Raw genomic sequence first — 57080 nt, 5'->3', positions numbered from 1 at the left:
GGACCGTGAGCATGGTCCCGTGGACGGGGTCGGCGATCGCGTCGTTGGCGCGCGCGGCGGCGAGCTCGAGGGCGCCGGCGAACGCGGGGGCGTCGAGGACGGTGATGTCCTCGAGCGCATCGGCGACGCCGCGCAGCGCGACGGAGAGGATGAGGCCGGAGTTGCCGCGGGCCCCGCGCAGAGCGCCCGTGGCCATGGCGCCCACGACCTCCGGGAGCGTGACCGAGCCGGACAGGCCCTCGACGGCGCGGTACGCGCTGCGCACCGTGTGGTACATGTTCGAGCCGGTGTCGCCGTCCGGGACGGGGAACACGTTGAGCGAGTCGATGCCGCTGCGCTCGCGGCGCATCCGCTCGACCGTGCGCCGGGCCCAGCGGGCCGCCAGGCGCCCGTTGAGGCGCACCGGATCCGTGCTCACCCGTTCTCCCTGAAATGGCTGAAGGACTTCAGGCCCACGGGGCGCCCGGCCAGGTACACGCCGGAATCGCCCGCACTGCAGGCCGCGATCGGCTCCCACCCTACCGGAGTGCCCCGCTGCGGCGGGCCGGGCGTGGGGGCCGCGCCGGCGGCGATGATGCCGTGGTCCTCGCCGCCGGCGAGCGCCCAGCCCCGGGCGCGCTCGCGGTGGGCTGCGGCGTCCCCGGCCGGGTTCAGGGCCCGGGCCGCGGGCAGCAGGGGGCGCGCCAGGCGGTCGAGGGCGGCGGGGTCGAGGTCGATGCGCACGCCCGAGGCGCGGGCCATGCGGCCCAGGTCCCCGGCCAGCCCGTCGGAGACGTCGATGGCCGCCCGGGCCCAGCCGCGCAGCGCGCGGGCCGATGCGTAGTCCGGGCGGGGGGCGAGCTGGGCCTCGATGAGCTCGGCGCAGCCCGCGGGGGCGCTCGCTGCCCGGAAGCCCGCGAACAGCAGGTCGAGGCCGGCTTCGGCGCGGCCCACCGTGCCCGCCAGGACGACGGCGTCTCCGGGGCGCGCCGCGCTGCGCAGCCAGGGCCGGGCGGAGCCGGCGGGTGCACCGGTGCCGGCCGGGGCGGGCAGCGTGCCGAGCGCGGTGATGGCCAGGGTGAGGACGGCCGAGCCGGACAGGTCGCCGCCCAGGATGCCCGTGCCGGCGCGCGCGCACTCGGCGGCCAGCCCGTCGTAGATCGCCTCGATCGTCTCGATGGGCGTGTCCGCGGGGGCGGCCAGGGAGACGAGGAGCCCGTGGGGATCGGCGCCCATGGCCGCGATGTCCGCGAGGTTCTGGGCGGCCGCCTTGCGGCCGAGGGCCCGCGGGTCGAGCCACTCCGCGAGGAAGTCCTCGCCCTCGACGAGCATGTCCGCGGTGCTGACGAGCGGGCCCGCGGGCGTGCTCACGGCTGCGTCGTCGCCGGGGCCGACCGCCGTGCCGGCGGGCGCGGCGACCCGGGCGAGGATGCGCCGCAGCACCTCGTCCTCACCCAGCGCGCCGAGCGTGCGCGCCCGGTCCTGCGCCTGCGCCGCCTCGGTGTGCTCCATACTTTCCCGCCCTCCGCTGCTGTGCCGCTGGGCCCGCGGCCCTTCGTCCAGTATGCCCGGGCTCGGGGTCTACGCTGGTCGCATGCGCCTTCCCACGCTCCTCACCGCCGTGAGCGGCCTGTGCGCCGTGGCGCTGAGCGGCTGCGCGGGAACCCTCATCGTGGAGCCCGCCCCCAGCGCCGCGGCGCCGGACTGCGCCACCGTCATGCTGCGCCTGCCCGACCGCATCGACGACCTCGCCCAGCGCAAGACCTCCGCGCAGGCCACCACCGCGTGGGGCGACCCGGCCGGCGCTGTGCTGCGCTGCGGGATGGAGCCCCCGGCACCCACGACGAAGCCGTGCGTGAGCGTCAGCGGGGTCGACTGGATCTCGCTGGAGCAGAGCGAGGAGTCGTGGAAGTTCGTGAGCTTCGGCCGTGACCCCGCCGTCGAGGTCCTCGTCGACCCGCGCAAGGCCTCCGGGGCCAATGTGCTCAACGCCGTCTCCCCCGCCGTTGCGGCGCTGCACCAGCAGGACAAGTGCCAGTCCGCCGAGGACATCGGCGAGGACGGGACTCCCGTCCGCGGCTAGGTGCGATGCCCGGGTGGGACAGCGGGGTGAGGCGCGCGGGCGGCTCAGCGGGCGTCGCGCAGCGCGATGTCGAGCAGCTCGGCGACCAGCTGCTCGAAGCCCACCCCGGAGGCCGCGAACATGAGCGGGTAGCCGGAGGTCGGGGTGAAGCCGGGCAGCGTGTTGAGCTCGTTGACGAGCACCTCGCCCGCGGGGGTGACGAACGTGTCGACGCGGGCCAGGCCCGTGCAGTCGAACGCGCGGAACGTCCGCCGCGCGACGTCCTGGACCCGCGCGGTGGTCTCCGGGTCGATGTCGGCCGGGCACACGACCTCGGCGCCGTCGGCATCGAGGTACTTGGCCTCGAAGTCGTAGAACGCGTGGTCGCCCTTGACGATGATCTCCGCCGGCAGCGAGGTGCGCAGCTGCGCGTCCACGCGCCCGCCCAGCACCGAGCACTCGATCTCCCGGCCGTCGATGCCGGGCTCCACGATGACCTTGTCGTCGTGGGCGAGTGCCTCGGCCATGGCGGCGGGCAGCTGCTCGCCGGACTCGATGCGGCTGATGCCCACGCTCGAGCCGGCGCGGGCGGGCTTGACGAAGGCCGGGAAGCCCTGCTCGCTGACCCGCTGCGCTGCGACTTCGGGGTCGGTCGCCCACTGCGCGGCGGTGAGCGTCTCCCATGGGCAGGCGGGGATGCCCGCCCCGGCGAGGACCACCTTCATGAAGTGCTTGTCCATGCTCACGGCCGAGGGGAGCACGCCCCCGCCCACGAACGGGGTGTCCATGAGCTCGAAGAGGCCCTGGACCGTCCCGTCCTCACCGTGCTTGCCGTGGAGGACGGGGAAGAACGCGTCGACCCGGCCGAGCTCTCGCACGGTGCCGTCGGCCAGGCGCTCGCGCAGCGGGGAGTGCGCCCCGGAGGGCGCGACGAGGATCTCCGTGCCGTCGTCGACGACCTCCGGCATGCGCTGCGGATCGAACGCGAAGTCCGCCCAGTCCTCGACGCGGCGCCACGTGCCCTCCTGGGTGATGCCGATGGGCAGCACCCGGAAGCGCTCGCGGTGGATCGCGCCGATCACGGCCTTGGCCCCCACGCAGCTCACGGCGTGCTCGGAGGACCGGCCGCCGAAGAGCACGGCCACGAGCGGGAGCTCGTCCTCCCGCGGCGCGGGTCCGCCTGGGGCTGCGGGCTGCGGGGCTGCGGAGCGGGCGGGGGCGGGCTGCGGAGCGGAGCTGGTCATGCTGGGAAGACTACTTGGCCTCGGACGTGGTTTCGATCCAGGCTCGCCCGATGCCCTTGAAGAACACGTTGAAGCCCACGTAGGCCGGGCTCGCGGACTCGTCGAGGCCCAGCGGCTCGCTGAGCGCGTGGACGATGAAGAAGTACCGGTGGGGGCCGTGGCCCTCCGGCGGCGCGGCGCCCACGAAGCGCGGCTCGCCGGTGTCGTTGCGCACCATGTAGGCGCCGTCGGGCAGCGCGTTCGCGTCCGGGTTGCCGGCATCCGCGGGCAGCTCGGTGACGTCGGCGGGCAGATCCGCGAGCGTCCAGTGCCAGAAGCCGGAGCCGGTGGGGGCGTCGGGGTCGAAGGCCGTGACGACGAAGGCCTTCGTCTCCGGCGGGAAGCCCGACCACGACAGCTGCGGCGAGCGGTCCTGGCCGCCCTCCACGCCCATCGCGCCGGAGCACTGCGCGAGGCCCAGCTCCTGGCCCTGCGCGATGTCCGTGCTCACCAGGTCGAAGCGGGGGACGTCCTGCAGGTTCCAGAACGGGGAATTCGGCTGTTCGGTCATGATGCCTCCTGACGTGGTGGATCCGTGCTGCCCACCCTAGCGGCTGCCGGGGCAGGCGGCAGGGGGCTCGGGCGGCCTCAGCGCTCGAGGCCCTCGTGCTTGCGCTTGCGCGAGAGGAGGACCCCGGCGAGCTCGCCCACGTCGAGCGTGCCGTCGATGACCGCGCTGACCGCCTGCGTGATGGGCAGCTCCACGCCGTGGGCCTCCCCCAGCGCCAGCACGGCGGGGCTGGACTTCACGCCCTCGGCCACCTGCCGGGTGCGCTCGGTGGCCTCCTCGACGCTGAGCCCCTCGCCCAGCAGGCGGCCGAACGAGCGGTTGCGCGACAGGGGCGACGCGCAGGTCGCCACGAGGTCGCCCAGCCCGGCGAGGCCGGAGAGCGTCTGGGCGTCGGCGCCCATCGCCATCGCCAGCCGGCTGGTCTCCGCGAGCCCGCGGGTGATGATCGAGGCCTTCGAGTTGTCGCCCAGGCCCTGCCCGTCGGCGATCCCCACCGACAGCGCGATGATGTTCTTCACGGCCCCGCCCAGCTCGACGCCCACGACGTCGGCGTTCGTGTAGGGCCGGAAGTAGGCGTTGGCGGTGAGGTCGGCCACCGCCTCGGCGGTGGCGAGGCTGGCGGAGGCCACGACGGTGGCGGTGGGCTGGCGGTCGGCGATCTCGCGGGCGAGGTTGGGCCCGGACACCACGGCGATGCGCTCGGGGCTGGCCCCGGCGGCATCGGCGATGACCTCGCTCATGCGCATGCCGGTGGAGCGCTCGACGCCCTTCATGAGGCTCACGAGCACGGCGTCGGCGGGGATGAGGCCCGCCCACGCCTCGAGGTTGTCCCGCAGGCTCTGCGCGGGCACGGCGAGCACGACGGTGTCCGCCCCCGCCAGCGCCGCGGCCGGGTCCGCGGTCGCGGTGATCGCCTTGTTGAGGACGAGTCCGGGCAGGTAGCGCGCGTTCGTGTGCTCCTCGGCGATCTCCCGGGCGACCTCGGGACGCCTGGCCCACAGGGTGACCGGGTGGCCCGCGTCGGCCACCACCTGGGCGAACGTGGTGCCCCACGAGCCCGCGCCCATCACTGCCGTCGTCATCGGGCCTCCTCGTCCGTGGGGTTCGCATCCCGCGCGGCATCCGCGGCGGGCTCGTGCTGTGCCGGCTCGCCCAGGTCCGCGCGGTACCGCTCGGGCAGCGGCAGGCCGCGCAGCTGGGCGAGCTCGGCGGCGATGGCGGCCGTGATGCGGTGGGACAGGGCCGTCATCGCCGCGGGGCCGGTGCCGAAGCCGCGCGGGTCGATGGGGGCGCCGTAGCGCACGGTCAGCGGCTGACGGGGGGCGGGCTTGGGCACCTTCGCCCCGCGCGGGTAGCTCGTCTCCAGCCCCCAGTGGGCCACGGGGACGACGGGCACGCCGGTCTGCAGTGCGAGCCGGGCGGCGCCGGAGCGGGCTGGCTGCGGCCACAGCTCGGGATCCTTCGTCAGCGTGCCCTGCGGGTAGATGACGACGGTGGCGCCCGCCTCGAGCGCCTGCCGCGCGTAGACGAGCGAATCTCCGGCCCGGGCGGAGCCGCGCAGCACGGGGATCTGGCCGATTCTGCGCAGCACGGCGCCCAGCGCCCCGGTGAAGAGCTGGGACTTCGCCAGGTAGTGGGGCATGTGGCCGCGGCCCTTGAGCGCGAGGCCCACGAGGATGGGGTCGAGGTAGTTCGCGTGGTAGGCGGCGATGATGACGGGCCCGTGCGCCGGCAGGTGCTCGGTGCCCTCCTCGACGATCCGGCCGCAGGCCCGGAACAGCACGCGCACGGGGGCTGCGACGGCGGAGCCGGCGCGGCTCATCGAGCGCAGGGAGGCCGCGGAGAAGTCGATGCGGTGGGCGGCCTGGGGGTCGCCGCTCATGCCTGGGCCACCTGGGCGCCCAGGCCCGCGAGCTTGTCCATGAAGTCCTCGTAGCCGCGGTTGATGAGCTCGATGCCGCTCACGTGGGAGGTGCCCTCGGCGCTGAGCGCCGCGATGAGGTGGGAGAACCCGCCGCGCAGGTCCGGCACCTCGATGTCCGCGCCGTGCAGCGGCGTGGGCCCGGAGATGACCGCGGAGTGGAGGAAGTTGCGGCGCCCGAACCGGCAGGGGGTGCCGCCCAGGCACTCGCGGTAGGACTGGATGGTCGCGCCCATGCGGCGCAGCGCGCCGGTGAAGCCGAAGCGGTTCTCGTAGACCGTCTCGTGGATGATCGACAGACCCTGGGCCTGGGTGAGCGCCACGACGAGGGGCTGCTGCCAGTCGGTCATGAAGCCGGGGTGGACGTCGGTCTCGAGGACGACGGAGGACAGCCGGCCGCCGGGGTGGCGGAAGCGGATGCCCTCCTCCTCGACGGAGAAGGCGCCGCCGATCTTGCGGAAGATGTTGAGGAACGCGATCATGTCCGGCTGCGCGGCGTTCTCCACGAAGATGTCCCCGCCGGTGGCCAGCGCCGCCGAGGCCCAGGAGGCCGCCTCGATGCGATCGGGCAGCGCGCGGTGGACGTAGCCGTCCAACGAGTCGACGCCCTCGATGCGGATGACGCGGTCCGTGTCCACGGCGATGATCGCGCCCATCTTCTGGAGGATGGCCACGAGGTCCATGATCTCCGGCTCGACCGCCGCGTTCTTCAGCTCGGTCGTGCCCTCAGCGCGCACCGCGGTCAGCAGCACCTGCTCGGTGGTACCGACGGAGGGGTAGGGCAGCTTGACCTTCGTGCCGCGCAGGCGCCGCGGCGCCTCGAGCTTGATGCCGCCGGCGGTCTTCTCCACCTCCGCGCCGAAGCTGCGCAGCACGTCGAGGTGGAAGTTGATGGGCCGGTCGCCGATCTTGCAGCCGCCCAGGTCCGGGATGAACGCGCGGCCCAGGCGGTGCAGCAGGGGCCCGCAGAAGAGGATGGGCACGCGCGAGGAGCCCGCGTGGGCGTCGATGTCGACGATGGAGCCCTGCTCGACGTTGGCGGGGTCCATGAGCAGCTCGCCGTCGGGCCGGTCGCCGTCGGGCCGCGACTCGACGGCCACGCCGTGCAGGCCGAGCAGGCCGGTGACGACGTCGACGTCGCTGATGCGCGGCACGCTGCGCAGGACGGAGGGCGTGTCGCCCAGCAGCGAGGCCACCATCGCCTTCGGCACGAGGTTCTTCGCGCCGCGGACGCGCACCGTGCCGGTCAGCGGAGCCCCGCCGTGGACATCGAGCATTTCTCTCCTCAGGTCGCGTTTCGTGCCATAGCGATGCTAGCCGACCCGCGCCCGAGGCGCCCTCAGGCGGGCGCCGGCACCGCCCCCGGGGCGGGGCTCAGACGCGCGCCGGGAGGGTCTTCGGCTTGAACGCGGGACGCGTGGCCTCGAAGCGGGAGATGGCGGCCTCGTCGCGCAGCGTGAGGCTGATGTCGTCGAGGCCCTCGAGCAGGCGCCAGCGGGTGAAGTCGTCGATCTGGAACGGCACGGTGAGCGTGTCGCACGTGACCGTGCGCGACTCGAGGTCGACGGTGATCTGGGCGCCGGGGTGGTTGTCGAGGATCTTCCAGATGAGCTCGATGTCGGACTGTTCCACCTGGGCGGCGATGAGGCCGTTCTTGCCCGAGTTGCCGCGGAAGATGTCCGCGAAGCGGGAGGACAGGACCGCGGCGAACCCGTAGTCCTTGAGCGCCCACACCGCGTGCTCGCGCGACGAGCCGGTGCCGAAGTCGGAGCCGGCCACGAGCACCGAGCCCTCCCGGAAGGGCTCCTGGTTGAGGACGAACTCGGGGTCCTTGCGCCAGCGGGCGAACAGCGCGTCCTCGAACCCGGTGCGGGTGACGCGCTTGAGGTAGACGGCCGGGATGATCTGGTCCGTGTCGACGTTCGAGCGGCGCAGCGGGACGCCGGTGCCGGTGTGCGTGGAGATCTTGTCCATGGGGTGCTCCTTGCCTGTGGTGCGGGCTCAGTCGAGGTCGGCGGGCGAGGACAGGGTGCCGCGCACCGCGGTGGCTGCGGCCACGAGGGGGCTGACGAGGTGGGTTCGCCCGCCCTTGCCCTGGCGGCCCTCGAAGTTGCGGTTCGAGGTCGAGGCGCAGCGCTCGCCGTCGGAGAGCTGGTCCGGGTTCATGCCCAGGCACATCGAGCAGCCGGCGAAGCGCCATTCGGCGCCGAAGTCCACGAATTCCTTGTCCAGCCCCTCGGCCTCCGCGGCGAGCCGGACCTTCGCCGAGCCGGGGACGACCATCATCCGCACGTTCGGGTCCTTCGTCCGCCCGCGGATGACCTCCGCGGCCGAGCGCAGGTCCTCGAGCCGGCCGTTCGTGCACGAGCCCAGGAACACGGTGTCCACGGCGATGTCGCGCAGCGGCATGCCGGGCGTCAGCCCCATGTAGGCGAGCGCGGACTCGGCGGAGGCGCGCTCGTTCTCGTCGACGATCTGGGCGGGGTCCGGGACGCTCGCGCTCAGCGGCAGGCCCTGGCCTGGGTTCGTGCCCCACGTGACGAAGGGCTCCAGGTCCGCGGCCTCGAGGACCACCTCGGCGTCGAATTCCGCGTCGTCGTCCGAGCGCAGCGTCTTCCAGTACTCGACGGCCGCGTCCCAGTCCTCACCCTGCGGTGCGTGCGGGCGGCCCTTGACGTAGTCGAACGTCGTCTGGTCCGGGGCGACCATGCCGGCGCGCGCGCCCGCCTCGATCGACATGTTGCAGATCGTCATCCGCGCCTCCATGGAGAGGCTGCGGATCGCCTCGCCGCGGTATTCGAGCACGTAGCCCTGCCCGCCGCCGGTGCCGATCTTGGCGATGACCGCCAGGATGATGTCCTTGGCCGAGGACCCTGCGGGCAGTTCGCCGTCGACCGTGATCGCCATCGTCTTGAACGGCTTGAGGCTGAGCGTCTGGGTGGCGAGGACGTGCTCGACCTCCGAGGTGCCGATGCCCATGGCGATCGAGCCGAAAGCGCCGTGGGTGGAGGTGTGCGAGTCGCCGCAGACCACCGTCATGCCCGGCTGCGTGAGCCCCAGCTGCGGGCCCACCACGTGGACGATGCCCTGGTCCGCATCGCCCAGGGAGTGCAGCCGGATGCCGAACTCCTGCGCGTTGCGGCGCAGGGTCTCGATCTGGGTGCGCGAGGTGAGGTCCGCGATCGGCTTGTCGATGTCGACGGTGGGCGTGTTGTGGTCCTCGGTGGCGATCGTGAGGTCCGGGCGGCGGACGGGGCGGCCGGCCAGGCGGAGCCCCTCGAAGGCCTGCGGGCTCGTGACCTCGTGCACAAGATGGAGGTCGATGTAGATGAGATCCGGCTCGCCGTCCTCCCCGAGCGCTACGATGTGATCGTTCCACACCTTCTCCGCCAGAGTCCTGCCCATGGCTCGATCCTCCTTGCCTGCACTGCTGTATCAGTCCGCTGCAGCCGCGGAGCGCGGGTGGCGCCGGGCGGCTGTGCGAGCGACTTTACCGCCGCGTTCTGCCATTCGGACTTGCATCTTAGATGCTGAGATTGCACAATGGGCCCCATGAGCTCTCCAGATAACGGCAGCGGAGTCGGCGTCATCGACAAGGCCGCACTCGTCCTGTCCGCCCTCGAGGCCGGCCCCGCATCGCTGGCGGAGCTCGTCAGCCTTACCGGTCTGGCCCGCCCGACGGCCCACCGCCTGGCGGTCGCCCTCGAGTTCCACCGCTTCGTCGGCCGCGACCTGCAGGGCCGCTTCATGCTGGGACCGCGGCTGTCCGAGCTGTCCTCGGCGGCCGGCGAGGACCGCCTGCTCGCCGCGGCCGGCCCCGTGCTCAGCCAGCTGCGCGATCGCACCGGCGAGTCCGCCCAGCTCTTCCGCCGCCAGGGCGACCTGCGCCTGTGCGTCGCGGCCGCCGAGCGCCCGGTGGGCCTGCGCGACTCCGTGCCGATCGGCGCGACCCTGAGCATGCGGGCCGGCTCCGCCGCCCAGGTGCTGCTGGCCTGGGAGGAGCCCGACCGGCTCCACACCGGCCTGCGCGGGGCCCGCTTCTCCGCCACCATGCTCTCCGGCGTGCGCCGCCGCGGCTGGGCCCAGTCGATCGCCGAGCGCGAGCGCGGCGTCGCCTCCGTCTCCGCCCCCGTGCGCGGCCCGAGCAACCGGGTGGTCGCGGCCGTGTCCATCTCCGGGCCCGTCGACCGGCTCACCCGCCAGCCCGGGCGCCTCCACGCCCAGTCCGTCCTCGAGGCCGCCAAGGCCCTCACCGACGCGCTCAACCGCGGATAGGCCGGCACAGCGCCCGCGGCGCTCCCCCGCCAGCCCGCACCCCACCACCCACTCACCCAAGGAGCGACATGACCCAGAACCCCCAGCAGCCCGGCTACGGCTACGACGCGAACACCGGCGGCCAGCAGTTCGGCTCGCAGCCCGCGCAGGCCTACGGCTCCCAGCAGCCGGCGCAGGGCTACGACCCGCAGCAGACGCAGGCCTATGACCCCCAGCAGACGCAGGCCTACGGTTCGCAGGCCCAGGCCTACGGCTCGCAGCCGGTGCAGGCATACGGCGCCCAGCCCGGCTACGACGCGCAGGCCCCGCAGCAGTACGGCTCCCAGGCCGCCCAGGGCTACGGCTACGACCAGCAGGCAGCCACCGGCGGCTTCGCCGCCCCGGCGCCCGCGAACGGCGGGCAGCCCGGCGGCGCGTCATTCATGAAGTCGCTGTTCGACCTGAAGTTCCGCAACTTCGTGACCGTGAAGTTCGCCTCGGTCATCTACGTCATCGGGATCATCCTGGCGGTCCTCAACTACGTGGGCTCGGTCATCTGCTCGCTCATCATGGGCGTGACGATGGCGGGGGCGTCCGCGCTGGCTTCGAGCTACTCCGGCTCCTCGGCCGGCCCCGGCACGGGCTTCGGCGTCTTCCTCGTGATCTTCACGATCATCGTGGGCGCCATCATCACGTTCTTCTCCATCATCTGCCTGCGCGTCGTCATCGAGTTCTTCGTGGCCAACATCCGCACGGCGGAGAACACGCAGGCCACGGCGGACAACACGCAGCGCTGAGCTCCGGCGGCACTCCTGCGCAGCCCGGCCGGCAGCGCACAGGGAAGCGGGCCGGGCCCGAGGCGAGTCTCGCCTCGGGCCCGGCCCGTCTGCATCCCAGCCGGCAGGCGCGCTCAGGCCTGCGCGGTCCGGACGTCCTCGTCGACCCAGTCGAAGGTCCGCTCGACGGCCTTCTTCCACAGCCGCAGGCTGCGCGCGCGCACGTCCGGATCCATCCGCGGCTCCCAGCGGCGGCCCTCCGCCCAGTTCGCGGCGACCTCGTCCTCCCCGGCCCAGAAGCCCACGGCGATGCCGGCAGCGTAGGCCGCGCCCAGCGCCGTCGTCTCGATGACGCGCGGGCTGCTGACGGGCACGCCCAGGATGTCGGCCTGGAACTGCATGAGCAGGTCGTTGGCCACCATGCCCCCGTCGACCTTGAGCTCGGTGAGCGCAGCGGGGGCCTCCGCGTCCATCGCCTCGAGCACCTCCTGGGACTGGAAGGCGGTGGCCTCGAGCACGGCGCGCGCGATGTGGCGCCGGTCGACGAACCGGGTGAGGCCGACGATCGCCCCGCGCGCCTCGGGCCGCCAGTACGGGGCGAACAGGCCGGAGAACGCCGGGACGACGAAGCACCCGCCGTTGTCCGGCACCTGCGCCGCCAGCTCCTCGATGTCCTGCGCGTCCGCGATGAAGCCCAGGCTGTCGCGCACCCACTGGACGAGCGAGCCGGTGACGGCCACGGAGCCCTCGAGCGCATAGACGGGCGGCGCCTCGCCCAGCCGGTAGCACACGGTGGTGAGCAGGCCGCGGTCGCTGCGCACGGGCTGCGTGCCCGTGTTCATGAGCATGAAGTTGCCCGTCCCGTACGTGTTCTTCGCCTGGCCCCGCTCGAAGCACGCCTGGCCGAACGTCGCCGCCTGCTGATCGCCCAGGATGCCGGCGATGGGGGTGTCGATGAGCAGGCCGTTCTTGCGGCCGTGGCCGTAGACCTCGGACGACGAGCGGATCTCGGGCAGCATGCTCAGCGGGATGCCCATGTCGGCGGCGATGTCGGCATTCCAGTCGAGCGTGTCGAGATTCATGAGCATCGTGCGCGAGGCGTTCGTGACGTCGGTGACGTGCACGCCGCCGTCGGGGCCGCCGGTCATGTTCCACAGGCACCACGAGTCGGTGGTCCCGAAGAGCAGCTCCCCCGCCTCCGCCCGCTCGCGCGCGCCCTCCACGTGCTCGAGGATCCAGGCGGCCTTGGGCCCTGCGAAGTACGTGGCCAGGGGCAGCCCGGTGCGCTCGCGGTAGCGATCGTAGTCCGGTTCCCCGTCCGGCCCCGCGGCGGCCTGGGCCAGCCGGTCGCAGATCGCCTGGGTGCGCGTGTCCTGCCACACGATCGCGTTGTGCACCGGCTGCCCGGTGGCACGGTCCCACACGACGGTCGTCTCGCGCTGGTTCGTGATGCCCACGGCGGCCAGGGCGTGGCGGTTGATGTCGGCGCCGATGAGCGCCTCGGCGACGACGCTGCGCAGGTTCTGCCAGATCTCGGCGGGGTCGTGCTCGACCCAGCCGGGGCGGGGGAAGATCTGCTCGTGCTCGAGGCGGGCGGAGGACACGATGGCCCCGGCCCGGTCGAAGACGATGGCGCGGGTGGAGGTGGTGCCCTGGTCGATGGCCATGACGCAGCGCTGCGCGGCGGCCCCCGTGGTGTGCTCGCTCATCCGCCCATTGTGCCCTGCCCCGGGCGGGCACCGTGCGCGGCCTCCGGCGCCGTGCGCGGCCGCTGCGGGAATGCGAAAGGGCCCGCGCTCCCGTGGCTGACCACGAGGGCGCGGGCCCTTGCTTGTACTCCCGAGCAGATTCGAACTGCCGTTTCCGCCTTGAGAGGGCGGCGTCCTAGGCCCCTAGACGACGGGAGCAGGGGCGTTATGGCACGCAGGTGCGAGTCATAAGCGCTGGGATACCAGGACTCGAACCTAGACTAAGTGAACCAGAATCACTCGTGCTGCCAATTACACCATATCCCACTGCGAAGCTGGCCTTGCGGGCTGCCTCGGCAACGAGAGATAACATTACACACCGCCGCGCGCGGGCGCAAAGCGAGCGCGGGGCCCCCGCGGTGATGCTCATCACCCCCGCAGCCGGCCCGGCTCAGGCGTCGCCGGCGGCCATCGCCAGGAGCCGGTCGAGCACCGCCGCGCCCGAGGCGCGCAGCCCGTCGTGCTCGTACTCGCTCGTCACCCACGTGCGCGCGTGCGGCAGCAGCGCGGCCGTGGCCAGTGAGAACTCCCGCGGCACGTATGCATCGTCGAAGTACACCGCGGCGATGGCGGGCACGTCCGCCGTCCGCAGCGCCCCCGGATCCCACATGAGCGGCCACGGCCGCTCCGCAAGCGCCTGGGCGACCTCGGCCCACGGTGCCAGGTCGCCGCTGGCCAGGAGGCCGGGGTGGATGTGCTCGCCGGCCAGCCAGGTCGAATCGAGGCCGGCCGGGCGGGCGCGCACGGCGCCCCAGTCCGTTGCGACGCCGTTGGCCCAGCACGACTCCTGGAGCACGGCGTAGACGGGGTTGCGGGCGGAGAACGGCAGGGCGGCAGCCGCGTCGTGGCGGAAGGCCGCGGTGTCGGGGTCGAAGTCGAGGAGGTAGTGCAGGGTCTGCGCGCCGTGCGCGGTGCCGAGCACGTGGCCCAGGCTGCGGATGTGCTCGGGGCCGGCGACGATGCCGCCGGGAAGCGCGATGCCGCTCTCCGCGGCGCGCTCGGCGAGGCGCTCCAGGCGCTGCGCGTCGGCGGGGAAGCGGGCGCAGAACCCTTGCGACTTGCGCCGCATCGTCTCCCAGGTCACGCGGTAGACATGCGCGACGTCCGGGTCCGCCCCGCCGGGCCCGGCCAGGCCGTCGGCGGCCAGCCGCTCGTCGACGACGCGGGGCAGGCCGCCGGTGAAGAGGGCGAGGTCGAGCGCTGCCGGGTGGGCGGCCAGGTAGCGCAGGGCGGTGAAGCCGCCGAACGACTGCCCGAGGACCGCCCAGCGCTCGATGCCGAGCGCACGGCGCAGCGCCTCGGCGTCTTCGACGATGGCGTCGGCCCGGTAGTGGCGCAGGCGCGCGGCGACCCCGGCCGTGTCCTGCGCTCCCCCGGTGCCGTGGAACCGGCCGTCGACGCGGCCCACGGGGCTCGAGCGGCCCGTGCCGCGCTGGTCGAGCATGATGACCCGGTAGTCGCGCAGCGCGCGCGGCAGCCAGGCGGGGTGCGCGGCGGTGGGGCGGAACGCCTCGGAGCCGGGGCCGCCCTGCAGGTAGAGCAGGTAGGGCTTCGCCTCCCCCGGGGTGCCGACGATGCGGGCGAAGACCTCGAGTTCGCCGGGCTCGTCGCCGAAGTGGTCGAGCGGCACCGTGATGGCGTGCTCCTCGACGGCGAGCGCGGGCAGGCGATAGGCAGCCGTGGGCACGGATTCCTCCTCAGCGGTGCGGGCGGCTCAGCCCTCGGGCTGCGCGGCCAGGTGCGCCGCGAGCGCGCGGATGCGGGCCAGCGTCGACTCGCGGCCCAGGATCTCCATGGACTCGAACAGGGGCGGCGAGACGCGGCGGCCGGACACGGCCACGCGCAGCGGGCCGAACGCCAGGCGGGGCTTGATGCCCAGCCCGTCGACGAGGGCGGCCTGCAGTGCGTCGTGGAGGGAGTCCGTCGTCCAGTCGGCCAGCGCCTCGAGGGCCTCCAGCGACGCGGCCAGGACCTGCGGGGCGGTGTCCTTGAGCGTCTTGAGGCCGTCCTCGGTGAGCTCGAGCTCGGCATCGGGGGTGAAGAGGAAGCCCAGCATGTCCGGTGCCTCGCTCAGCAGGTTCATGCGGGTCTGGACGAGCGGGGCGGCGGCCGCGAGGATCTCCCTGTCCCGCGCCTCGGGCTCGGCGGGGACGATGCCGGCTGCGGCGAGGTACGGGATGAGCCGCTGGGCGAAGTCGTCGACGGGCAGCTCGCGGATGTGGTCCGCGTTGATGGCCGTGGCCTTCTTGAGGTCGAAGCGGGCGGGGTTGGGGTTGACGTCGGCGATGTCGAACGCCTCGACGAACTCCTGCACGCTGAAGACGTCGCGGTCGGGGCCGATCGACCAGCCCAGCAGCGCCAGGTAGTTGATGAACCCCTCGGGGATGAACCCGCGGTCGCGGTGGTGGAAGAGGTTGGACTCCGGGTCGCGCTTGGAGAGCTTCTTGTTGCCCTCCCCCATGACGTAGGGAAGGTGGCCGAACGCGGGGGTCTGCTCCGCGATGCCGATGGCCTTGAGCGCCTCGTAGAGCACGATCTGGCGCGGGGTGGAGGAGAGCAGGTCCTCACCGCGCAGCACGTGGGTGATCCCCATGAGCGCATCGTCGACCGGATTGACCAGCGTGTAGAGCGGCTGGCCGTTGGCGCGCACCACCACGAAGTCCGGCACGGTGCCCGCGCGGAACGTGATGTCGCCGCGCACGAGGTCCGTGAACGTGATGTCCTCGTCCGGCATCCGCACGCGCAGCACGGGCTCGCGGCCCTCGGCGCGGAACGCGGCGCGCTGCTCATCGGTCAGGTCGCGGTCGTAGCCGTCGTAGCCGAGCTTGGGGTCGCGGCCGGCGGCGCGGTGGCGGGCCTCGACCTCCTCGTTCGTCGAGAAGGACTCGTAGACGTGGCCGCCGGCCTTGAGCCGCGCGATGACGTCCTGGTAGGTCTCCCCGCGCTCGGACTGGCGGTAGGGCCCGTGCGGCCCGCCCACGTCGATGCCCTCGTCCCAGTCGAGGCCCAGCCACTGCATGGCCTCGATGATCTGGCCGTAGCTCTCCTCCGAGTCGCGCGCCGCGTCCGTGTCCTCGATGCGGAAGACGAACGTGCCGCCGGTGTGGCGGGCATACGCCCAGTTGAACAGCGCCGTGCGGACCATCCCGACGTGGGGGGTGCCGGTGGGCGACGGGCAGAAGCGGACTCTGACGTTCACGCGTTTCCTTACTCTGTGCGGTGGGCTGGTTGCTGTGGGCGGTGGCTGGGGCGCTGTGTACGGCGGCCGGCGGTGGAGGTGGCTGGGAAGCGGCCGCGGTGTCTGTGTGGCGGGTGGCGGTGGCTCAGGCGTCCATGACGGGGTTGACGAGGACGCCCAGGCCGTCGATCGCGACCGTCACGCGGTCACCGGATTCGATCCTGCCCACGCCCGCCGGGGTGCCGGTGAGGATGACATCGCCGGGCAGCAGGGTGATGGTCTCCGAGATGTGCTCGATGAGCTGGGGGATGTCGAAGATGAAGTCCGCGGTCGTTCCGTCCTGCTTGAGCTCATCGCCCACCCAGGAGCGGATGCGGACATCGTCCGGGTCGAGCTCCGTTTCGATCCACGGGCCCAACGGGCACGAGGTGTCGAAGCCCTTGGCCCGCGACCACTGCTTGTCCGTGCCCTGGATGTCGCGCAGCGTGACGTCGTTGGCCGCCGTGTAGCCCAGCACGAAGTCGTACGCCTTGTCCGCGCGCACCTGCTTGGCGACGCGGGAGATGATGACCGCGAGCTCGCCCTCGTAGGACACGTGCTCGCTGATGGCGGGCAGCCGGATGGGATCGCCGGGGCCGATCACCGCGGTGTTGGGCTTGAAGAAGGTGAGCGGCGAGACCGGCACCTCGTTGCCGAGCTCCTTGGCGTGGTCGGCGAAGTTGCGGCCCACGCCGATCACCTTGGAGCGCGGGATGATGGGCGCGAGCAGCCGTACGTCGTCGAAGGCCAGGCGCTCCCCGGTCGACTGGGCCGGGCTGAAGAACGGGTCGCCGTCCAACACGGCGATCTCGAGGCCCGAGGTGTCGAACCGCGCGCCCTCGCCGTCCTTGAGCTCGCCCTCGACCACTCCGTAGGCAGGTGCATCCTTGTGCACGAATCTCGCTATGCGCATGTCGTCAGTCTAGGTCGTGACCCCGGCCGGGGACGAGGGAGGCGGGCTCCCACGGGCGATATGCCCGCGGGAGCCCGCCTGCGCTCCCGCCTCAGTGCGCGCGGCTGCGGCTCAGGCCCACCCGGCCGCCGCTCTTGCTCGGGCGGCTGGGCGGTAGCGCCGTCACTTCCGGCTGCGCCTGCGGCCGGCGGTCACGGCCAGGACGCCGCCGCCGATGAGCAGCGCGGCCGCCGCCAGCGCGCCTGCGATCTCCGCACCGGTGCGCGGCAGGGGGCTGTTCGGCTGGTCGGGGCTGCCCGGCTGCGTGGGGCCGTCCCCGGGGTTCTCTCCGGGGTTGGGGCCCGGCGCCGGAGCCGACGAGGTCGACGGCGCGGGGCTCGGCTTCCGGCTGGGCTGCTTCGTCGGGGTGCTCGAAGCGCTCGGGGTGGCCGAAGCGCTACTCGTCTCCGAGGGGGTGGTCGTGTCCGTCTGCTCCGGGGTCTGCGAGTCCGAGGGGGACGGTGTGACCGAGTCCGACGGGGAGGGAGTCACCGAAGCCGATGGAGACGGAGTCGTCGAATCTGAGGGAGACGGGGAGACCGACTCCGACGGGGACGGGGAGACCGAGTCGGAGGGAGACGGCGAGGCCGAATCCGAAGGAGAGGGCGCGTCGCTGGGCGTCTCGCACGGTGTGGGTGCTGGGGCAGTAGGGGCAGGGGGCGCCTGGAGGGTGATCCCTCCGGTGTCCCCGTTGCCGGCCTCGTTCCACGCCGCGACGCGGAACTGCACCTTGTCCTCGCTGCCCGCCTTCAGCGGCTCCGGCAGCTTGACCCCGTCGCGCCCAAGCTCCGACGTCGCGGAACTGTGGTCGACGAGCTTCCAGTCGCTGGTGGGCTGATCATCGGCGTCGAGCATGCGGGCCTCGATCGAGAAGTCGCGCACTTCGGTCTGGTGATAGGGCAGCGCGCCGCTCACCGAGGCGTTCGCCCAATCAAGGTCCGCGGTCTCGTAGGTGGGCGCTGCGGGTGCCGGAGAGGTGACGCCGCACGTCGGGTCGTCGGCGTCCGCGCGGGCCGCCTTGGCGACAGCACTCGCCGGGGCGGTCTCCGCTGGGGTTTCGGACGGCACGAGGGTGCCAGAGACCTCCGTCGTCGGATTCGGAGTCTGACCGAGCATCATGACGCGATTGAGCGCCGTCTTCGAATTGCTGCCCTCCTTCGTCGTGGCAAGCACACGGCCGTTGGAGTCGAAGACCAGGCCGCGGATGTGCTCCAGACCGTAGAAGTCCTTATCGGTGAACTTCTTGACGAGCGTGCCATCCGCCTTGTACTCGTTGAAGCCGCCGTCGGCGGACCATGCCCAGACCTCCTGCGTCTTCGGATCGATGCGGGAGCCGAACATGGCCTGGCGCGTGCCGTAATCACCCTGGCCGATGTTCTGCACAAACGCGCCCTTTTCGTCGTACTCGACGATGAAGGGCGCAATGGAGTTGCCGCCCTGCCCCACCCACGACTGCGTCGAGCCGTCCATGGGCGCGACGAAGATATGTCCGGTCTTCGGGTTCACGGAAACGCCTCGGGGGTCCGCGCACCGGTGTCCTTGTCGCTGACCAGTCCCGGCGAGCCCTCGGGGAGGTCGAGGGGAATCGTGCCGACGAACGTGCCGTCCGGCTTGTACTCGATGAGCCGGTTCTTGCCCTTGCCGCTCTGGCTGGCGACGAGCATGTTTTCATTGGGACGCGTCGCGATCGACATGGGCTGGGCGGAGTTCGCATTGTCGAGCGCATCGAACTGGCCGTAGTTGTTGCCGCCGAGCGCCTTCTTGAAATCGAGGTCCTTGTCGAAGATCTTGACGGCGACCGGGTTCTGCGGGCTCGCGAGGTCATCGGAGTCCGTCACCCAGCCGTTGCCCTCTCCGTCGAACGCGATGCCGCGCGGCCCATGGAACGAATCGCCGTGGTACTCGGACTTGTCGGTCTCCGTGTCGACGCGCTTCTTCGTCCTAGCCTCGGTGCGGGCGGCGAAGAGGGCGCCCAAACCGGTGTTCTTGGTCTTCCAGTCATCGGAGATCGCTGTCTTCGCCGTGACGGCGAAATCACCGTCCACGGTGTACTGGCTGGCGCGCTGTTCGGTGCCATCGGCCTTCGCGTAGGTCACCATCTGCGGTACACCCGTCTGACAGCGGCTCGTACCCGGGAAGCCAGCCAACGCGCAGCTAAACCTGCTGGTCACCGTTTTGCCGGAATCCGACACCCACAGCGATCCGTCACTCGGGTTGATGTTCACGCCGTACGGGTAGGTCGTCTTGCCATCGGGGTTCTGCGTCTTGACGTCGCCCACGTAACCCCACTTGCCGGACCCGATGCCCTTGGAGTCGGTTTTCCCGATCGTCGTCTGCTTCACGATTTCCGGAACGGGCAATTCGCTTGCGTCATCGGCCTGTGCCGGGGAACGAGCAGTGGGACAGCGGCGAAGCCGAGGACGAGGGCGGAGGCCGCTGCGCCAGCACCGGCGGCCGCGAGCTTCTTCTGGGGGATGCGCATGAAGGGGGTCGCTTTCATGTTTGTGAGAGGATGCGCAACCTACTCTAAGCGTTCGTTAAGGGCCTCGCCAAACCGCATCGCCCCGAGCGACAAGGCGTCCTGCCCCCACCGCGAAAGGCGGTGGGGACAGGACACCTGCCACGCTCAGCGGCGCCGGCGGGCGCGCACCGCGGTAAGCACGCCACCCACGATCAGGCATCCCGCGGCAACGAGTGCCGAGGCGATGCCCTGGACACCGGTGCGCGGCAGCGGACTGCGGTCATCGGGCGGTCCGTTCGGCCCGGGCGCCGGCGGGTTGCCGGGATCGCCCGGCGAACTGCTGGCCGGGGCCGGCGGCTGAGTAGTCGGGCGTGACGTGCTCGGGGCGGATGATGCCGAGGGAGACGGAACTCCGCTCGTCGGACCGGAGGTGGGGGCGGGGCCCGTCGTCGGGGTTCCCGTCGGTGCCGTTGTCGGGCCCGGCGTGGGATCAACCGTCGGCTCGGAAGTCGGATCCGCGGTCGGGTCGACCGTTGGCGGCGTGCTTGGCTTCGTCGGTTCGGTGGTCGGCGGCGTGGGATCAATCGTCGGCGTTGGCGGCGTCGTCGGCGCCGTCGGCTCGGTGGTCGGGGACGCCGTCGGCTCCGGAGGGTCCGGCAGCTCGACCCGCGCTGTCGCCTCCGCCTTCACCTCGCGGTCTCCTGCCACTCCGGTGACGACCGCGGAATTCACGACGAATCCGGCGGATCGCTGCTCGGCCGTGACGGCAGAGTGCGCGGTGGCCGTCGCCTCCTCGCCTGGCGCCAGCTCACCCGGTTTCGCCGGATCGGGCCACTCGTAGGCAAAATCCGACATTCCCGTCAGCTGATCACCCAGCGATACCCCCAGCAACGTCGAGAAGCCTGTGTTCTTCATGGTGAACGACCAGTCGATCCGATCCCCGACCGCACCGGCAGCGCCGACGGCGAGTTTCCCGGACTTCTCCAGTGCGATGCTGTTGGGCTGAGCGGTGAGGCGGAGCTTCGCGTGGCTGCGGCAGCCTTCGAGCCCCAACGCATATGTGATGGGCGTCAGCGGTCCCTCGGTGTCGAAGGCGCGCGCAGGAGTGAAGACAATCGCGCCGTGCTCCACTGTGTACGTGCCCTCGCCATCGACCGTCAGGCTGTCCGTGTACTTCTTCGGAGCGTCGTCGCGGGGATCGAGGATCTTGAGCGTCTTGGCCGTTTCCGCATCGACCGGCTCCTCCTCGAGCGGCGGCACGGCCGACGGGTCGCTCAGCAGGACGTCGTTGTCGAGCACGTCGACCTTGACACTCGGAGCGCCCAGCCCGAACTCCGCGGAGTCGTCGGCCATGCGAATCGTGCGCTGGTTTTCGAGCCGCAGCCAATCGCCGTTGCCCGCTTCATTCCAGGCGGAGACCCGGAAATCGTAGTGCTTGGCAGGGTCAAGCCCTTCGACGGTCCAGCGTGTCTTCGTCGAGGCTTCTTTCTTCGGCACGACCGTCCAGCGGTCTGCACCGCTGGCGTCCACGTCCCCCTCCATGTGCTGTTCGACGACGTAGTCCTTGATCGGCAGTCCGCCGTTGCCGGCCTCGGTCTGCGCCTGAGCCGGTGGAGCCTGCCACGACAGCTGGGCCTGGGTGCGATCCACACTTCGGCACGCACCCCCCCTGCTTCACCGGGGCAGGAGTCTGCCCGAGAATCATGACCCGGGGCTCGAGTCCCTGCCCATCGAGCTGCCGCCCTCGTTGATCGTGAGGTACATTCGTCCGCCTTCGTCGAACGTGAGCCCGCGCACGGTGCCCATGCCCGGGAACGCCTCCGTGGCTACCCCGGCCGCCTTGGCGACGCCCCCCACCGTGTTGTTCGACGCGTTCCAGGAGCGCACGAAGCTTCCGTCCTCGTCCCACTCGACGACGCCGCTGTTGAACTGCGACCACGCGAAGACGTGTCGGTTGTGCGGATTCACCACGACATTGAACACGACCTGACCGGTGCGCAGGAAGGGCGCGGCACCCGAGGGACTCTTGAGCTTGGCGAGGAGCTTGCCGGACGCGTCCCGCTTCTCGACGTAGGGCACCTGGGTCTTCATGCCAGGGGCGTCGCGGAAATCGACGAGCCCGGTGTAGATCGAGCCGTCGACGGGATCGACCGCGACCGCATAGGGCGACCGGTAGCCCTTGTCATCGGAGTTGTCACTGCCCGCGGGCAGGTCGAGCGGGATCTGCCCCGTGGCCTGCATCGTGGTGGGGTCGAAGACGTTGAGGCGGTTTGACGTCTCCGAGGTCGTGAGGATCTTGCCATCCGGGGTCGTCGCCGCGCCGGTGCCGTAGAACGTGACGCCGGGATGGTCGCGATCGGGCCACTTCCCACCCCACCCCAAGGTCGCCTCCGGCGTGCCGTCGGCGCGCAGCACCTGGACCTTGCGGTGCGGTGCCGACTCGTCGGCCGAATTGGGGTCGCCGTTCTCCGAATTCACGATCCACGCGCGGCCGCTCTTGTCGAACGTAATGGGGCGCGGCCCGTTCGTCAGATTGGGCTTGGGCGCGGCGTACGGCTCGCTGATGACTGTGCGCTGCCCCACCGCCTGCCAGTTGGCTCCGATGCCGGCGTTGGCGCTGCCGCCGCTCAGGCCCCCGTTCCATCCCGGGTCCCAGGAGCCGTTGACGGTGTACTGCCCCTGCGCGAAGTCGCTGCCGGTCTTCGCGTACCGGAAGACGCGCGGCGTACCCCCCCTGCGAGCCGCCACCTGACCAGTAGACCTTCCCGGAGTCCGTCACCCACAGCGACCCGTCCGGCGCGAACTGCACCCCGTAGTTGTACGTGCTGCCACCCGAGCCCACCGTCTCGACGGCACCGGCGATGCCCCACCGGCCCGAGCCCACTCCCTTGCCCTTGACCTTGGCCACGGAGGTCTCCGCACCCGTGTCCTGCCGGGGTCACCGGGGGCGGCGACGGCGGCGGGCGCGAGCGTCGCGGAGGAAACGGCCGCCAGGCTCAGCGCGGCAAGCGCCGCGCCCGCGGCTCGGAACGAGGTGCGAAGGGACATGGTGACTCCGATGTCGGCGCACAGGCCCTGATGCCGGTGCGATCGCACCCCACCCTAGGCAACTCATGTGAATTCTTTCCTAATTCCATGATGCCATCGGACAATCGGAACGAATGGCTTCAGGCACACTGGTGCCATGGACATTGCACCGCTGCCCGCCGCCGCGTGGCACGCCGCCCGCGACCGGCACGCGCAGCGCGCCGACCAGCGCACCGCAGCACACCGCGCGCGCCGTCAGCGCGGCGAGGCGCACCCCGTCGAGGACTTCCTGTTCACCTACTACCCCTTCTCCCCCGGCAAGCTGGCACGTTGGCACCCGGGAGCGGGTGTCCGCGTGCGCCTCGGCGACGGGCCGGACCGCGCGGAATTCGCCCGGCGCTGGTACGCACTCGACGAGGAGCAGCAGACCGCGGCCGTAGACCTTGAGCAGTGGCGCGCCCAGCGCGGCGACGGCGCCCGCTTCATCGCGGGCCTGCTCACCGCCACCCTGCACCGGGAGGCGACGTTCGGCTGCTTCGGGCTCCACGAGTGGGCCATGGTCTACCGTCAGTCCGACGACGACCGCCGGCACGGGCAGGTGCCGCTGCGGCTGAGCCGTGCGCAGACGGACGCGGTGGTCGAGGGCCACCGCGTGCAGTGCTCCCACTTCGATGCGTTCCGCTTCTTCACCGAGCCCGCCCGCCCGCTCAACACGCTGCAGCCCACGCGCACCGGGATGGTCGCCAACGAGCAGCCCGGCTGCCTCCACGCCGGCATGGACCTGTACAAGTGGGCGATGAAGCTCGAGCCGATCGTCGCCTCGGAGACGGTGCTCGACGCATTCGACCTGGCCGTCGACATCCGCCGCCTCGACATGGAGGCCTCCCCCTACGATCTGCACGACTGGGGGCTCGAGCCCGTGCGCATCGAGACCGCCGCGGGCAAGGCGGAATACAAGCGCCGCCAGGAGGCGCTGAGCGTGCGGGCGCAGGAGATCCGCCGGCGCCTGCTCGCGGCCCTGGCCGCCGCCGGGGTGCAGGCGGCCGCGCCCCAGCCGGCGCGCGCCTGAGCCCAGCAGCGCACTGCCAAGACCAGAGCGCGCCTCTGAGACCCACCCGCATCCACGACCGAAACAGGCACCCGATCCCAGGAGGCAGCAACCATGCAGACCCCCGTCACCACCTACCTCGACGACATCTACGAGTGCTGCCTCGACAACCGCTCGGGTGAGCGGGCGGACTACATCCGCGAGCTTGCAGAGGCCGACCCGGAGCCCTTCGCGATCGCCCTGTGCACCCCCGACGGCACGCAGTACTCCGCCGGCGATGCGCTGCGCGAATTCACCATCCAGTCGATCTCGAAGCCCTTCGCCTACGCGCTGGCGCTGCGCGACCGCGGCTTCGAGGCCGTCAACGCCGCCGTGGACGTGGAGCCCTCCGGCGATGCGTTCAACGAGATCTCCCTCGACGAGCACACGGGCCGGCCGGAGAACCCCATGATCAACATCGGGGCGCTCACCACGCACGCGCTCATCGGCGGGCCCGATGCCTCCGCGGCCCAGCGCTCCGCCCTCATCGTCGAGGGCCTCTCCCAGTTCGCCGGGCGCGAGCTCACGGTGGACGAGGGCGCCTGCGCCTCCGAGCTCGAGGACGCCTGGCGCAACCTGGCGCTGGCCGCCCTCATGCGCGCCGCGGGCAAGATCGAGGACGACCCGGACGACGTGGTGCTGGGCTACACCCGCCAGTGCGCGGTGCGGGTGACGGTCCACGACCTGTCCGTCATGGGCATGACGCTGGCACGCGGCGGGGTGAACCCGCTCACCCAGGAGCGCGTCGTCAGCCCGGAGATCGCCCAGCAGGTCATGGCCGTCATGACGAGCTGCGGCATGTACGACGCGGCCGGCGACTGGCTCTCCCACGTGGGCATTCCCGCCAAGTCCGGGGTGTCCGGAGGGATCCTGGGCGCGTTGCCCGGACAGGTGGGCATCGGCACGTTCTCCCCGCGCCTCGACGCGTTCGGCAACTCGGTGCGCGGTGTCCAGGCCTTCGAGCAGATGAGCAAGGACATGGGCATGCACATGATGGCCATCCCCGCGCCCACGATCAATGCGATCGGCCAGCACTGCCGCACGCCGACGGCTCGAAGCTCGTCGCCCTCCAGGGCGTCCTCGACTTCCCCACGGCCGAGATGGCCCTGCGCCGGTTCGCCCAGATCCCGCCGGGCAGCGACGACGTCATCATCGACCTCACGCTCGTGCCCTCGATCGCCCAGGCGGGGGCGAAGATGCTGCTCACGGGCATGCGCAGCCTCACGGCCGAAGGCCACGGGATCGTCATCGTCGACCCCCACCAGCGCCTGACAGCCGGCGAGGATCAGGTCACCGGCCTGCGCCGACTCGATTCCCGCCCGCGGGGCGCGCTCACCGCGGCCGAGGCGCCGACCGGCTGAGCGCCCGCACCCGCCGCCGGGCGCGCCCGGCCGGGCGTGCAGCCGCGCTCGCGGCCCGGCCCGTTTCGGCGCCGCGCGGTTCGGCGCAGGCGTGTTCGGTATCGCGCGGTTCGGTGCCGTGTGGTTCGGTGCCGGCCTGTTCGGCGTCACCACCGGCCGCATCGTCGCCGGCCGCTTCAGCCCCGGCGTCACCGGTACCGGCGCCCCCTGCGTCGCCCGTGCGCGCACCGGGCTGAGCCAGCTGCCCGGCGATCTCCCTCGCCAGCCGGGCGTTGTCGCGGAAGACGCGCGAGTTCGTGCCCGGCCGCGCGAACGCCTCGCCCACGGACCCCGCCACGGACGGGCCCACGAGGAAGAGGTCGGGCACCGGCCGGCCATCGCCCCCGATAGCGCGCCCGCTCGGGGCGGTGACGAACTTCGCCGCGTGCCCGGCGCCTGCCTCGAGGAGCAGGGAGCCCTCCGCGAGGAGGCCGCGCAGCAGCGGGTCGGCCGCGCGCGCCGCGCTCACGGGCGCCAGCCGGGCCTCGAGGAGGGCGGGCGCGCGCAGCGCCTCGCCGTGGCCGCTGGAGCGGGCGACGAATGCGCCGTCGCCCACCTCGACGCTCATGTCCGGCCCGACGAAGCGGACGATGCCCGCCCGCACCAGCGCGAGCAGCGCCTCGAGCCGCTCGGGCGGCGGCCCCGAGGCCAGGAAGGAGAAGAGCCCGTGCAGCCGACCGTCGAAGCTGCGGATGCGGTCCTCGGGGGTGAAGATCCCCGAGCTGACGTGCTCGCGCAGCGCGAAGTACCCGGAGACGAGCGCGTGGAAGACCGCGGAGTCCTGTGAGAAGTGCGGGTCCGCCGCGCGCGCGAGCTCGGCCTCGATATGGTCCGCGATGGCCTCCCCCAGGGCGGCGGCGGAATCGGTGCGCACACCGTCCAGCGGGCGATCGAGGGCGCCCAGGTCGAATCGGTCGGCCGGCTGGGCAACCGCCCGCTCGACCAGGGCGTCCAGTGCCTCCTGCGCGGCGCGCCGCGCGGCGGCATCGCCGGCGACCAGCGCCGCAACCTGCCGATCGATGAGCGCCGTGAAGTCGTCGGCGCTCGCGCTCACCCGCTCGGGGTGGCGGCCGGCGAGTTCGATGTAGTGCGCGGCGGCCATCTCCGCCTCGAGCAGCGGCAGCGCGGAGCCCTCGACGCTGACGAAGCCGTCCTCCCCGCGCAGCGCCTCGAGCAGCTGGGCGCCGATGTAGCGCGGCGGTGCCAGGCGCATCCCCTCCGGCCGGTAGCCGAGCTTGGGCCGGTAGGGCACGCCCCGCCGGGAACCGGCCCACAGGATGGGCTCGCGGCCGCTCGGGGCGTAGGACAGGCGGCCGTCCGCACCCCGGGAGAACGTGCCACCGCGCCCGGCGGTGAGCATCATGAGCGCGTCGATGAAGGCAAGGCCCATCCCGCGCACCAGCACATCGGCGCCCGCGGGCAGCACGCGAAGGTCCACGTCAGCGGTGTAACCCGGTGCCACGTAGGTCAGGCCGCGGGCGCGCGCCGCGCGCTGGAGTGCCGTCGTGGCGGCGTCGGGCTCGACCTCCACGAAGCCCTGGGCGAGCACGAGGGCATCCGCGCTCAGGCGCAGCGGCCTGCCCTGGCCTCCCTCCTGACCGGGGTGGGCAGATTCGACCGTGACCTCCTGCCGCCCGCCCGGTGCCCTGCGGACCTGCGCGGCCGTGCCGCGGTGGACGCGCACGCTCAGCCCGTCCGGAAGCGCGGCCACCGCAGCGTCGAACGCCGCGGTGAGGTAGTCGCCCTGCCTGCGGCGCGGGGCGAACTCCCCGGCGGACAGCGTGCCCCCGGCCCACTCGTGCAGGCTGGGGCCCGGGACGGGCGCGGGCTCGAGCGTGTCGTCGGCGAAGATCGTCACGTCCTCGGCCAGCGAGTTCATCCACAGGTTGGGGTCCTGGTCGCGGCGCCAGATCCTGCCCGCCCCCGGCTCGCAGGGCTCGACGACATCGATGCGCAGGCGGGTGGGCAGCGCACCGCGATCCGCCCGGCCCAGGGCGGCCAGGGCGAGCAGCAGGCCCGTCGTCTTGGGCCCGCCTCCCACGAACACGAGGCGCGCAGGGGCCTGCGCGAGCGCAGCGCTCAACGCGGGGTCCCCTGCTCTCCGTTGCGGGGCTCGCCGTTCTGGAGCTCCGTCTCGGACCCGCCTGCCTCGGCCGGGGCACGCCCGCTTGCCTGGGCCGGGGCATTCCCGCCGCGCTCGGCACTGCCCAGCCACTCGGCCAGGCGCAGCGCGCCCGCCGCATCGGCGACGTCGACGAGTACCTCGGACAGCTCGGCCCCGGCGGTGTCCAGCTCCTGGGCGTGCAGTGCCCGCAGGACGGTGCGGTCCTCCGCGGGCGCGGCATCCCATCCGGCTGCGCCGGGCGCCTCGGCGAGCACGACGATGTCCGCCGCCTGTGCCGCGGCCTCGGCCGTCTCCGGGCCGGTCACGCGGATGAGCGTGGGGAGCGTGCCCTGCGGGGGGCGCGGGACGATCGACGGGCCGGTGATCGTGAACTCCTCGCCCACGGAATCGGTGCCGGTGAAGCGCACGTAGTGCAGCCGCTCGCGGTCGACGAACCGGCCGGTCGCCGCGTCGCGGACGATCGCATCGGGCTCCCACGAGTGCCACAGCGCCGTGACCGCCTCGGCGACCACGGGCACCTCGGCCCACGCCGCGCCGGCGGTCGCGGCGGGCCGCCGACCCACTAGCCGGGCCGCGGCCTCGCTCGTCTGGGCGATCGGCGCCCAGCCCGCGCGGCCGCGCGAATCGTGGTCGAGCGTCGCGGTGGCGGTTGCCAGGTGGAACGGCTCCGCGTGGGTCACGGGCGCCTCGGGGACGAGCACGATGGACTCGGTGGCCGGGGCGAGCCACCCGGCGACGGTCACGGCGTCGAAGCCGGACTGCCCGTCATCGCCCAGGACGAGCCACGTGACCCCCGCAGCCTCGAGGCGCCGGGCTGCCTCGCGCAGCTGCGCCAGTTGCGCGGCGGGCTCGGCCGCGGCGGCCAGGGGGATGCGCACGGCGGCGGGCGCGTGCACCGGGCGAGCGGGGCTGGGCGCGGCGGTCATCGGCTGTGCGGGTGCGGTCATGAGGCTGCCTCCTGGTGGCGGCGCGCCAGCCGGGCGGCGGGGGCGCGCAGGTCGAGTTCGGCTTCGAAGGCCGCGAGCGCGGCGTGGATGTCGTCGGCGACCTTCGGATCGGTGAGCGTGGGGCCGCCGGCGTCCGGGTCCACGTGCTTGTCGATGGCGGCGGAGAGCACGAAGCGGCCGTCCGCCACGTGGGTGGCGCCCAGCGTGACGGCCAGCGGCTTGAGCCCGTAGTCGAGCGCGAGCACGTGCGCGGGGCTGCCGCCGGTGAGGAACGGCAGCACCGGCTTGCCCGCGAACGCGTCCATGGGCAGCAGGTCGACGAACGCCTTGAGCAGCCCGGTGTACGTGGCCTTGTAGACGGGCGAGCCCAGCACGACGGCGTCCGCGCCTGCCACCCGGTCCAGGGCGGCGGCGAGCTGCGGGTGGGCGGTGTCGCCGGCGAGCAGCGCCTCGCCGGGCAGCTCGCGCGCCCGCAGCAGCGAGCCGCTGTGGCCGGTGGCCGCCAGGTGCGCGCCCGCGTGCTCGAGCAGTGCGTCCGTGCTCGACGGCGCGGCGGGGCTGCCGGAGATGATGAGGACCTCAGCCACGGGCGCCCTCCTTGCGCGGCAGCCCATCCTCGTGGGCCGCCGAGGCACGGGCCGTGCGCCGCTGCGCCTCCCAGTCCGCCTCGGGCCGGGCCGCGGGCAGGCCCAGGTTGGCGCGCAGCGTATCCCCCGGGTAGTCGTCGCGGTAGACGCCGCGCTCCTGGAGCTCCGGGACGACCCGGTCGACGAACGCGTCGAGGCCGCCCGGGGTCAGGTGCGGGATGAGGATGAAGCCGTCTGCCGCGCGGGCCTGGACGAAGCGGTTCATCTCCTCGGCGATCGTCACGGGGGAGCCCACGAACGAGTGGCGGGCGGAGACCTCGATGGCGAGCTCGCGGATCGACAGGCGTTTGGCCTCGGCGAGGGCGCGCCACTTCTCCACTGTGGGACGCGGGTCCTTGATATGGCGCACGCGGCCGCGGGCGAGGCCCTCGTTGTCGAAGTCGGGCTCGATGTCGGGCAGCGGGCCGTCGGGATCATAGGCCGTGAGGTCGCGGCCCCACGTCTGCTCGAGGAACGCGATGGCACCGGGCCCGGACACCTGCTGGCGGCGGATGTGCGCGGAGGCCTCCCGCGCCTCGGCGTCCGTGTCGCCGAGCGCGAAGGTGACGCCCGGGAAGACCTTGAGCGACTCCGGATCCCGGCCGTAGCCGCGCAGGCGCTCGTCGATGTCAGCGACGAAGGCCTGGCCGTCGGCCAGCGAGGAGTGGCGGGTGAAGATGACGTCGGCGCTGCCGGCCGCGAAGTCCCGGCCTGCGGGCGAGTCCCCCGCCTGGAAGACGACCGGGTGGACCTGCCGCGAGCGCGGCAGGGGCCAGTGCCCGGCGATGTCGAAGAAGTCGGAGCGGTAGGCGAAGTCGCCCCCGGCGGAGTCTGTGCCCGCCTCCCACAGGGTGCGCGCAGCGGAGATGAAGGACTCCGCGCGCAGGTAGCGGTCCGCGTGGGCGAGGAACCCCCCGCGGCGGAAGTTCTCGCCGGTGAACGCATCGGAGGTCGTCACCACGTTCCACGCGGCCCGGCCGGCTGACGCGTGGTCGAGCGTGGCGAGCTTGCGCGCCAAGTCGTAGGGCTCGTTGAAGGTGGCGCTGAGCGTGCCTGCCAGGCCGATGCGCTCGGTGGCCTGGGCGAGGGTGGCGAGGACGGTCACGGTCTCCGGCCGGCCGACGACGTCGAGGTCGAAGATCTCCCCCTTGTGCTCGCGCAGGCGCAGGCCCTCGGCCAGGAAGAAGAAGTCGAAGAGGCCGCGCTCGGCGGTGCGGGCGAGGTGGGTGAAGCTGTCGATCGCGATGTTCGACCCGGCCTGCGGGTCGGACCAGGCGGTCGTGTTGTTCACGCCCGGGAAGTGGGCGGCGAGGTGGACCTGGCGCTGTGTCATCGTGCTCCGATCTGTGCTGCGGTGCGGCTGGGCGGTTGCGAAGGGTCGGGACTGCGGTCGGGGTGCGACGGGACGAGGTGCGAGCGGCCGGCGGCGGGCGGCCCCGACGCGGGAGCGCCCGGCGGGGCCGCCCCGGCGGCCGTGGCGGGTCCAGCGGACGGGGGTCGTTGGGCGCGGCCGGGCACGGCGGCGAGCAGCGCGCGGGTCGTGGGCGCGGTGGGCGCGGCGAAGACCTCCTCGGTGGGGCCGGCGTCGACGACCCGCCCCTGGGCCATGACGAGGACGTCGTGGGCGATCTGGCGCACCACCGCCAGGTCGTGGCTGATGAAGACGTAGGAGAGCCCGAGTTCGCGCTGCAGTCCGGCGAGGAGCTCGAGGATCTGCGCCTGGACGGAGACGTCGAGGGCGGAGACGGGCTCGTCGAGGACGACCACCTCCGGGTCGACGGCGAGGGCACGGGCGATCGCCACCCGCTGCCGCTGGCCGCCGGAGAGCTCCCCCGGCCTCCGCCGGGCTGCGTCGGCGGGCAGTGCGACGCGCTCGAGGAGTGCGCGCACGCGCGCCGGGCGCTCGGCGCGCGTGCCGATTCCGAAGCCCGCGAGCGGCTCGGCGATCGAGTCGCCGGCGCTGCGGCGCGGATCGAGCGAGGCGCTGGGATCCTGGTGGACGAAGCGCACCCGGCGGGCCAGGCGCACCGCCTCGGCCCGGCGCCCGGTGACGGGGGCGCCGAGCAGCTCGATCTCTCCCGCGTCCGCGGGTTCGAGGCCCACCAGCAGGCGGGCCGTCGTGGACTTGCCGGAGCCGGATTCGCCGACGATGCCCAGTGTGCGCCCGCGCGGCAGCTCGAGGGACACCCCGTCGACGGCGCGCACGCTCCCACCGCCGTGGGCGAAGTCGCGCACGAGGCCTGCGGCGCGCAGCACCGGCGGTTCCTGGGGCTGCGCCGGCCCGCCGCGCGGGGCGGCGATGAGCCGGGGCGCATCGAGGCCGGGCGCCGCCGCGAGCAGCCGGCGCGTGTAGGGCTCGCGTGGGGATTCCAGCACCTGCGCGGCGGTCCCGGCCTCGACGATGCGGCCGCCGGACATGACGAGGACGTCATCGGCGCGATCGGCCGCGACCCCCAGGTCGTGGGTGATGAGGACGAGGGCCGCCCCGGCGCGCGCGGTCCGCTCGGCCAGCAGGTCGAGGACCTGGCGCTGGACCGTGACGTCGAGGGCGGAGGTGGGCTCGTCGGCGATGACGAGCCGCGGCTCGCCGGCCAGGGCGAGTGCGAGGAGGATGCGCTGGCGCTGGCCGCCGGAGAGCTCGTGCGGCCGGCGCCGCCCGTGCAGGCGCGGTTCGAGGCCGACGCCGGCCAGCGCCTCGGCGGCCCGCTCCGCGGCCTCGCGGCGCCGGGCGCCGCGGGTGCGCAGCGTGTGGGCGAGCTGGCCGGCCACGGAGCGCACCGGGTTGAGCCCGGTGCCCGCGTCCTGGGGCACGAACCCCAGCACCGAGCCGTGCACCGCGCGCCAAGCCCGCTGCCCGGCGCCGCGCATGTCGACGCCGCCCACGGTGTGGACGGCGGCCCGCACACGGGCGCCGGGGACCGAGAGTCCCGCGGCGGCGGCCGCCAGGCTGGACTTGCCGGAGCCGGACTCCCCCACGAGCGCCACGGTGCGGCCCGGCCGGGCGGTGAGCGCAGCACCGTCGACTGCGGGAGCGGGGGCCGCTGGGTAGGCCACCGTGAGGTCGGACAGCTCCAGGACGGGCGCGGGTGCGGTGCGGCTCATGCGGGCCTCCTCTGGGCTCCGATGCGGCGGGCGAGGTGGTTGACGGACAGGGCGACGGCGGCGATGGCCAGCCCGGGCAGGGCCGTGAGCCACCAGGCGCTGGCGAGGTAGTCGCGTCCCTCGGAGACGAGCAGACCCCATTCGGGCTGCGGTGGCGGGGCCCAGTAGCCCAGGAAGCTCAGCGCGGACACGGCGAGGATCGCGGTGCCGAATTCGACCGCCGCCAGGGCGAGCACGGGGCCGGCGGCGTGCGGCAGCACGTGGCGCACCACCGTGCGGACTGCACCCACGCCGTTGAGGCGGGCGGCCTCGACGAAGAGGGAGGAGCGCCAGCGCAGCACCTCCCCGTGGGCGATCCGCGCGAAGGCAGGCGCAGACGACGCGGCCACGGCCAGCGCGATGGCCACGGGCCCGAAGCCCAGCGCCGTCACGACCGCCATGGACAGCAGTAGCCCGGGGATGGACTGTGCGACGTCGACGGTGCGCATGATGAGCGATTCGGCCACGCCGCCGGCGGTTGCCGCGGTGGCGCCGGCCGCCGATCCGATGTCGAATGCGGCGAGGACCGCAAGCGCCGTGGTGCCCAGCGAGACCGCAGCGCCGTGGACGGTGCGCGTGTAGACGTCCCGGCCTAGGTGGTCGGTGCCGAACCAGTGGGCGAGGCCGGGGGCCTGCAGGCGCTCGCGCGGCTGGCCCAGCAGCGGATTGCCGGGGGCGAAGGCGCTGGGGGCGAGCGCCCAGCTGAGCGCCAGGACGAGCACGGTGGCGGCGAGGAGGGTGCCCGCACTGGGGCGGGGCAGGCGGGACAGCCACCGTGCCGGGGGCAACCGGGCCGGTGCGGTGTGGCTGCCGTGGGCGTCGGCCGCCACTGCGGCAGCGGGGATGCCGTCGGCCGCCGCCGAGGCGGGGGCCGGAGAAGCGGTGGCCGCTGGGCTGGGAACCGCCTGGCTGGAACCCGCGGTGCTGGGAGCCGTGGTGCTCATGGGCGGGCCTCCTGGAGGACGGCGGGCTGCTGGGGCGCGGTGCGCCCCCGGCTGCGGCGAAGCGGGGTGCGCCTGGCCCGCGGGTCGGCGGCGGGGCGGGTACGGGCGTCGACGAGCGGGTAGAGCAGGTCGGCCGCGAGGTTGACGAGGACGAAGACGGCCGCGCAGAGGACGACGATGCCCTGGACGGTGGGGATGTCCTGATTGGCCACGGCCGTCTGTGCGAGGCGGCCCAGGCCGTTGCGGGTGAAGACCGTCTCGACGACGACGGCCCCGCCCAGCAGCTGGCCCGCGAGCACTCCGGCGATCGAGAGCAGCGGCAGCGCGGCCACCGGCAGGGCGTGTGCGAGCAGCAGGCGGGGCCTGCTGAGCCCCGCTGCGCGGTAGGTGGTGATGAACTGCTGATCCCATGCCGATTCGAGGGCGCGGAAGAGCACCTGCGCCACGATCGCGCCGATCGGCAGGGCCAGGGTCAGCGCCGGTAGGACGACGCCGGCGAAGCCGTGGGCGCCGAGTGCCGGGATGAGCCGCAGGCGGAAGGCGACTACCTGCAGGAGCACAAGGCCCGTGAAGAACGTGGGCAGGGACGCGCCCAGACCCGGCAGGGCCGCGAGCAGGCCGCGCAGCCGCGGGCTGCGGGAAGCCGAGGCGGTCAGCGCCAGGGCGCCGCCGCCCAGCAGCGCGAACAGCAGCGTCCAGACCGCCAGCTCCACCGTGGTCGGCACGGCGGCGGCGATGAGGCTCGCGACGGGTTGGCCGGAGGTGTACGAGGTGCCCAGGTCACCGCGCACGATCCCGCCCAGCTGCACGAGGTACTGGAGGGCCAGCGGCCGGTCGAGGCCGTGCTCGGCGCGCAGGGCCGCGACCTGCTCGGGGGTTCCGGCCGCCTGCCCCGCGGCGCCCAGCATGATCGTCACCGGGTCGCCGGGCAGGGCGGACAGGATGAGGAAGCTCAGCGTGTACGCCGCCCAGAGGACGACGAGACCGTGGAGGCCGCGCCGCAGCGCGAAGAGCGCCGCGCCGCGCGCACCGGTGCCGCGCGCGCTCATGGGCGGCTCCCCTCATGAGCGGCGGCGGCCCGGGAGTCGGCAGCCTGAGGGGCGGCGGGCGCCCGCATGCTGGTGGGCGCCTGGGCGCCGGCGGCAGCAAGGCTCGTGTCGTAGAGCTGGAGCCGCGAGGAGGCGTCGAAGTCGAGGTCTCGGACGCCGGGGCGCACGGACATCACGCCCGAGAGCTCGACGAGGGGGATCGCGTGGCCTGCGGTGAGCAGCTCGGTGACGGCGCCGTCCACCTGCGCACCGCGCCTGCGCTGGTCCGGCTGGGCCGCCGAGGCGTTGAGCAGCTCCTCGACGCGGCCGGGGGCGCGCTGGTTGATGTTGCGGCCGCGGGCATCGAAGAGGGTGCGCACGATGTCCGGATCGGCACGGGTGAGGTTGGAGAACTCGAGGTCGTAGTCGCCGGCGGCGCGCGCGGCGGTGGTCTCCGCCAGCGTCGACTTCTTCAGCTGCAGGTCGATGCCGACCTCGCGCAGCTGCTGCGCGACGAGCTCGATGAACGGCGCCGTCTGCCAGTAGCGCACGCTCAGCCGCAGCGGCGTGCCGTTCCTGCTGCGCATGCCCGTGGCCGGATCGGCCCGCCAGCCGGCGCGCTCGAGCAGGGCCGCCGCGCGGGCAGGGTCGTGTGCCAGCTGTGCGGAGTGGTCGCGGTAGCCGGGCGTGGACTTCGCCAGCAGCGAGGTGGCGGGGGCCTGGTGGTGGGACAGCACGGCCGCGAGTTCGGGCCGGTCGACGGCCGCGCCGATCGCGCGCCGGACGTCGGCGTCGGCGAGGATCGCGTTCTTCTCGTTCGGCATGAGCGAGTAGACGAGCCCCGGGTTGGCACGGGCTGCGATGGTGAAGTCCGAGGCCTCGAGGGCCTCTTCGTCCTGCTGCTGCACCGCGGTGTCGACGTCGATGTCGCCGGCCGACAGGCTGCCGGTGCGCACGCTGGACTCCGGCACGATGCCGATGTCGACGCCGTCTACGTGGGCGGGGCCCACGTGCAGGGCCCGGCTCGAGGGCCAGTCGTAGCCGGCGCGGCGCTCGAGGCTCACGCCGTCGCCGGGTGTGTAGCGGCCCACTGTGAAGGGGCCGGTGCCCTCGATCCTGCCCGCGCAGCGCTGCTCCGGGCTGCGCTGGAGGGTGGCGTGGGAGTACATGCCCAAGGTCATCGTGGAGGTGGCCTGGAGGAACTGCGCATTGGGCGCGGAGAAGGCGACGGTCACGCGGTGCTCGCCGTGTGCGGTGACCTTCGACAGGCCCGCCAGGTACGTGGAGCCCAGCTGGGCCTTGGCGCTGAGCCCGGCGATCCCCTCGAGGTTCTCCTTGACCGATTCCGCGGTGAAGCGCGTTCCGTCGGAGAACCGGACGCCGTCGCGCAGGGTGAAGTCGAACGTCTTGGAATCCGCGCTCACGCGCCAGGAGGCGGCGAGCCACGGGACGATCGCCCCCGATTCGGGATCCTGATCGGTCAGCGAGTCCGTCAGCTGGCGGGCCACGGTGAGGGCCGTGTTGTTGCCCATCTGCTGGCCGTCGATGCACTGCGGGTCGGAGTCGAAGGCCAGACGTAGGCGGTTGGCACCCGCTCCGGCCTGGGCGGGGGCACCGCACCCGGCCAGCGCCATGGCGCCGGCGATGCCCGCGATGACCGTGGCGGTGAGCACGCTGCGCGCGCTGCGGGGCGGACGGCGGCGGGGACTGCGCCCAGCGGGGAGTCGGCTGCGGGGCTCTCCGGGCCGATCGGAGCGGTTGGGCGGGGTGTGCTCACCCGGCTGCGGGCGCACGGTGCGCCTGCGGTGGGGATGTGGGGGTGCGGGGGGCTCGGACATGACGGTGCACTCCTGGACTCAGGCGAGTGCTCCCGATTCACCTGGACCGCGCGGGCCTCCCCGGCAGTGTGCGGGGGCGCGCGGGGCACCCGCCCCGAACAGGGCGCGGGTGCGGCGGCCGACGAGGGCCGCGGTGCACGGGAGTCAGATGGACGGCGTCCGGCTCCGCGAAGAGCGGGGGCGAGTGCCCAGGGCTCACATTCGCGTGGTGGCGCCTGCGAGCATGAGACAGTCAAGAGCCTCGAAGCGAGCAGCCAGTGCCCAGTTCTGCGAGTTCTTGAACGGCATCATGCTCATCCTGTCCGTTGTCCGGCATGTCCGGTTCGGGCATCGCCACGATAGGTGGCCAACGCGTTCCCGCGCTCAGGTATTCCCCTACCCTAGCGACCGGGCCGCGCGCCGTGGCCGCCGGTGTCACACAGCGCAACGCGGTCCCGACGGCCCGTGGGCAGCCGGTTTGGGGTGGCATCGGACGCCCGCGGCGGCGACCAGCAGACGCCCGAGGCGTCAGCACCCGAGGCGGCGGTCACCGGGCAGTGGGCACCAGGCACCGAGCAGCCCCTGCCGGGCGGTGCGCGGGAGCTGCGCGCTGGTTCCCGCCCACCGCCTCGGCCTAGTAGCGCCGCGGGCTCCGGCCCGCCGGCTCAGAGCAGACGCGCTGCGAGGACGAGGCCGAGCACGATCATGACGGAGCCCGTTGCGATGTCGAGGAGCTGCCAGATCCTCGGGTAGCGCACGACGAGCCGGCCGAGCGCCTTGGCCCCGAAGCCGAGTGCGACGAACCACGTGATCGAGGCGCAGTAGAGGCCCACGGCGAAGATCCAGCGGCCCGGGTCGCCGTAGTTCGCGGCCATCGAGCCGAGGATGACCGTGACCTCGAAGTAGGACTGCGGATTGAGCCAGGTGAACGCGAGCAGCGCGAGGATCGCGGAGACCATCGGGTGGGTGCCGGAGCCGCGCAGCAGCCGGCCCACCGCACCGTGGCCGTGGCCGCCCTCGCCGTGTGCCGCGCAGAGGCCCTCTCCGCCGGCGTCCGGCCCGGTGGCCGGTGCGGCGGTGCCCGCTCCCCCGGTTGCTGCGGCACTCCGCTCGCGGACCAGGGTGCTGGCCCGACCGGTGGTCGCCGGGCCCGCCGTGGACTCGGCGGCGACCGGGCGCGCGCCTGCCGCCCCCTGAGCCGGGGCTGCGGCCGGGTCCGCGGCGAGCCCGGCCTCCGCCTCGGCGGCGGAGAGATCGAGGCTCTCCCGGGCGCCCTCTTCAGGGGCGCGGCGGGGGCGGAGCGCGCGCCACAGCGCGCTTGCCCCGTAGCCGGAGAGGAACACGGCGCCGACGATCGTGAGGATCGACATGAGCTGCGGAACCGCCTGGGTCAGCGAGCCCATGCCGGCCACGCCCAGCGTGACGAGCAGCATGTCGGAGACGATCGAGACGACGATGAGGGGCGCCATGCGGCGCCCTGCCGCTGCGTGCTTGATGAGGAACATCGTCTGCGCGCCGACTGCGGCGAACAGCGCGAGACCGGAGGCGAACCCGGTCAGCACAATGCTCATGGACTCCATATGACACCCCTTTTCACTGGCGAGGCTGCGGATGCGGGCGGACCCGCCCGCAGGCGATCGATGCTGTGGAAGCGGCCCGACCGGGCCACCCTTCGACACTAGGCGCGCCCTCATCCGAAGCCGATCGCATGATTCTTCGCTAAACTAAGCTCCGCTTAGGATTTGTGCCCGGGACCGCACCGGCCACACCGCTGGCCAGGGCGCTTGCACTCGCCCGGACCGCTGCGCATCGCAGACCGTGAGGAGCATCACATGCCGGACCTCAGCGGGCTCTCCGCCGCCCAGCTGCACACCTTCGCGACGGTGGTCGAGGAGGGCACGATCGAGGCCGCCGCGGCGGAGCTGGGCGTCACCGGTTCGGCCGTCTCGCAGCGGCTCAAGGCGCTCGAGGCGCACGTGGGCGCCGTGCTGCTCCAGCGCACCAAGCCGGTGGCGCTGACGGAGGTGGGTGAGATCGTCCACCGCCTGGCACTGCAGTACGCGATCGCCGCCCACGATGCGGAGGCCGCCCTCGATGCGCGCACCCACGTGCGCGGCTTCACCCGCGTCGCCATCGTCGTCAACGCCGATGCGATGGCCACGTGGATCCTCCCCGCGCTCGAGGAGGTGGCGCGCTCGCGCCGGCTGCTGCTCGACATCGTGCGCGAGGACGAGCAACAGGCCGCTGACTACCTCCAGCGCGGCATCGCCATGGCCGCCGTCAGCAGCGCTCCGGCCGGTGCGCCGGGCACCACGGCCCAGCACCTGGGCACCTGGCGCTACTGGCCGCTTGCCCACCCGCGGTTCTCCGCCGCCCACTTCCCCAGGGGGCTGACGGCCCGCGCGGTGGGGCGGGCGCCCGTCCTGCGCTACGACCCGCGCGACACGATCCCGCTCGACTTCCTGGCCCGCGAGCTCGGCGAGCCGGCGGACCCGCCCGCGCACTTCATCCCCGAGGCCCGGCAGCTCGTCCTCGGGGCTGCGCGGCAGCTGGGCTGGACGCTTGCCACGGCGCCCTTCCGGCGCCTGGTCCCGGGCAGCTCCGTCCTGCGGCCCATCCCCGGCACCGAGCCCTACGACGTCGACCTCTACTGGCACCAGTGGACGATGCACTCCCCCACGCTCGATGCGCTCGCAGGGGCCGTGCACGCCGCTGCGGCGGACAGCGAACTGCAGCGGGACTGGTGAGCGGGCGCGCGAGCGCATGAGACGAGCGCGCCCGCGCGCCGGCCGGTCATTAGAGTGCCGGGCATGCGCGCAGTCTTCTTCGAGTCCTTCGGCCAGCGCCCCCGCGTGGCGGACCTGCCCTCCCCGACCGCCCCCAGCGGGGGCGTCGTCATCGACGTCGAGGCAACGGGGCTGTGCCGCAGCGATTGGCACGCCTGGGCCGGCCACGACGATTCCGTCGCCCTGCCCCATGTGCCCGGCCACGAGCTCGTCGGCCGAATCGCGCAGGTGGGCGCTGGCGTGCGCGAGTGGCGCCGCGGCCAGCGCGTCACCACTCCGTTCGTGTGCGGGTGCGGGCGGTGTGAGCAGTGCCGCTCCGGCAATGCGCAGGTGTGCCCGAATCAGACGCAGCCCGGTTTCACCCACTTCGGCTCCTGGGCCGAGCAGGTGGTCATCCACGCCGCGGACCACAACCTCGTCGCGGTGCCGGAGGACCTGCCCGCCGAGGCCGTGGTCGGGCTGGGCTGCCGGTTCGCCACCGCGTTCCGCGGGCTGCACCACAGAGCCCGGCTCCAGCGAGGCGAGACCGCCGCCGTCGTGGGCTGCGGCGGCGTGGGGCTCTCGACCATCATGATCGCCCGGGCACTGGGGGCGCGCACGGTGGCGGTCGACGTGGCCGACGGTGCGCTCGACCTCGCCCGGCGCTTCGGCGCCGATGACACCGTCAACGCCGCCGGCCTCGCACCGCAGGAGGTCGCGGACGCGATCGTCGCGGCCGCGGGCCGCCGGCCCGCGGTGACCGTGGAGGCGCTGGGCCGGGAGGAGACGATGAACGCGGCCCTCCTGGCCGCCGCTCCCCTGGGCCGCCACGTGCAGATCGGGCTCTTCGCCCACCCGCCGGTCACCGCGATGCCCCGGGTCATCGGCCAGGAGATCGCCGTCTTCGGCAGCCACGGCATGCCCGCCGCGGACTATCCGGAGCTCGTGGACCTCGTCGCCTCGGGAGCGCTGCGGCCCGCCGACCTCGTCACGCGGACCATCGGGCTCGACGAGGTGCCCGAGGCGCTGGTGGAGCTGGGCGAGCGCACGCGGCCGGGTATGACGCTCATCCGACCGTAGGCGTAGGCGTAGGCGCAGGCCGGAGCCGCAGCCCGCGGCGGCGCCTGGGGCTGGGCTCGTGTCCGAGGCTGCCTCTTCCGCTGGGTGTGCCGGTGCGGCGGCGCCACCTGCGAATACCCCGCATCCCCGCCGGCCGCGCCGGCTGGGCATCGGATATTCTGACAGGGATACATGCCCCGCGTTCACCGTCAAGGAAGACAGAGGAGTACCGCAATGGATATGCAGACGATCATCTGGATCGTGGTCGGCATCGTTGTCGTCATCGCACTCATCGCCATCATCAGCATCGCCGCCCGCAAGGCGGCCGCCCGCAAGCGCGAGGAGCAGCGCCGCATCGATGAGGCCAACCGCAAGAAGGCAGCGGAGATGCGGGAGCAGAACAAGGAGCAGGAGCTCGACGTGCGCAAGCACGAACTCGAGCTGGAGAACCAGCGCCTCGAGACGGAGCGCACCCGCATCGAGGCCGATCGTCGCGAGCGCGAGCTGGCGGAGGAGAACGAGCGGATCGAGGCCGAGCGCCGCGCCGTGAAGGAGCGCGAGGTGAAGGCCGATGCGCTCGATCCCGATGTCGATGACAAGGGCCGCCGACGCGACGACCGCGGTGCCGCCGCTGGAGCTGCCGGGGCAGCCGAGAGCCGTCGCGGGGAGCGCCACGACGAGCGCGACGTGCGCCGCGACGACCGCGATGCCCACCGCGGTGAGTCCGTGCGCGAGCGCGCCCACGATGCCAAGGAGGGCATCAAGGGCAACAACCCCGACGCTGTGCGCGATGACCGCGGCGAGGGCGTGCGCAACGAGGGCCTCCGCGATGACCGCGACCGTGCCGGCCACGACGACGGCCGCGGCCCGGTCCGCGAGCGCGCCCACGACGCCAAGGAGGGCATCAAGGGCGACAATCCGGACGACGTGCGCGGTGCCGATGCCCGCGGCGGGTTCGGCGATGAGCGCCACGTCGCCGAGCGCGGTGAGGCGATGGGCCGCCGCGGTGACCGCGAGCCGCTGCGCGAGCGCCTCCACGATGCGAAGGAGGGCGTGAAGGGCGACAACCCGGACGGGGTGCGCCAGCGCGATGCCCTCGACGGCCCGGAGTTCGGCGAGGACGGCGGCGAGGGCTACGCCCCGCGCCACTGAGCTCAACCGGACGCCCTGAACCGCGGCGCCCGGAACCACCGGGTCGTCGCAGTGCGGCACCCCCGACGCGACGAGCGCCGGCCGAGACTCACCTCGGCCGGCGCTCGTCGCGTGTGGGGGTTACCGGGATGCTGGGCTTCGGGAACGTCGGTCCACGGCCCGCAGCGCCGCCGGTCCAGTCCACGGGCCCGCGGCGCCGCCGATCGCGGCTGCGCAGCGCACGCCGCGGCTTGTGCTCGATGCAAATGCGCTCCGGTGCCCCGCCCCCGGGGCCGGCCTCAGTCGAGGAGGCGCGCGGCGAGGAGCTCGCCAGCGGGGGCACCCTGGCCCTCGGGCAGGCGCACCCGCAGCGCGTGCGACTCGGCGCTCAGCGCATCGCCGCCCGCCGCCTCGGGGAACCGGAAGAGGGCAATGCGGTGGCCGTCGAACGCGATGAGCGCGGCCCCGTCGGTCTCCTGCACCGCGGGCAGGGCGCGCGGCCCCGAGCCACCGGCCGCGCCCGCCGGGCCGGTGCCCAGGTGCACACCCGGCGCACCGGTGCCGCGCGCCTCGGCGACGTCGTCGCGGCGCTCCTCCCCCGAGTCCTTCTGCACCCATTCATCAGCCGAGGTGTCGGACTCGACGATGCTGCGCAGCAGTTCGGCGGCGAAGACGGGGTCGGCCGTGCCGTCGTAGATCCACCGCCGGCCCAGGATCGAGTGGTCCATCTGGCTGACGAGCGCCGCCTCCAAGTCCGGCACGGGTGCCGGACGGTACGTCAGCGGCACCTGGATGAGGCGCTCGGGGCAGTCGGCGGCGCGCACGAGGTGCACCTCGGCGCCGACCTCGCCGGCGGGGTCGTCGAACCGATAGCTCGACACGAGTTCGAGCTGCGGCTGGTCGGACAGCCCCGCCCACGCCTGCTGCGGCAGCCAGCGGCTGATCGCCTCGAGCTTGGTGGGTGAGAGATCTGCTTCGTAGATGATGGCCACGGCGCCTCCTTCAGCGGGTCTGACCTCAGCCTACGCGGTGGGCAACCGCGACGCTAAGGGGCAGGGGAACCTGGGATCACACCGCGCCCGTCGACGCGCGGAATCGCCTCGATGAGGGTGCGAGTGTAGGCCGCGGCCGGCGAATGCCAGATCTGCTCCGTCTCCCCCACCTCGACGAGGCGGCCGGATTGCATGACCGCGACCCGGTCCGCGATTTCGCGCACCACCGCCAGATCGTGGCTGATGAAGAGGAGGGAGGCACCCGACTCGGCGGCGAGATCGCGCATGAGCCCGGCGATCTGCGACTGCAGAAACGCATCGAGGGAGGCAATCGGCTCATCGCCGATCAGCACCTTCGGGCCGGCCGCAAGCGCGCGCGCAATCGCGATGCGCTGGCGCTGCCCCCCGGAGAACGCGTGCGGAAAGCGGTCCGCGGCGGATGGCGGGAGGTCGACAGCGGCGAGCAGCGAGCTCAGGTTCCAGCGGTGCGCCGCATCCAGTGCCAGCGCTTCCTCGATCTGGCGGCCGATTCTGCGCCTCGGGTTGAGGGACGCGTAGGGGTTCTGGAACACCATCTGGATGCCCAGGAGTGCCCGCGGTCGCCTGCGCAGCCCCAGCCGCTCGACGCGCGCACCGTCGAAGCCGATCGCACCGGCCGCCGGCTTCTCCAGCCCGCAGATCAGCTTCGCTAGCGTCGACTTGCCGCAGCCCGACTCGCCGACCAGGCCCAATACCTCACCGCGGGCGAGATCGAGGGAGACGTCCTCGACAGCGCGGAAGCGCCCACCGCCCGGCAGGCGGTAATCGCACGTGATCCCATCGAGCTGGAGTATGGACTCGGCCATCAGCGCAGCACCTCCGATCCGGGCAGGGATTCGATCAGCGAACGAGTGTAGGCGTGCTGCGGAGCCGTGATCGTAGCCTCGCGCGGTCCCCGCTCCACGACCACGCCGTTCTGCATGACGACGATGTCGTCCGCGATCGACGAGAGGACGCCGAAATCGTGGGTGACGAGCAGCACGCCCAGGTCGAGGTCGTCGCACAGTTCGCGGAGGAGTCGGAGGACACCGGCCTGCACGGTGACGTCGAGCGCCGTCGTGGGCTCGTCGGCAATGAGGATGCGCGGTTCGCACACGATCGCCGAGGCCACGGCGATCCGCTGCAGCTGGCCACCGGAGAATTGATGAGGGTACTTCTTCAGCGCACCCACCGGGTCGGGCACGCGTGTGCGTTCGAGCGCCTCGGCGGCACGGGAGCGGGCCTGCGACCGTGAGATGCCCGTGTGGAAGCGAAGGTGATCGGTCATCTGCCGGCCGATGCTGAGCATGGGGTGCAGCGAAGCCGCGGGATCCTGGAAGATCATCGCGAGCTTGGCCCCGCGCAGACCGTTGTACTCGCGGTTGCCCAGGCCGACCAGTTCGCGGTCGTCGAATCGGATGCTGCCGGTGATGTGCGTGCCGTCGGGCACCAGGCCCATGACCGACAGCCCGGTCATGGTCTTACCGGACCCCGAGGCGCCTGCTACCCCGGTGATCGTCCCCGGGCTGATGGCAAAGGACACCTCGTCGAGCAGTCGGCGCGCCGCCGACCCTGTCCCGGCCGTCATCGACAGCCCCTCGATCTCCAACAGCGTCATGACGTCTGCTCCCCTACCGTCCTGGCGGTGCGCGGGTCGAGCGCATCGCGCAGGCTGTCGCCGATGAAATTGAACGCCATGACCACAGTGAGGATGGCAAGGCCCGGGAACAGTGCGATCCACCATGCGGAGAAGTTCGCCACCCCCTCCGACACCATCGCACCCCAGTCCGGAGTCGGGGGGACCGCCCCGAGGGAGAGGAACGACAGGCCCGCCATCGTGAGAATCGCCTCGCCGACGCTCAGCGTGCCGAGCACGAGGAGCGGAGAGGCGACGTTCGGTGCGATGTCGACAGCGAGCGAGCGCGGGGCGCTGAATCCCAGTAGCCTGCCTGCCACGACGTATTCGCTGCTGCGCGCGCTCATCACCAGCGAGCGTGCGACCCGCGCATACGAGGGCCACGAGACCAGGAGGATCGCGACGACCGCGTTCTTCAGGCCGGGGCCCAGGGCAGCCGCGATCACCATGGCGAGGATGATCGTGGGGAACGCGAAGACGAGATCGGCGAGGCGCATGATGACCTCGTCGACGAACTTTCCGAAGTAGCCGGCGACCGCTCCCAGGATCGATCCCGCGAGCATGGACGCCAGCACGACCAGCACGGCCACGGGCAGGGTCGTGCGCGCCGCGCTGAGCACGCGCGAGAGCACATCGCGGCCCAGCTCGTCTGTGCCGAGGAGATTTCCGGGACCCGGCGGCTGCAGCCGAGGAAAGGCCTGCGCGAGCGGATCCGCGGGGCAGAGGATCGGAGCGAAGAGGGCGATGAGCACCCAGACGGCGATGATGGCACCCCCCACGATGCCAAGCGGCGTGCGCAGCGCGGTCGGCACGCGCAGCCGCCATCGCGGGATGCCGCGGGCAACGGCATCCGCACCGGCTCCCGGGGCATTCCCCGGCAGTGCCGCACCGTCGGCGGTGCCGTCGGCAGGCTGTGAGCCGTGCAGTGGATTCGGGCCCGTGGTGCGCGTCTCGCGCGGGGCGCTCATCGGACCCTCACCCGGGGGTCGATGAAGCCGTAGATGAGATCGACGAGGAAGTTGATGCCGATGTAGACGATTCCGATCACCAATCCGACGCCCATGATCACCGGGAGGTCGAGCTTGGTGGCACCGCGATAGGCGTACTGGCCCAGGCCGTTCCAGGCGAACACCGTTTCCGTCAGCACCGCTCCCGAGAGCAGCGAACCGAACGCGAGGCCGACCACGGTGATGATCGGCACCAGGGCACCGCGGAAGATGTAGCCGAAGATCACCGTCCGCGGCGGCAATCCCTTGGCCCGCGCGGCGGTGACGTAGTCCAATCCCACCACGTCGAGCACGCTCGAGCGGCTGAACCGGGTGAGCAGCCCGATCGTGAAGAGGGAGAGCACAATCGAGGGCAGCACCAGGTGCGAGAGCGCGTTGACGAAGACCGGCCACTGGCCGGCTGCGAGCGCATCCACCGTGTAGAGGCCCGTGACCTTGGGCGGCGGTTGGAGCCAGGGATCCAACCGGCCGGCGCCGGGGACCGCGCGGAGCTTGAAGAAGAACACGAAGTAGGCAACCGTTGCTATCCAGAAGGTCGGGGCGGATATCCCGATCAGGCTGATCGCCCGGATCGCATGGTCGACGGCGGTGTTGCGCTTGAGCGCGCTCACCAGCCCGAGGATGAGGCCGAGCACCACGGAGATGAGGATGGCGCCGAGGCCCAGCTCGATGGATGCCGGAAATACGTTGGCGATCGACTGGGCTACCGGCTGCCGGGTCTGGTTGGAGACCCCGAGGTCGCCCTGGAGCAGGTTGCCGAGGTACGTGAAGTACTGGACGATCAGGGGCTTGTCGAGGCCGAGCTCCTGGCGGGTCCGCTCGACGATCTCCGGATTGCCAGCCGCCCGGTCGCCCAGAATCGCCTGGGCAGGATCGGCGGGCACGAGGTTGGTGAGCAGGAACGTCACCACGGTGACGCCGAAGATCAGCAGCGCGCTGATCCCCAGGCGGATGAGGATGTAGCGGGCCAGAGGCGGCAGCGGCGCGCGCCGCAGCCTCTGGCCCGCCGGTGCCTGCGCGCTCATTCGGCCTTGGCGAAGTCGAACGAGACGTCAGCGTTGGAGACGTACTTCGTGACCGACTTGTTGATTGCCACATTCGATACCGGCTGGACCACCGGGATGAACGGGCCCTGCTTGTTCAGCGCGGCGTAGAGCTTGCTGTACGAGGTGTTGCGATCGCTCGGCTCCTTGGCGGCGAGTGCCTCCTTCTGGAGCTTCTCCACCTCCGGCGCGGCTCCGGCCTCCCACTTCACGCGCTTGGCGACAGTCCCACCGGGGGTGAAGACCAGGTAGTTCGTCGGGTCCGGGAAGTCGGCACCCCAGGAGCCGATGCCCATAGCCTGCTTGCCGGAGCGGAACGCATCGAGCTGCGTCGACGACGGCGCCGGGGCCAGTTTGAGTTCGATCCCGGCTTCCTTCAGCTGTGATTGCAGGGTCTCTGCCAACTGGGACAGATTCACCCCGTTCACGGTCTGGTCGCTCGCGTAGTTGAACGTGATGGCCTCGCCCTTGTAGCCGGACTTCTTCAGATAGTCCTTCGCCTTCTCGAGATCGCGCTTGAACGCCTGGTCCTTCGGGACGTGGCCGATGAACTCGTTGGGCACCAGGCTTGCCAGCGGCTGCGCCCCCTCGCCCGCGAGCTGCTGCACCTTTTCGTAGTCGATCGCGTAGCGCACAGCATTCTGGAAATCGGCGTTCGAGGTGACGGCGCTGATGTCCTTGCTCGCCGTGTTGAAGACGTACGGGGAACGGGTCGACGGCTGGGTCGCGACGTTGACCTGCCCGGTGTCGAGGTTCTTCACCTGGTCCGAATTGAGATCGAATGCGACCTGGGCCTGGCCTGACTGCACATCCGAAAGCTGCGTTTCCCCGCCGACGTTGCGCAGGACGACGCGCTTGAATTTGGGCGCCTGCCCGCCGAAGTGCTCGTTCGCGGTGAGGACGACTTCGCTGTCTGCGTTGTAGGACTCCACCTTGTAGGCGCCGGAGCCCTGGGAGTTCGAGTCGAGGAACTGCTGTGCTTTGTCCTTCGAATCGGTGGTTCCGCCGTTTTCCTTCACCACCTTCGAGTTCACGATGCCCAGGGAGGCGTTGGGCAAGATGTACGGTAGCGCCGGATTGGGATCCTTTGACGTCAGGGTGATCGTCTTGTCGTCGACCTTCTTGACGTCGACTCCGTCCAAGAAGAACGCAGGATTTCCGCCGATGCCCTGCAGGCGCTTGTAGGAGAAGACGATGTCGTCGGCCGAGACCGGGGTGCCGTCGGAGAACTTGGCGTTCTCATCGGCCATCGTCAGCGTCATCGTCTTCTGATCGGACGACATCTTGAAGCTGCACAACCCGGTCCCGGGCTTGGAGAGGTCACCGTCCTCGAACTTCAGCGCGGTCTGATAGATCGCGTTGTCGAGCGTGGAACCGGTGAACTCGAACTGCCGGGCCGGGTCGATCGTCTGGAGGTCGAAGGAGGACTCGGCCACAAGGGTGTCGCTCGAGCCGCCGCCGCCCGAACCGCCGCCGCATGCCGTCGTGGCGAGGACCGCCGCCACGGTTCCTGCCGCCAGTCCGAACGTGCCAATTCTCCGACGCATGAGCGACCTCCGTGTATCGCAGCTTTGATGTGATATGCGCCACTATGCATGATGTGAGGAGGCTTTTTGCGCTGCTCCGCACCGCAAGACGGGCGCGGTTCGGAACGGCCTGCGCGGGGCGCGCAGATCACGGCGAGCGCAGGCGTTTGCGCTGTTCACCGCGCCCGTCGACGCGGCGGCTCAGGCCTTGCGCGTGCCCGGGGTCCAGGTGCCGTCGGCCACCTCGTAGTCGGCGAAGATCGCGGGAGCCTCGGCGCGCATGATCTCGCCCACGCGGTTGAAGACGAGGCGGATCTCCTCCTCGGCTCCCGGGGCGGTGCGCATCTCGATGACGTGGCGCAGCGTGCGCAGGTTGGCGGTGTAGACGATGCCCGTGGCCAGGCCCTCGGGCGCGAAGCGGCGCATGAACGACGTCATGTGCTTCTTGTGGGAGAAGTTCGTGCCCTCCTCGTCGAGCCCGAAGTGCTGAGCCATCCACGCCTGGTGCTGCTCCATCTGGTCGAGCAGGGCCAGGCTGCGCTCCATGAGCTCGGGATCTTCGCGCGCCCAGTCGGGGAACCAGAACGGGATGTCCTCGAGGCGCACGTAGCGCAGGGATTCCTGCGAGTAGGCGCTGCCGGCGCGGTGGCGGATGAGCTCGTGGGTGAAGACGCGGGAGACGTTGTGGAGCACGAACGTGAAGTTCGCGTGCTCGAGCACGGAGCCGTGCTGGGAGCCGATCACGTTTCCCAGGTACTGCGCGGAGTCGGTGCGCACCCGCGAGACATTCGGGTTGAGACCGGGCTCCCACGACCGGTAGCACATGCGCCCGGCGAACTCGAGCAGGTCCTCACCGTCGGGGCTGTCCTGGCCCTCGACGCGCTCACCCCACGCCTGGCCGCCCACCTGGTCGAGGTAGGCGTTGATCGACTCCCAGTCGATCTGCGGGCGGGCGATGAGTTCGACCTCGGGCGTCACGTCGCGCACGCGGGGCTCCTTCTGCTGGTTCTGCGGCTGGGTCCGGCGCCGCAGGCGGCACCATGGGTCAGTCTAGTGTCCGGGTGCTTCACCCGGCCCGCGGCCGCCGAGGCGCGGGCGGGCGGGCTGCGCACGCGCAGGCCCGTGCCTGGTCAGGCAGCGTGCTCCCGCCTGCGGCGCCGTTTCACGGCACGCGATGCGTCCACGCCTCGGTGCCGAACTTCTCCGCCACGAGCCGCTCGGCCCGCGCCTCCTCCTCTGCGCTGACGGCCCCGTCGGCAGCGCCCGTGAGGGCTCCGAAGTGCTCGCGCATCCGCTCGATGATCGCCTCGCGCGGCACACCGGTCTGGCGCCGCAGGGGGTCCACTCGCTTGTTGGCCGAGCGGATGCCCTTGTCGGAGATCTTCGCCTGTCCGATCCGCAGCACCTCGACCATCCTGTCCGCGTCGATGTCGTAGCTCATGGTGTCGTGGTGGAGCACCGCACCGTGCGTGCGCTTCTGCGCGGCCCCGCCGATCTTGCCCTGGTCGGAGGTGATGTCGTTGATGGGCTTGTAGAACGCATTGACGCCCAACGACCGGAGGGCGGAGAGCACCCACCGGTCGAGGTGCTCGTAGGACTCCTCGTAGTCGAGTCCGGCGACGAGGGAGGCCGGGCCGTAGAGGGCGAATGTCACGCAGTTGCCGCCCTCCATGAACATCGCACCGCCGCCCGTGATGCGCCGGACCACCTGGACGTCGTACTTCTCCACGCCCTCGGGTCGGATCTCATTGGCGTAGGACTGGAACGCGCCGATCACGGTCGCCCGGTCGTCCCACTCCCAGAACCGGACGGTCGGACCCCGGCGCCCCGCCTCGACCTCTTCGAGGAGGACCTGATCGAGTGCCACATTCATCTGCGTGGGGCGCACGACGTCGTGGATGAACGTCCACTCGTGGTCGTAGAACTCCGTGGCGCCGGCGACCCCGCGCGCCACGGCGTAGGCGATGTCGGCCGGGGAGAAGCCGTGCAGCTGCGCCTCGGCCATGCCGGCCTCCTGGGCGGCCAGGACGAGAGCGCTCTCCAGCCGCTCCGCGAGCTCCGCCTTCGAGGCGCGCACGGGGACCCCGACGAGGGCGGGGGCGAGCGCCCCGTAGGCCTCCTCGGGTTCTAAGAAGAAGTCCCCGGAGATCGTCAGCGCACTGATCGCGCCGTCCTCCACGGCGCCGTCGACGACGACGAGCTTGCCGCCGGGCACCTTGCGCTCGGCGTGGAAGGTCCTGGCCTGTGCGGATTCCTCGGCGTGTGTCATAAGGCCACCCTATTGCGCCGCGCACCCCGTGTCGCGGTGCGGTTCGATGTGGGCCGCGCGGCCTACTCCCCCGTCAGCTCCTTCCACAGGAACCGGGCGGACAGCGCGTGGGTGCGCGCCGCCTGCCGGTTGTCGGCGGCCGCGGAGTGCCCACCCTCGGTGTCCTCGTAGAACCAGACATCGGGGATGCCCGCATCCTGCATCTTCGCCGCCATCTTGCGGGCCTGCACGGGGCCCACCCTGTCATCAGACGTCGCAGTCCAGAACAGCACCGGCGGATAGTCCGCGCGCCGGCGGTCGTCGAACAGGTGGTACGGCGAGAACGTGCGGATGAAGTCCCACTGCGCAGGCTCGCGCGGGTCCCCGTACTCGGCGATCCACGAGGTGCCTGCGCTCAGGTGGACGTAGCGGTCCATGTCGAGCAGCGGGACGCCGCACGAGATCGCGCCGAAGAGCTCGGGGAACTGGGTGAGCATATTGCCCACGAGCAGGCCGCCGTTCGACCCGCCGGAGCAGGAGAGCGCCTGCGGGGTCGTCACCCCGCGCTGGACGAGGTCGCCCGCGACGGCGGCGAAGTCCTCGTATGCGCGCTGGCGGTTCTCCCGCAGCGCCGCCGCATGCCACTGCGGACCGTATTCGCCGCCGCCGCGGATATTGGCGACGACGAAGACGCCCCGCCGGCCGGGCGCGGGACCGGACGGTCCGCGCCCATCCGGGGCGCCTGACGTTCGGCGGCTCAGCCATCCGATGCCGGTGACCGGCGCATAGCCGGGCAGGCGGCTGATCTCGAAGCCGCCGTAGCCGTCCAGGCGAACGGGGTTTCCGCCGTCGAGGGGCAAGCCCGCCTCGGAGATCTGGAAGTAGGGCACCCGCGTGCCGTCCGCGCTCGTCGCGAAGTGCTGGCCGACTTCCAGGCCATCGGCGTCGAAGAGCGCCGGAAGGCTCTTGACGGTCTCCGGCGCGTCTTCGGAGGCCAGACTGCCGCGCTTGAGCGCGGTGGGTTCGAGGAAGCCGGTCTCGATGAGCCAGTAGTCATCGGCGGTCTCCTCATCGTCGGGATCGACCGCGCCCAGGCTCACCGTCTGATTCTGCGTGGGGGCGGGCAGCTCGCGGGCGGTGAAATCGGCGCGCAGGTCGAGGACCCGGTTGACGCACTGGACGTCGCGCAGCAGGGAGAGGACCAGGAAGTTCCGGGTGATGGTCCAGCCCTGGAGCGAGGTCGCGGCGTCCGGTGCGAAGACGATGCGCGGGGCCGCGGTGCCCGCCGCGAACTCGGCGAGGCGGGCGACCGCGAGTGCCCCGGCCGGAACCGTGAACCCCGTACCCTCCCAGTCCGTCCGCGGGCGGAAGAGGATGAGCTCCCGGTCGATGTCGACGCTGATATCGGTGGGGATGTCGATCGTCGTCCAATCCGCCGCCGCGAGTGCTGCGGCGCGGTCGTCCTCGGGCAGCGGGGCGAAGCGCAGGCGCTGGTTGTGGAAGTCGATGACGTCGCCGAGCACGGCGCGCTCGAATCCCGGGGTGTGGTCGACGGCGCCGAAAGCGGTGAGGTGGTCGGCGGGCACGGACATGATCTCCGCCGCGGCGTCGAGCGCCTGGCCGCGCCGCAGCAGGCGCACGCTGGCGGGGTACGACGATGTCGTCATGGTGCCGGGGCCGAAGTCCGTGGCCACGAGGATCGCGTCGGCATCGACCCAGGAGGCACTGGTCTTCGCGGCAGGAACGTCGAACCCCCGAGGGGCGGGGACGAACTCGCGCGCCCCCAGGTCGAATTCGCGCACGGTGACGGCGTCCCCGCCGTCCGGGCTCAGGCTGATGAGCGCGCGGTCGTAGTCGGGCCGGCGCAGCTGTGCGCCGTGGAAGACCCATTCGGTGCCGTCCGCGGCTGCCAGCGCATCCACATCCAGCAGCACGTCCCACTCCGGGGCGGCGCTGCGATAGGAGTCCCAGGTGGTGCGCCGCCACAGGCCCTTGGGGTGCTCGGCATCGCGCCAGAAGTTGTAGTAGTGGTCCCCGCGCTTCGTGGCGAACGGGATCTTGTCGTCCGAGTCGAGCGCGGCGCGCATCTCCTCCGCGCTGGCCTCGAAGTCCGCATCGAAGAACGCCTCGCGCGTGCGCGCGTTCTGCTCGGCGACCCAGGCGAGCGCCCGCTCGCCCTCGATCTCCTCGAGCCACAGGTAGGGATCGGTGCTGGCACGTGCCTCATCGGCGCTGGCTTCGCTCATGCCCTCACCCTAGGCGACGGGCCTGACACGGGCCCGGCACAGGTCCGGGCCGCTCAGGCGAGCTCCTCGCCGCGGGTTTCGCGGGTGCACAGCGCCATCGCGGCCACCGCCACGACGACCAGGCCGCCCAGCAGCGCGAACGTCATGGGCAGGCCGAGCAGCGGCCACAGCAGGGAGCCGAACACCAGCGGGGCAAGGCCCGTGGCCACGCGCGAGGCGGCGGACGCCCAGCCGAATCCGGATCCGCGCAGCCGCGTGGGGTAGAGCTCGGAGACGTAGGTGTAGAGCGCGGGGATGGCGACCTGGATGAAGAAGCCGAATGCCAGGATGGCCGCCTTGGCACCCATGCTCAGCGATGCGGTGCCGGGGGCCGGGACGTGACCGGCCGAGCCTGCCCCGAGCTCGAGTGAGAACCAGACGAGGCACACGGAGGCGGCCACAGCGGAGCCGCCGAGTACCCACTTGCGCCCCACGGCCTCGACGAGCAGGGCCGCGGCGACGACGCCCAGGATGCCGATCGCCGTCATCGCACCGGTCACCAGGAAGGCGGCCTGGTCGGCCAGGCCCGCGGCGCGCAGGATCTTCGGCAGCCATGTCAGTGCCGCGTAGTACACCAGGAGGACCGCGACGAAGAGCAGCCACGAGGTCGAGGTGATGATCGGGCTGTGGCGCCAGAGTTCGACGACCTGCCCCGTGCCGGCGCGCAGCCGCTCGCGCAGTCCGGCGGCGTGGGGCATCGGCTCGACGCCCTCGTGGGTCCACTCCCGCGCCTGGGCGCCCGTGCGGGCCACCAGACGGGAGATCACGGCGTCGGCCTCGGCGGTGCGGCCGGCGGAGAGGAGGTACATGGGCGATTCGGGGATGAGGGCGCGCACGGCCACGGTCAGCAGGGCGGGCAGCACCATGACGAGCATGAGGAGGTGCCAGCTGCCGATGCTGAGCAGCCAGGCGGAGGTCAGCGCGCACAGGGTGGCGCCCACGGGCCACCAGCCGTCCATAGCGGTGAGCACGCGGCCCCGGTGCCGCGCAGGGGTGAACTCGCCCACCAGCGCGTAGTCCACCGGGATGCAGCCGCCCAGGCCGAAGCCCGCGAGGAAGCGGAAGGCGCAGAACAGCCAGATGTTCGGGGCGAGCGCGCCGGCCACCGTGAACACGGAGAACACGAGGAGGGTGAGGGTGAAGGCGCGCTTGCGGCCGATCCGGTCCGCGATGCCGCCCCAGACGAACGCTCCCACGGCCATGCCGATGAGGTTGGCGGTGGCGATCCAGGCCGCCTGGCCCACGCTCAGGCCCCATTCCCTGCTCAGGAGGGGGATGAGGAACCCGTTGAGGGCGACGTCCCAGGCGTCGAACATGAAGCCCAGGCCGCCGATCACGAAGATCGCGCCCTGCGTGTGCCACTTCCAGGGCAGCGCGGAGACGACATCGCGGGCGGTGGGCAGCGCACCGGGCGCGGCGCTGGGCGGGGCAGGTCGCATGGGGCCGCCTTCGGGTCAGGCGCGGACAGGGCGGGAACAGACGCGGAATCGTCGGGAGGGGGGCGCAGCGGAGCAGGCGCGAGCGGGTGGGGGCAGGCGCCGACAGGATCGTGGGATCGGGCGCCGGCCCGCTCCCCTCACCGCACCCCAGCTCACCGCACCCCAGCACCCGAGGCGCGGGCCGGCTGAATCGCGAGCCGGCGCCTCGGGTGCAGGACTGTGGGCCTGTGCGGGCTGAGCGGGTGTGCGGGCTTGCCAGCGGGTGCGCGGGCATGCCGCAGCGGGTGGGCAGGCGCGGTGAGCGCCGCTCAGCCGAGCGGCTCAGGCGAGCTGGACCATCCAGCCGTCGGGCGCCTCGGCGCGGCCGTACTGGATGTCGAGCAGCGCGCGGCGCAGCTTCATCGTGACCTCGCCGGGCTCATCGCCCTGCGCGATCTCGAAGTCCTCGGCGAGCACGCCGCCGATCGGGGTGATGGCCGCGGCGGTGCCGCAGGCGAAGGCCTCCGTGATGGTGCCGTTGGCCGCGCCCTCGCGCCACTCGTCGATCGTGATGGGCCGCTCCTCGGGCGTGAGGCCCAACGAGGGGGCCATGTCCAGGATGGAGCGGCGGGTGACGCCGTCGAGGATCGTGTTCGACACCGGGGGCGTGAGGAGCGCGCCTTCGCTGGTGACGAGCATGATGTTCATCCCGCCGAGCTCTTCGAGGTAGGTGTTGTGCTCCGCATCGGTGAAGAGCACCTGCTGGCACCCCTTCTGCGCGGCCTCGACCATCGCCTCGGTCGACGCGGCGTAGTTGCCGCCGCACTTCGCGAAGCCGGTGCCGCCCTTGCCCGCGCGCTTGAGGTTCTGCGACAGCCACAGCTTCACCGGCTTCACGCCGCCGGCGAAGTACGCCCCGGCGGGCGACGCGATGACGTAGTAGTCCGCCTGCTGCGTGGGCCGCAGCCCCAGGAACCGCTCCGCGGAGAACATGAAGGGGCGCAGGTAGAGGCTGACCTCGTCCGTGTCGCTCTGGGGTGTGGGCACCCAGTCGGCGTCGAGCGCGACGAGCTCGCGCAGGGAGTCCACGAAGTCGTCCTTCCCCAGCGCCGGCAGTGCCAGGCGGTGGGCGGACTTGCGCAGGCGCTCGGCGTTCTTCTCCGGCCGGAAGGTCCACACGGTGCCGTCGGCGTGGCGGTAGGCCTTGAGCCCCTCGAAGACCTCCTGTGCGTAGTGGAGCACCGCGGCAGCGGGGTCGAGCACGAGCTGCCCGTAGGGCCTGACCTCGCGGCCGTGCCAGCCCTGTTCGTCCGTGTAGCTGATGTGGGCCATGTGGTCCGTGAACTGGGTGCCGAACGCCGGCGTCTCGAGGATCTTCTCGCGCAGCGGTGCGGCGAGGGGCTGGGGGTTCTTGAGGACTTCGAATGCGGGCATGGAAAACCATCTCTTCTTGCGAATCGTGTGAGCAGCGCCACGCAGCAGTCTAGTGCCGGCCGCGGGCTGCGGGGCAGGCGGGGCGCGCGCGGCAGCGCCCGTCCCGGCGGGGCCGGACGCGTGGCCGCGCCCCCAGCATCCTCAACGGACGCGTGGCCTGTTCTGGGGGTGTCGGCGGGCCGGCCGGCCCCGGAGCCTCACAGGAACCGGCTGGCCGGCCCTTCGGGAGCGTCAGCCGATGCGCGCGGCGATCGCGTCGCCCACCTCGGACGTCGAGCGCTTGGCGCTGCCCCGCTCGGCCAGATCGGCCTCGACTGCGGCGGTGATCGACTTCGCGGCGACGTCGAGGCCCAGCTGCTCGGCCATGAGGGCACCGGACAGGATGGCCGCGGTGGGGTCCGCGATGCCCTGCCCCGCGATGTCCGGGGCGGAACCGTGAATGGGCTCGAAGAGGCTGGGGCCCGTGCCGTTGACGTTGAGGTTGCCCGACGCGGCCAGGCCGATCCCACCCGTGACGGCGGCCGCGAGGTCCGTGAGGATGTCGCCGAACAGGTTGTCCGTTACGATGACGTCGTAGCGCGCCGGATCGGTGACGAGGTAGATCGTCGAGGCGTCCGCGTGCTCGTAGTTGACCGCGACCTCCGGGTAGTCCTGGGCCACGTGCTCGACCACGCGGCGCCACAGGTGGCCGGCGTGGGCCATGACGTTCGTCTTGTGGACGTAGGTGAGCTTCTGCCGGCGCGCCCGGGCCTGCTCGAACGCGAAGCGGACCGTGCGCTCCACCCCGAACCACGTGTTGACGGAGACCTCGTTGGCCACCTCCTGGGGGGTGTTGGTGCGCAGGCTGCCCCCCTGGCCGGTGTAGGGCCCCTCGGTGCCCTCGCGGATGACGACGAAGTCGATGTCACCGGGGTCCTTCAGCGGCGAGACGGTGCCGGGGTAGGACTTCGAGGGCCGCATGTTGACGGCGTGGTCGAGGCCGAAGCGCATCTTGAGGATGATCCCGCGCTCGAGCACGCCCGACGGCGTCGTGGGGTCCCCGCACGCGCCGAAGTAGATCGCGTCGAAGCCCCGCAGCTCCTCGAGCTCGGCATCGGTGAGGGTCTCGCCCGTTTCGTGCCAGCGCTTGGCCGAGGCCTCGAAGTGCTTGGTCTCGAGCTCCGCGGCGGCACCGCTGGCCTCGATGGCTCGGTTGAGGACCTTGAGCCCCTCGGGGATGACCTCGACTCCGATGCCGTCGCCGGGCATGACTGCGATCTTGTATGCGCTCATGCGGCGAGCCTACGGCCCAGTCTCATGATGCGGTAGCCCGTCTCAGGATGCGAAGCGTCGGCCGGTGCGTCGGGCGGTTCATCGGCCTCGGGCACGACTCACCCCGGGCTCTGATGCTTCCACGAGCTTCCACGCGGTGATTTCCTCTGTGCGCATCCCTTCACGCCTCGCCTGGTGCGCGGGCCAGCGCAGGCCCCGCCTGCCGGCGGTCCGGCGGACCCGCCTGCCGCGGGTCGGCACCCGGGCAGGTCCGGGTAATGAGACGCACATCGCGACAGCCTCCCCTGCCGCGGCCCGATTCCCTAGAATCGGCCCATGCCGAATTCCATTCGCAACGAACGCGCCGCCAGCCTCCCCGCCAAGCTCTCGCGCAGCTGGCTGCTCACCAGCGCCGCCAAGCCGGAGCTGTTCGCCGACGCGCAGAAGAGCGAGGCGGACTCGGTCATCTTCGATATGGAGGCCGCCGTCCCCGAGGCACAGAAGTCCGAGGCCCGCGACAATGTCGGCGCGGCGCTGTCGGACGGAATGGTCGGCTGGGTGCGCATCAACGGCAGCACCACCGAGGAGTGGGAGGACGACCTCGAGGCGATGCACGGCCTGCCGGGGCTGCGCGGCATCATGCTGCCCAACACGGAGCAGCCGGAGCAGGTCACGCTCACCGCGATGCGCCTGGGCGCGGGCGTCCCGGTGCTCGCCCTCATCGAAACGGCCCTGGGCATCGAGGCCGCGACGAAGATCGCCTCGGCGCCGGGGACCTTCCGGCTGGCGCTGGGCACGAACGACTTCCGCAAGGACACCGGTGTCGGCGACGACCCCATCGCGCTCGCCTACGCCCGGTCCCGCCTCGTCATCGCCACGAGGGTGGGCGGCCTGCCCGGCGCGATCGATGGGCCGTCGGCCGCCGGAGCCGGCCGCCACACCGTGCACGAGGACTGCGCGTGGACCCTGAAGATGGGCATGACCGGCAAGCTCGTGCTCAATCCGTCGCAGGCGGCGATCGTGAATGACTCGCTCTCGCCCAGCGAGGACGACCAGACGTGGGCCCGCGACATGCTCGAACACCAGGACGACGCGGAGATCGTCGACGGTTCGTACCTGCCACGCCTGGCCCGCGCGAAGAAGATCGCGGCACTCGCGGACTCCTACGGACTCTGGAAGCGGTAGACACGAGCTGAATTGTTGCTCTTAGAATTCCCCTATGGCCTCCATAGAACAATGGGAATATGCGGCAGTTCCGACCATCATCAGCGGCTGGAGGAACGACACCGAGCAGTTCGAAGAATTCATGCAGCAAATCAACCTGATGGGCATGAACGGCTGGGAGATGACTACTGAGTCGGTAATTCATACAAAAGGCTACAGTGGATCGGAATACCCAATGTTGTTTTTCAAACGGCGACTTCCCGCCGAACCAAACGAGGACGGGCGATGTCAAGGCGTCGAAGCAACATGGCGCTCGCCGGCGAGCAGTCGAGCGAATGCCTCGGTGGGCGTGAGATAGCCCAGTCGGCGGCGGGGTCGATTGTTGATCTCCTCGGCGATGGTGGTGAGGTAGGGCTGGTGATCGGGGATCACCGTGCCCTTGGGCAGATACTCCCGGTAGAGCCGGTTCGTGTTCTCGTTGCTGGGCCTCTGCCAGGGCGAGTGGGGATCGGCGAAGTAGACCGGCATCGCCGTGGCCAGGGAGACCTTCGCGTGCTGGGCCATCTCGCTGCCCTGGTCCCACGCCAACGATGCCTTCATCATCTCGGGCAGGTCGTTGAAAAACTCGATGACCGCGTCAGCGGTTGGCTCGGCGTGTTTCGAGGGCAGGGCCAGCAGCCCGGTGAACCCGCTCATCCGCTCCACCAGCGTCGCCGCGCACGAGGTGCCGTTCTTCCCGATGATCAGGTCACCCTCCCAGTGCCCCGGCACCCGACGCTGGGCGGCGTCCTCACCTC

The 57080-nt window shown here is 72.0% G+C and carries 48 protein-coding genes, 2 tRNA genes and 1 pseudogene (1 of these 51 running past the window's edge); 10 read left to right on the top strand and 41 right to left on the bottom strand.

What is annotated here, in order from left to right:
- A protein-coding gene (locus tag GSY69_RS01230; protein ID WP_160952099.1) for a DAK2 domain-containing protein crosses the window boundary here: on the bottom strand, positions 1-418 show its 5' portion. It extends 1169 nt beyond the left edge of the window; only the first 418 of its 1587 coding nucleotides appear in the window; the start codon lies at positions 416-418; its stop codon lies beyond the left edge, outside the window.
- The gene (gene thiL, locus GSY69_RS01225) at positions 415-1491 is read right to left on the bottom strand and encodes a thiamine-phosphate kinase (RefSeq protein ID WP_160952098.1); all 1077 of its coding nucleotides are present in this window, start codon (positions 1489-1491) and stop codon (positions 415-417) included. Before thiL ends, GSY69_RS01230 begins: the two co-directional genes overlap by 4 nt.
- Before the next feature lie 82 nt (positions 1492-1573).
- Here thiL and GSY69_RS01220 point away from each other — a divergent pair, with 82 nt between their 5' ends.
- A complete protein-coding gene (locus GSY69_RS01220; RefSeq protein WP_160952097.1) occupies positions 1574-2062 on the top strand; it encodes a DUF3515 domain-containing protein in 489 nt (162 codons plus the stop codon).
- 44 nt (positions 2063-2106) lie between these two features.
- Here the strand turns inward: GSY69_RS01220 and GSY69_RS01215 are convergent, their stop codons facing one another.
- The 7 genes from GSY69_RS01215 to leuC all read right to left on the bottom strand — a co-directional run bounded on the left by GSY69_RS01215 (position 2107) and on the right by leuC (position 9161).
- On the bottom strand, positions 2107-3285 hold the full coding sequence (locus GSY69_RS01215; RefSeq protein ID WP_160952096.1) for a D-alanine--D-alanine ligase family protein: 1179 nt from the start codon (positions 3283-3285) through the stop codon (positions 2107-2109).
- A 10-nt stretch (positions 3286-3295) separates the two neighbouring features.
- Positions 3296-3835, bottom strand: a complete 540-nt coding sequence (locus GSY69_RS01210; RefSeq protein WP_160952095.1) for a YbhB/YbcL family Raf kinase inhibitor-like protein — start codon at positions 3833-3835, stop codon at positions 3296-3298.
- A 77-nt stretch (positions 3836-3912) separates the two neighbouring features.
- Positions 3913-4917, bottom strand: coding sequence for an NAD(P)H-dependent glycerol-3-phosphate dehydrogenase (locus GSY69_RS01205; RefSeq protein WP_160952094.1), 1005 nt, complete (start codon positions 4915-4917; stop codon positions 3913-3915).
- Positions 4914-5717 carry a lysophospholipid acyltransferase family protein gene (locus GSY69_RS01200; protein WP_160952093.1) on the bottom strand — a complete coding sequence of 268 codons (804 nt, stop codon included), beginning with the start codon at positions 5715-5717 and terminating at the stop codon, positions 4914-4916. The genes GSY69_RS01205 and GSY69_RS01200 overlap by 4 nt, the downstream gene beginning before the upstream one ends.
- Positions 5714-7033, bottom strand: a complete 1320-nt coding sequence (gene murA, locus GSY69_RS01195) for a UDP-N-acetylglucosamine 1-carboxyvinyltransferase (RefSeq protein WP_160952092.1) — start codon at positions 7031-7033, stop codon at positions 5714-5716. The genes GSY69_RS01200 and murA overlap by 4 nt, the downstream gene beginning before the upstream one ends.
- Before the next feature lie 97 nt (positions 7034-7130).
- Positions 7131-7730 (bottom strand): 3-isopropylmalate dehydratase small subunit, encoded by a 600-nt coding sequence (leuD, locus tag GSY69_RS01190; protein WP_160952091.1) that lies wholly within the window; start codon positions 7728-7730, stop codon positions 7131-7133.
- A gap of 27 nt (positions 7731-7757) precedes the next feature.
- Entirely contained in the window at positions 7758-9161 is a 1404-nt protein-coding gene (leuC, locus tag GSY69_RS01185) for a 3-isopropylmalate dehydratase large subunit (RefSeq protein WP_160952090.1), read from the bottom strand.
- Between the two features lie 147 nt (positions 9162-9308).
- Here leuC and GSY69_RS01180 point away from each other — a divergent pair, with 147 nt between their 5' ends.
- Positions 9309-10031 (top strand): IclR family transcriptional regulator, encoded by a 723-nt coding sequence (locus tag GSY69_RS01180; protein WP_160952089.1) that lies wholly within the window; start codon positions 9309-9311, stop codon positions 10029-10031.
- Between the two features lie 68 nt (positions 10032-10099).
- The gene (locus GSY69_RS01175; RefSeq protein WP_160952088.1) at positions 10100-10807 is read left to right on the top strand and encodes a DUF4282 domain-containing protein; all 708 of its coding nucleotides are present in this window, start codon (positions 10100-10102) and stop codon (positions 10805-10807) included.
- A gap of 113 nt (positions 10808-10920) precedes the next feature.
- On the opposite strand, the gene glpK is transcribed toward GSY69_RS01175, so the two are convergent.
- The 10 genes from glpK to GSY69_RS01125 all read right to left on the bottom strand — a co-directional run bounded on the left by glpK (position 10921) and on the right by GSY69_RS01125 (position 21912).
- The gene (gene glpK / locus GSY69_RS01170; protein WP_160952087.1) at positions 10921-12495 is read right to left on the bottom strand and encodes a glycerol kinase GlpK; all 1575 of its coding nucleotides are present in this window, start codon (positions 12493-12495) and stop codon (positions 10921-10923) included.
- Positions 12496-12620: 125 nt separating this feature from the next.
- Positions 12621-12693: transfer RNA gene (locus tag GSY69_RS01165), tRNA-Glu, on the bottom strand.
- A gap of 36 nt (positions 12694-12729) precedes the next feature.
- Positions 12730-12801, bottom strand: a tRNA-Gln gene (locus GSY69_RS01160).
- Positions 12802-12925: 124 nt separating this feature from the next.
- Positions 12926-14221, bottom strand: coding sequence for an alpha/beta fold hydrolase (locus GSY69_RS01155; RefSeq protein WP_160952086.1), 1296 nt, complete (start codon positions 14219-14221; stop codon positions 12926-12928).
- Positions 14222-14248: 27 nt separating this feature from the next.
- Positions 14249-15679: a glutamate--tRNA ligase gene (gltX, locus tag GSY69_RS01150; RefSeq protein WP_235936192.1), complete on the bottom strand. Its 1431-nt coding sequence runs from the start codon at positions 15677-15679 to the stop codon at positions 14249-14251.
- Positions 15680-15857: 178 nt separating this feature from the next.
- Positions 15858-16664, bottom strand: a complete 807-nt coding sequence (locus GSY69_RS01145; protein ID WP_160952084.1) for a fumarylacetoacetate hydrolase family protein — start codon at positions 16662-16664, stop codon at positions 15858-15860.
- A gap of 162 nt (positions 16665-16826) precedes the next feature.
- Positions 16827-18209: a hypothetical protein gene (locus GSY69_RS01140; protein WP_160952083.1), complete on the bottom strand. Its 1383-nt coding sequence runs from the start codon at positions 18207-18209 to the stop codon at positions 16827-16829.
- Complete coding sequence (locus GSY69_RS01135; RefSeq protein ID WP_160952082.1) at positions 18206-19045, bottom strand: hypothetical protein; 840 nt, start codon at positions 19043-19045, stop codon at positions 18206-18208. The genes GSY69_RS01140 and GSY69_RS01135 overlap by 4 nt, the downstream gene beginning before the upstream one ends.
- 284 nt (positions 19046-19329) lie before the next feature.
- Positions 19330-20814, bottom strand: a complete 1485-nt coding sequence (locus tag GSY69_RS01130; RefSeq protein WP_160952081.1) for a DUF7507 domain-containing protein — start codon at positions 20812-20814, stop codon at positions 19330-19332.
- A gap of 51 nt (positions 20815-20865) precedes the next feature.
- Positions 20866-21912 carry an NHL repeat-containing protein gene (locus GSY69_RS01125; protein WP_160952080.1) on the bottom strand — a complete coding sequence of 349 codons (1047 nt, stop codon included), beginning with the start codon at positions 21910-21912 and terminating at the stop codon, positions 20866-20868.
- Positions 21913-22348: 436 nt separating this feature from the next.
- On the opposite strand from GSY69_RS01125, the gene GSY69_RS01120 reads away from it, so the two are divergent.
- The 3 genes and pseudogenes from GSY69_RS01120 to GSY69_RS15315 all read left to right on the top strand — a co-directional run bounded on the left by GSY69_RS01120 (position 22349) and on the right by GSY69_RS15315 (position 24639).
- Positions 22349-23260 (top strand): 3-methyladenine DNA glycosylase, encoded by a 912-nt coding sequence (locus tag GSY69_RS01120; RefSeq protein ID WP_202410716.1) that lies wholly within the window; start codon positions 22349-22351, stop codon positions 23258-23260.
- Positions 23261-23353: 93 nt separating this feature from the next.
- Positions 23354-24211, top strand: a pseudogene (glsA, locus tag GSY69_RS01115) (glutaminase A); the annotation flags it as partial.
- Positions 24097-24639 carry an STAS domain-containing protein gene (locus GSY69_RS15315; protein WP_407924997.1) on the top strand — a complete coding sequence of 181 codons (543 nt, stop codon included), beginning with the start codon at positions 24097-24099 and terminating at the stop codon, positions 24637-24639. The pseudogene glsA and the gene GSY69_RS15315, both read left to right, overlap by 115 nt.
- Here GSY69_RS15315 and GSY69_RS01110 read toward each other — a convergent pair.
- The 9 genes from GSY69_RS01110 to GSY69_RS01070 form a co-directional block, all read right to left on the bottom strand.
- Positions 24611-26761, bottom strand: a complete 2151-nt coding sequence (locus tag GSY69_RS01110) for an FAD/NAD(P)-binding protein (RefSeq protein ID WP_160952079.1) — start codon at positions 26759-26761, stop codon at positions 24611-24613. The genes GSY69_RS15315 and GSY69_RS01110 overlap by 29 nt on opposite strands.
- Positions 26758-27750, bottom strand: a complete 993-nt coding sequence (locus GSY69_RS01105; protein WP_202410714.1) for an LLM class flavin-dependent oxidoreductase — start codon at positions 27748-27750, stop codon at positions 26758-26760. Before GSY69_RS01105 ends, GSY69_RS01110 begins: the two co-directional genes overlap by 4 nt.
- Positions 27747-28337, bottom strand: coding sequence for an NADPH-dependent FMN reductase (gene ssuE / locus GSY69_RS01100; RefSeq protein WP_160952078.1), 591 nt, complete (start codon positions 28335-28337; stop codon positions 27747-27749). Before ssuE ends, GSY69_RS01105 begins: the two co-directional genes overlap by 4 nt.
- The gene (locus GSY69_RS01095; protein WP_160952077.1) at positions 28330-29709 is read right to left on the bottom strand and encodes an NtaA/DmoA family FMN-dependent monooxygenase; all 1380 of its coding nucleotides are present in this window, start codon (positions 29707-29709) and stop codon (positions 28330-28332) included. The genes ssuE and GSY69_RS01095 overlap by 8 nt, the downstream gene beginning before the upstream one ends.
- Entirely contained in the window at positions 29706-31478 is a 1773-nt protein-coding gene (locus GSY69_RS01090; protein ID WP_160952076.1) for a dipeptide ABC transporter ATP-binding protein, read from the bottom strand. The genes GSY69_RS01095 and GSY69_RS01090 overlap by 4 nt, the downstream gene beginning before the upstream one ends.
- Positions 31475-32461, bottom strand: coding sequence for an ABC transporter permease (locus GSY69_RS01085; RefSeq protein WP_160952075.1), 987 nt, complete (start codon positions 32459-32461; stop codon positions 31475-31477). Before GSY69_RS01085 ends, GSY69_RS01090 begins: the two co-directional genes overlap by 4 nt.
- Positions 32458-33510: an ABC transporter permease gene (locus GSY69_RS01080; protein ID WP_160952074.1), complete on the bottom strand. Its 1053-nt coding sequence runs from the start codon at positions 33508-33510 to the stop codon at positions 32458-32460. The genes GSY69_RS01085 and GSY69_RS01080 overlap by 4 nt, the downstream gene beginning before the upstream one ends.
- Positions 33507-35327, bottom strand: a complete 1821-nt coding sequence (locus GSY69_RS01075) for an ABC transporter substrate-binding protein (protein WP_202410713.1) — start codon at positions 35325-35327, stop codon at positions 33507-33509. Before GSY69_RS01075 ends, GSY69_RS01080 begins: the two co-directional genes overlap by 4 nt.
- 644 nt (positions 35328-35971) lie before the next feature.
- Positions 35972-36877 carry a LysE/ArgO family amino acid transporter gene (locus tag GSY69_RS01070; RefSeq protein ID WP_160952073.1) on the bottom strand — a complete coding sequence of 302 codons (906 nt, stop codon included), beginning with the start codon at positions 36875-36877 and terminating at the stop codon, positions 35972-35974.
- A 261-nt stretch (positions 36878-37138) separates the two neighbouring features.
- Here GSY69_RS01070 and GSY69_RS01065 point away from each other — a divergent pair, with 261 nt between their 5' ends.
- The 3 genes from GSY69_RS01065 to GSY69_RS01055 all read left to right on the top strand — a co-directional run bounded on the left by GSY69_RS01065 (position 37139) and on the right by GSY69_RS01055 (position 40282).
- Positions 37139-38053: an ArgP/LysG family DNA-binding transcriptional regulator gene (locus tag GSY69_RS01065; RefSeq protein ID WP_160952072.1), complete on the top strand. Its 915-nt coding sequence runs from the start codon at positions 37139-37141 to the stop codon at positions 38051-38053.
- A gap of 63 nt (positions 38054-38116) precedes the next feature.
- A complete protein-coding gene (locus tag GSY69_RS01060; RefSeq protein ID WP_160952071.1) occupies positions 38117-39151 on the top strand; it encodes an alcohol dehydrogenase catalytic domain-containing protein in 1035 nt (344 codons plus the stop codon).
- Between the two features lie 213 nt (positions 39152-39364).
- Complete coding sequence (locus GSY69_RS01055) at positions 39365-40282, top strand: hypothetical protein (RefSeq protein WP_160952070.1); 918 nt, start codon at positions 39365-39367, stop codon at positions 40280-40282.
- 278 nt (positions 40283-40560) lie between these two features.
- On the opposite strand, the gene GSY69_RS01050 is transcribed toward GSY69_RS01055, so the two are convergent.
- The 12 genes from GSY69_RS01050 to GSY69_RS00995 all read right to left on the bottom strand — a co-directional run bounded on the left by GSY69_RS01050 (position 40561) and on the right by GSY69_RS00995 (position 55140).
- The gene (locus tag GSY69_RS01050) at positions 40561-41253 is read right to left on the bottom strand and encodes a maltokinase N-terminal cap-like domain-containing protein (RefSeq protein WP_160952069.1); all 693 of its coding nucleotides are present in this window, start codon (positions 41251-41253) and stop codon (positions 40561-40563) included.
- Positions 41254-41306: 53 nt separating this feature from the next.
- Positions 41307-42098 carry an ABC transporter ATP-binding protein gene (locus tag GSY69_RS01045; protein WP_160952068.1) on the bottom strand — a complete coding sequence of 264 codons (792 nt, stop codon included), beginning with the start codon at positions 42096-42098 and terminating at the stop codon, positions 41307-41309.
- Positions 42098-42889 carry an ABC transporter ATP-binding protein gene (locus GSY69_RS01040; RefSeq protein WP_160952067.1) on the bottom strand — a complete coding sequence of 264 codons (792 nt, stop codon included), beginning with the start codon at positions 42887-42889 and terminating at the stop codon, positions 42098-42100. The genes GSY69_RS01045 and GSY69_RS01040 overlap by 1 nt, the downstream gene beginning before the upstream one ends.
- Positions 42886-43875, bottom strand: a complete 990-nt coding sequence (locus tag GSY69_RS01035) for an ABC transporter permease (RefSeq protein ID WP_160952066.1) — start codon at positions 43873-43875, stop codon at positions 42886-42888. Before GSY69_RS01035 ends, GSY69_RS01040 begins: the two co-directional genes overlap by 4 nt.
- Positions 43872-44939: an ABC transporter permease gene (locus tag GSY69_RS01030; protein WP_160952065.1), complete on the bottom strand. Its 1068-nt coding sequence runs from the start codon at positions 44937-44939 to the stop codon at positions 43872-43874. Before GSY69_RS01030 ends, GSY69_RS01035 begins: the two co-directional genes overlap by 4 nt.
- Positions 44936-46504 carry an ABC transporter substrate-binding protein gene (locus GSY69_RS01025; RefSeq protein ID WP_160952064.1) on the bottom strand — a complete coding sequence of 523 codons (1569 nt, stop codon included), beginning with the start codon at positions 46502-46504 and terminating at the stop codon, positions 44936-44938. Before GSY69_RS01025 ends, GSY69_RS01030 begins: the two co-directional genes overlap by 4 nt.
- A 180-nt stretch (positions 46505-46684) precedes the next feature.
- Entirely contained in the window at positions 46685-47470 is a 786-nt protein-coding gene (gene thyX / locus GSY69_RS01020) for an FAD-dependent thymidylate synthase (RefSeq protein WP_160952063.1), read from the bottom strand.
- A gap of 175 nt (positions 47471-47645) precedes the next feature.
- The gene (locus GSY69_RS01015) at positions 47646-48752 is read right to left on the bottom strand and encodes a lipoate--protein ligase family protein (protein WP_160952062.1); all 1107 of its coding nucleotides are present in this window, start codon (positions 48750-48752) and stop codon (positions 47646-47648) included.
- Between the two features lie 62 nt (positions 48753-48814).
- Entirely contained in the window at positions 48815-50977 is a 2163-nt protein-coding gene (locus GSY69_RS01010) for a prolyl oligopeptidase family serine peptidase (RefSeq protein WP_160952061.1), read from the bottom strand.
- Positions 50978-51030: 53 nt separating this feature from the next.
- The gene (locus tag GSY69_RS01005) at positions 51031-52455 is read right to left on the bottom strand and encodes an MFS transporter (protein WP_160952060.1); all 1425 of its coding nucleotides are present in this window, start codon (positions 52453-52455) and stop codon (positions 51031-51033) included.
- A gap of 321 nt (positions 52456-52776) precedes the next feature.
- On the bottom strand, positions 52777-53868 hold the full coding sequence (locus GSY69_RS01000) for a branched-chain amino acid aminotransferase (protein WP_160952059.1): 1092 nt from the start codon (positions 53866-53868) through the stop codon (positions 52777-52779).
- A 231-nt stretch (positions 53869-54099) separates the two neighbouring features.
- The gene (locus GSY69_RS00995; protein ID WP_160952058.1) at positions 54100-55140 is read right to left on the bottom strand and encodes a 3-isopropylmalate dehydrogenase; all 1041 of its coding nucleotides are present in this window, start codon (positions 55138-55140) and stop codon (positions 54100-54102) included.
- A 315-nt stretch (positions 55141-55455) separates the two neighbouring features.
- On the opposite strand from GSY69_RS00995, the gene GSY69_RS00990 reads away from it, so the two are divergent.
- Complete coding sequence (locus GSY69_RS00990; protein WP_160952057.1) at positions 55456-56304, top strand: HpcH/HpaI aldolase/citrate lyase family protein; 849 nt, start codon at positions 55456-55458, stop codon at positions 56302-56304.
- A 267-nt stretch (positions 56305-56571) separates the two neighbouring features.
- Here the strand turns inward: GSY69_RS00990 and GSY69_RS00985 are convergent.
- Positions 56572-57080 (bottom strand): IS30 family transposase (locus GSY69_RS00985; protein ID WP_160952056.1); only part of this gene is annotated, 509 nt, incomplete at its 5' end.

The sequence above is a fragment of the Brevibacterium rongguiense genome, from assembly GCF_009857845.1.
Classification (GTDB): Bacteria; Actinomycetota; Actinomycetes; order Actinomycetales; family Brevibacteriaceae; genus Brevibacterium; species Brevibacterium rongguiense.
The sequence above is the reverse complement of the archived record's forward strand: the minus strand, read 5'-3'. Positions and strand labels throughout refer to the sequence as shown.

Bases quoted from the DNA above. Each gene is read 5' to 3' on its own strand.
- thiL (WP_160952098.1), bottom strand. From the start codon at position 1,491: ATGGAGCACACCGAGGCGGCGCAGGCGCAGGACCGGGCGCGCACGCTC.
- GSY69_RS01220 (WP_160952097.1), top strand. From the start codon at position 1,574: ATGCGCCTTCCCACGCTCCTCACCGCCGTGAGCGGCCTGTGCGCCGTG.
- GSY69_RS01215 (WP_160952096.1), bottom strand. From the start codon at position 3,285: ATGACCAGCTCCGCTCCGCAGCCCGCCCCCGCCCGCTCCGCAGCCCCG.
- GSY69_RS01210 (WP_160952095.1), bottom strand. From the start codon at position 3,835: ATGACCGAACAGCCGAATTCCCCGTTCTGGAACCTGCAGGACGTCCCC.
- GSY69_RS01205 (WP_160952094.1), bottom strand. From the start codon at position 4,917: ATGACGACGGCAGTGATGGGCGCGGGCTCGTGGGGCACCACGTTCGCC.
- GSY69_RS01200 (WP_160952093.1), bottom strand. From the start codon at position 5,717: ATGAGCGGCGACCCCCAGGCCGCCCACCGCATCGACTTCTCCGCGGCC.
- murA (WP_160952092.1), bottom strand. From the start codon at position 7,033: ATGCTCGATGTCCACGGCGGGGCTCCGCTGACCGGCACGGTGCGCGTC.
- leuD (WP_160952091.1), bottom strand. From the start codon at position 7,730: ATGGACAAGATCTCCACGCACACCGGCACCGGCGTCCCGCTGCGCCGC.
- leuC (WP_160952090.1), bottom strand. From the start codon at position 9,161: ATGGGCAGGACTCTGGCGGAGAAGGTGTGGAACGATCACATCGTAGCG.
- GSY69_RS01180 (WP_160952089.1), top strand. From the start codon at position 9,309: ATGAGCTCTCCAGATAACGGCAGCGGAGTCGGCGTCATCGACAAGGCC.
- GSY69_RS01175 (WP_160952088.1), top strand. From the start codon at position 10,100: ATGACCCAGAACCCCCAGCAGCCCGGCTACGGCTACGACGCGAACACC.
- glpK (WP_160952087.1), bottom strand. From the start codon at position 12,495: ATGAGCGAGCACACCACGGGGGCCGCCGCGCAGCGCTGCGTCATGGCC.
- gltX (WP_235936192.1), bottom strand. From the start codon at position 15,679: ATGGTCCGCACGGCGCTGTTCAACTGGGCGTATGCCCGCCACACCGGC.
- GSY69_RS01145 (WP_160952084.1), bottom strand. From the start codon at position 16,664: ATGCGCATAGCGAGATTCGTGCACAAGGATGCACCTGCCTACGGAGTG.
- GSY69_RS01120 (WP_202410716.1), top strand. From the start codon at position 22,349: ATGGACATTGCACCGCTGCCCGCCGCCGCGTGGCACGCCGCCCGCGAC.
- GSY69_RS01105 (WP_202410714.1), bottom strand. From the start codon at position 27,750: ATGACCGCACCCGCACAGCCGATGACCGCCGCGCCCAGCCCCGCTCGC.
- GSY69_RS01095 (WP_160952077.1), bottom strand. From the start codon at position 29,709: ATGACACAGCGCCAGGTCCACCTCGCCGCCCACTTCCCGGGCGTGAAC.
- GSY69_RS01090 (WP_160952076.1), bottom strand. From the start codon at position 31,478: ATGAGCCGCACCGCACCCGCGCCCGTCCTGGAGCTGTCCGACCTCACG.
- GSY69_RS01085 (WP_160952075.1), bottom strand. From the start codon at position 32,461: ATGAGCACCACGGCTCCCAGCACCGCGGGTTCCAGCCAGGCGGTTCCC.
- GSY69_RS01080 (WP_160952074.1), bottom strand. From the start codon at position 33,510: ATGAGCGCGCGCGGCACCGGTGCGCGCGGCGCGGCGCTCTTCGCGCTG.
- GSY69_RS01075 (WP_202410713.1), bottom strand. From the start codon at position 35,327: ATGTCCGAGCCCCCCGCACCCCCACATCCCCACCGCAGGCGCACCGTG.
- GSY69_RS01070 (WP_160952073.1), bottom strand. From the start codon at position 36,877: ATGAGCATTGTGCTGACCGGGTTCGCCTCCGGTCTCGCGCTGTTCGCC.
- GSY69_RS01065 (WP_160952072.1), top strand. From the start codon at position 37,139: ATGCCGGACCTCAGCGGGCTCTCCGCCGCCCAGCTGCACACCTTCGCG.
- GSY69_RS01060 (WP_160952071.1), top strand. From the start codon at position 38,117: ATGCGCGCAGTCTTCTTCGAGTCCTTCGGCCAGCGCCCCCGCGTGGCG.
- GSY69_RS01055 (WP_160952070.1), top strand. From the start codon at position 39,365: ATGGATATGCAGACGATCATCTGGATCGTGGTCGGCATCGTTGTCGTC.
- GSY69_RS01045 (WP_160952068.1), bottom strand. From the start codon at position 42,098: ATGGCCGAGTCCATACTCCAGCTCGATGGGATCACGTGCGATTACCGC.
- GSY69_RS01040 (WP_160952067.1), bottom strand. From the start codon at position 42,889: ATGACGCTGTTGGAGATCGAGGGGCTGTCGATGACGGCCGGGACAGGG.
- GSY69_RS01035 (WP_160952066.1), bottom strand. From the start codon at position 43,875: ATGAGCGCCCCGCGCGAGACGCGCACCACGGGCCCGAATCCACTGCAC.
- GSY69_RS01030 (WP_160952065.1), bottom strand. From the start codon at position 44,939: ATGAGCGCGCAGGCACCGGCGGGCCAGAGGCTGCGGCGCGCGCCGCTG.
- GSY69_RS01025 (WP_160952064.1), bottom strand. From the start codon at position 46,504: ATGCGTCGGAGAATTGGCACGTTCGGACTGGCGGCAGGAACCGTGGCG.
- GSY69_RS01015 (WP_160952062.1), bottom strand. From the start codon at position 48,752: ATGACACACGCCGAGGAATCCGCACAGGCCAGGACCTTCCACGCCGAG.
- GSY69_RS01010 (WP_160952061.1), bottom strand. From the start codon at position 50,977: ATGAGCGAAGCCAGCGCCGATGAGGCACGTGCCAGCACCGATCCCTAC.
- GSY69_RS01005 (WP_160952060.1), bottom strand. From the start codon at position 52,455: ATGCGACCTGCCCCGCCCAGCGCCGCGCCCGGTGCGCTGCCCACCGCC.
- GSY69_RS01000 (WP_160952059.1), bottom strand. From the start codon at position 53,868: ATGCCCGCATTCGAAGTCCTCAAGAACCCCCAGCCCCTCGCCGCACCG.
- GSY69_RS00995 (WP_160952058.1), bottom strand. From the start codon at position 55,140: ATGAGCGCATACAAGATCGCAGTCATGCCCGGCGACGGCATCGGAGTC.
- GSY69_RS00990 (WP_160952057.1), top strand. From the start codon at position 55,456: ATGCCGAATTCCATTCGCAACGAACGCGCCGCCAGCCTCCCCGCCAAG.